At 73.5% G+C, this 56,623-nt stretch carries 54 protein-coding genes (2 of these 54 running past the window's edge); 25 read left to right on the plus strand and 29 right to left on the minus strand.

All coding sequences use genetic code 11. The features are described 5' to 3' along the window. From B124_RS17290 to B124_RS17300, 3 genes are all read left to right on the plus strand, one after another. A protein-coding gene (locus tag B124_RS17290; RefSeq protein WP_496503746.1) for a hypothetical protein crosses the window boundary here: on the plus strand, positions 1-512 show its 3' portion. 280 nt of this gene lie to the left of the window's left edge; 512 of the gene's 792 nt are visible here — the last part of the coding sequence; its start codon lies beyond the left edge, outside the window; the stop codon is at positions 510-512. 262 nt (positions 513-774) lie between these two features. Then, positions 775-1,677 carry a SigB/SigF/SigG family RNA polymerase sigma factor gene (locus B124_RS17295; RefSeq protein WP_496503747.1) on the plus strand — a complete coding sequence of 301 codons (903 nt, stop codon included), beginning with the start codon at positions 775-777 and terminating at the stop codon, positions 1,675-1,677. Positions 1,678-1,777: 100 nt separating this feature from the next. Beyond that, positions 1,778-2,857, plus strand: a complete 1,080-nt coding sequence (locus B124_RS17300) for a DUF5954 family protein (RefSeq protein WP_496503748.1) — start codon at positions 1,778-1,780, stop codon at positions 2,855-2,857. Between the two features lie 78 nt (positions 2,858-2,935). Here B124_RS17300 and B124_RS17305 read toward each other — a convergent pair whose 3' ends face one another. The 3 genes from B124_RS17305 to B124_RS17315 form a co-directional block, all read right to left on the minus strand. Beyond that, positions 2,936-3,292, minus strand: a complete 357-nt coding sequence (locus B124_RS17305; protein WP_496503749.1) for a PRC-barrel domain-containing protein — start codon at positions 3,290-3,292, stop codon at positions 2,936-2,938. Positions 3,293-3,472: 180 nt separating this feature from the next. Further along, positions 3,473-4,393 (minus strand): YihY/virulence factor BrkB family protein, encoded by a 921-nt coding sequence (locus B124_RS17310; RefSeq protein WP_496503750.1) that lies wholly within the window; start codon positions 4,391-4,393, stop codon positions 3,473-3,475. Positions 4,394-4,675: 282 nt separating this feature from the next. Beyond that, on the minus strand, positions 4,676-5,545 hold the full coding sequence (locus tag B124_RS17315; RefSeq protein WP_496503751.1) for an alpha/beta fold hydrolase: 870 nt from the start codon (positions 5,543-5,545) through the stop codon (positions 4,676-4,678). A 133-nt stretch (positions 5,546-5,678) separates the two neighbouring features. On the opposite strand from B124_RS17315, the gene B124_RS17320 reads away from it, so the two are divergent. After that, a complete protein-coding gene (locus tag B124_RS17320) occupies positions 5,679-6,185 on the plus strand; it encodes an SRPBCC domain-containing protein (protein WP_496503752.1) in 507 nt (168 codons plus the stop codon). Beyond that, entirely contained in the window at positions 6,182-6,526 is a 345-nt protein-coding gene (locus tag B124_RS17325) for an ArsR/SmtB family transcription factor (protein ID WP_496503753.1), read from the plus strand. Before B124_RS17320 ends, B124_RS17325 begins: the two co-directional genes overlap by 4 nt. Positions 6,527-6,623: 97 nt before the next feature. Here B124_RS17325 and B124_RS17330 read toward each other — a convergent pair whose 3' ends face one another. The 6 genes from B124_RS17330 to B124_RS17355 all read right to left on the minus strand — a co-directional run bounded on the left by B124_RS17330 (position 6,624) and on the right by B124_RS17355 (position 10,477). Next, entirely contained in the window at positions 6,624-7,193 is a 570-nt protein-coding gene (locus B124_RS17330) for a GNAT family N-acetyltransferase (protein ID WP_496503754.1), read from the minus strand. Between the two features lie 111 nt (positions 7,194-7,304). Then, positions 7,305-7,766, minus strand: coding sequence for a recombinase family protein (locus B124_RS17335; RefSeq protein WP_496503755.1), 462 nt, complete (start codon positions 7,764-7,766; stop codon positions 7,305-7,307). 80 nt (positions 7,767-7,846) lie between these two features. Beyond that, complete coding sequence (locus B124_RS17340; protein WP_496503756.1) at positions 7,847-9,061, minus strand: helix-turn-helix domain-containing protein; 1,215 nt, start codon at positions 9,059-9,061, stop codon at positions 7,847-7,849. A 283-nt stretch (positions 9,062-9,344) separates the two neighbouring features. Further along, positions 9,345-9,593, minus strand: coding sequence for a hypothetical protein (locus B124_RS17345; protein WP_496503757.1), 249 nt, complete (start codon positions 9,591-9,593; stop codon positions 9,345-9,347). Between the two features lie 66 nt (positions 9,594-9,659). Next, on the minus strand, positions 9,660-9,974 hold the full coding sequence (locus tag B124_RS17350) for a MazG-like family protein (protein WP_496503758.1): 315 nt from the start codon (positions 9,972-9,974) through the stop codon (positions 9,660-9,662). An 89-nt stretch (positions 9,975-10,063) separates the two neighbouring features. Beyond that, complete coding sequence (locus tag B124_RS17355) at positions 10,064-10,477, minus strand: ATP-binding protein (RefSeq protein ID WP_496503759.1); 414 nt, start codon at positions 10,475-10,477, stop codon at positions 10,064-10,066. Positions 10,478-10,772: 295 nt separating this feature from the next. On the opposite strand from B124_RS17355, the gene B124_RS17360 reads away from it, so the two are divergent. Next, on the plus strand, positions 10,773-12,056 hold the full coding sequence (locus B124_RS17360) for an NsdA family TPR-like regulatory protein (RefSeq protein ID WP_496503760.1): 1,284 nt from the start codon (positions 10,773-10,775) through the stop codon (positions 12,054-12,056). After that, positions 12,053-12,595: a GNAT family N-acetyltransferase gene (locus B124_RS17365; protein WP_496503761.1), complete on the plus strand. Its 543-nt coding sequence runs from the start codon at positions 12,053-12,055 to the stop codon at positions 12,593-12,595. The genes B124_RS17360 and B124_RS17365 overlap by 4 nt, the downstream gene beginning before the upstream one ends. A gap of 161 nt (positions 12,596-12,756) precedes the next feature. On the opposite strand, the gene B124_RS17370 is transcribed toward B124_RS17365, so the two are convergent. The 4 genes from B124_RS17370 to B124_RS17385 form a co-directional block, all read right to left on the minus strand. Next, on the minus strand, positions 12,757-14,844 hold the full coding sequence (locus tag B124_RS17370; RefSeq protein ID WP_496503762.1) for an iron ABC transporter permease: 2,088 nt from the start codon (positions 14,842-14,844) through the stop codon (positions 12,757-12,759). A 3-nt stretch (positions 14,845-14,847) separates the two neighbouring features. Next, positions 14,848-15,849 carry an iron-siderophore ABC transporter substrate-binding protein gene (locus tag B124_RS17375; RefSeq protein WP_496503763.1) on the minus strand — a complete coding sequence of 334 codons (1,002 nt, stop codon included), beginning with the start codon at positions 15,847-15,849 and terminating at the stop codon, positions 14,848-14,850. Further along, on the minus strand, positions 15,846-16,706 hold the full coding sequence (locus B124_RS17380) for an ABC transporter ATP-binding protein (RefSeq protein WP_496503764.1): 861 nt from the start codon (positions 16,704-16,706) through the stop codon (positions 15,846-15,848). The genes B124_RS17375 and B124_RS17380 overlap by 4 nt, the downstream gene beginning before the upstream one ends. A 99-nt stretch (positions 16,707-16,805) precedes the next feature. Beyond that, entirely contained in the window at positions 16,806-18,356 is a 1,551-nt protein-coding gene (locus tag B124_RS17385) for a hypothetical protein (protein WP_496503765.1), read from the minus strand. 510 nt (positions 18,357-18,866) lie between these two features. Between B124_RS17385 and lnt the strand changes: the two genes are divergently transcribed. Continuing rightward, entirely contained in the window at positions 18,867-20,567 is a 1,701-nt protein-coding gene (lnt, locus tag B124_RS17390) for an apolipoprotein N-acyltransferase (RefSeq protein WP_496503766.1), read from the plus strand. Between the two features lie 553 nt (positions 20,568-21,120). Then, positions 21,121-21,573: a phospholipase gene (locus tag B124_RS17395; RefSeq protein WP_496503767.1), complete on the plus strand. Its 453-nt coding sequence runs from the start codon at positions 21,121-21,123 to the stop codon at positions 21,571-21,573. 72 nt (positions 21,574-21,645) lie between these two features. On the opposite strand, the gene B124_RS17400 is transcribed toward B124_RS17395, so the two are convergent. Further along, the gene (locus B124_RS17400; protein ID WP_496503768.1) at positions 21,646-22,122 is read right to left on the minus strand and encodes an ATP-binding protein; all 477 of its coding nucleotides are present in this window, start codon (positions 22,120-22,122) and stop codon (positions 21,646-21,648) included. Positions 22,123-22,363: 241 nt separating this feature from the next. Here B124_RS17400 and B124_RS17405 point away from each other — a divergent pair, with 241 nt between their 5' ends. The 3 genes from B124_RS17405 (at position 22,364) to B124_RS17415 (ending at position 26,210) form a co-directional block, all read left to right on the plus strand. Then, the gene (locus tag B124_RS17405; protein ID WP_496503769.1) at positions 22,364-23,215 is read left to right on the plus strand and encodes a helix-turn-helix domain-containing protein; all 852 of its coding nucleotides are present in this window, start codon (positions 22,364-22,366) and stop codon (positions 23,213-23,215) included. Between the two features lie 10 nt (positions 23,216-23,225). After that, positions 23,226-23,417 (plus strand): hypothetical protein, encoded by a 192-nt coding sequence (locus B124_RS17410; RefSeq protein ID WP_496503770.1) that lies wholly within the window; start codon positions 23,226-23,228, stop codon positions 23,415-23,417. 1,557 nt (positions 23,418-24,974) lie between these two features. Further along, positions 24,975-26,210, plus strand: a complete 1,236-nt coding sequence (locus B124_RS17415; RefSeq protein WP_496503771.1) for an MFS transporter — start codon at positions 24,975-24,977, stop codon at positions 26,208-26,210. A gap of 173 nt (positions 26,211-26,383) precedes the next feature. Here the strand turns inward: B124_RS17415 and B124_RS17420 are convergent, their stop codons facing one another. After that, positions 26,384-27,496, minus strand: a complete 1,113-nt coding sequence (locus B124_RS17420; protein ID WP_496503772.1) for a pentapeptide repeat-containing protein — start codon at positions 27,494-27,496, stop codon at positions 26,384-26,386. Between the two features lie 152 nt (positions 27,497-27,648). Next, complete coding sequence (locus B124_RS17425) at positions 27,649-29,715, minus strand: heavy metal translocating P-type ATPase (protein ID WP_496503773.1); 2,067 nt, start codon at positions 29,713-29,715, stop codon at positions 27,649-27,651. Positions 29,716-29,818: 103 nt separating this feature from the next. Between B124_RS17425 and B124_RS17430 the strand changes: the two genes are divergently transcribed. The 3 genes from B124_RS17430 to B124_RS17440 all read left to right on the plus strand — a co-directional run bounded on the left by B124_RS17430 (position 29,819) and on the right by B124_RS17440 (position 31,919). Beyond that, the gene (locus tag B124_RS17430) at positions 29,819-30,238 is read left to right on the plus strand and encodes an ArsR/SmtB family transcription factor (protein WP_496503774.1); all 420 of its coding nucleotides are present in this window, start codon (positions 29,819-29,821) and stop codon (positions 30,236-30,238) included. A 183-nt stretch (positions 30,239-30,421) separates the two neighbouring features. Next, positions 30,422-31,150 (plus strand): DUF6153 family protein, encoded by a 729-nt coding sequence (locus tag B124_RS17435; protein ID WP_496503775.1) that lies wholly within the window; start codon positions 30,422-30,424, stop codon positions 31,148-31,150. A 136-nt stretch (positions 31,151-31,286) separates the two neighbouring features. Then, positions 31,287-31,919, plus strand: coding sequence for a DUF305 domain-containing protein (locus B124_RS17440; protein ID WP_496503776.1), 633 nt, complete (start codon positions 31,287-31,289; stop codon positions 31,917-31,919). A gap of 438 nt (positions 31,920-32,357) precedes the next feature. Here B124_RS17440 and B124_RS17445 read toward each other — a convergent pair whose 3' ends face one another. The 3 genes from B124_RS17445 to B124_RS17455 all read right to left on the minus strand — a co-directional run bounded on the left by B124_RS17445 (position 32,358) and on the right by B124_RS17455 (position 35,450). Further along, the gene (locus B124_RS17445; protein ID WP_496503777.1) at positions 32,358-33,836 is read right to left on the minus strand and encodes a serine/threonine-protein kinase; all 1,479 of its coding nucleotides are present in this window, start codon (positions 33,834-33,836) and stop codon (positions 32,358-32,360) included. 155 nt (positions 33,837-33,991) lie between these two features. Continuing rightward, the gene (locus B124_RS17450; RefSeq protein ID WP_496503778.1) at positions 33,992-34,297 is read right to left on the minus strand and encodes a hypothetical protein; all 306 of its coding nucleotides are present in this window, start codon (positions 34,295-34,297) and stop codon (positions 33,992-33,994) included. Positions 34,298-34,406: 109 nt separating this feature from the next. After that, positions 34,407-35,450 (minus strand): DUF5685 family protein, encoded by a 1,044-nt coding sequence (locus B124_RS17455; RefSeq protein WP_496503779.1) that lies wholly within the window; start codon positions 35,448-35,450, stop codon positions 34,407-34,409. 288 nt (positions 35,451-35,738) lie between these two features. Between B124_RS17455 and B124_RS17460 the strand changes: the two genes are divergently transcribed. Continuing rightward, a complete protein-coding gene (locus B124_RS17460; protein WP_496503780.1) occupies positions 35,739-35,942 on the plus strand; it encodes a cold-shock protein in 204 nt (67 codons plus the stop codon). A gap of 201 nt (positions 35,943-36,143) precedes the next feature. On the opposite strand, the gene B124_RS17465 is transcribed toward B124_RS17460, so the two are convergent. The 3 genes from B124_RS17465 to B124_RS17475 form a co-directional block, all read right to left on the minus strand. Then, the gene (locus tag B124_RS17465; RefSeq protein WP_496503781.1) at positions 36,144-36,365 is read right to left on the minus strand and encodes a hypothetical protein; all 222 of its coding nucleotides are present in this window, start codon (positions 36,363-36,365) and stop codon (positions 36,144-36,146) included. Positions 36,366-36,621: 256 nt separating this feature from the next. After that, a complete protein-coding gene (locus B124_RS17470) occupies positions 36,622-37,725 on the minus strand; it encodes a PP2C family protein-serine/threonine phosphatase (protein ID WP_496503782.1) in 1,104 nt (367 codons plus the stop codon). A gap of 218 nt (positions 37,726-37,943) precedes the next feature. Continuing rightward, complete coding sequence (locus tag B124_RS17475) at positions 37,944-39,464, minus strand: MFS transporter (protein WP_496503783.1); 1,521 nt, start codon at positions 39,462-39,464, stop codon at positions 37,944-37,946. A gap of 115 nt (positions 39,465-39,579) precedes the next feature. Between B124_RS17475 and B124_RS17480 the strand changes: the two genes are divergently transcribed. Then, the gene (locus tag B124_RS17480; RefSeq protein WP_496503784.1) at positions 39,580-40,191 is read left to right on the plus strand and encodes a TetR/AcrR family transcriptional regulator; all 612 of its coding nucleotides are present in this window, start codon (positions 39,580-39,582) and stop codon (positions 40,189-40,191) included. A 137-nt stretch (positions 40,192-40,328) separates the two neighbouring features. Next, on the plus strand, positions 40,329-41,930 hold the full coding sequence (locus B124_RS17485; RefSeq protein ID WP_496503785.1) for a peptide chain release factor 3: 1,602 nt from the start codon (positions 40,329-40,331) through the stop codon (positions 41,928-41,930). Positions 41,931-42,033: 103 nt separating this feature from the next. Here the strand turns inward: B124_RS17485 and B124_RS17490 are convergent, their stop codons facing one another. After that, complete coding sequence (locus B124_RS17490; protein WP_496503786.1) at positions 42,034-42,435, minus strand: MerR family transcriptional regulator; 402 nt, start codon at positions 42,433-42,435, stop codon at positions 42,034-42,036. A gap of 186 nt (positions 42,436-42,621) precedes the next feature. Then, positions 42,622-42,984, minus strand: a complete 363-nt coding sequence (locus tag B124_RS17495) for an ArsR/SmtB family transcription factor (protein WP_496503787.1) — start codon at positions 42,982-42,984, stop codon at positions 42,622-42,624. Between the two features lie 47 nt (positions 42,985-43,031). Here B124_RS17495 and B124_RS17500 point away from each other — a divergent pair, with 47 nt between their 5' ends. After that, positions 43,032-43,796, plus strand: coding sequence for an SDR family NAD(P)-dependent oxidoreductase (locus tag B124_RS17500; protein ID WP_496503788.1), 765 nt, complete (start codon positions 43,032-43,034; stop codon positions 43,794-43,796). 13 nt (positions 43,797-43,809) lie between these two features. On the opposite strand, the gene B124_RS17505 is transcribed toward B124_RS17500, so the two are convergent. From B124_RS17505 to B124_RS17525, 5 genes are all read right to left on the minus strand, one after another. Further along, entirely contained in the window at positions 43,810-44,247 is a 438-nt protein-coding gene (locus tag B124_RS17505; RefSeq protein WP_496503789.1) for a glutaredoxin domain-containing protein, read from the minus strand. Between the two features lie 29 nt (positions 44,248-44,276). Next, the gene (locus B124_RS17510; RefSeq protein ID WP_496503790.1) at positions 44,277-44,699 is read right to left on the minus strand and encodes a hypothetical protein; all 423 of its coding nucleotides are present in this window, start codon (positions 44,697-44,699) and stop codon (positions 44,277-44,279) included. A gap of 66 nt (positions 44,700-44,765) precedes the next feature. Then, positions 44,766-45,572, minus strand: a complete 807-nt coding sequence (locus tag B124_RS17515; protein WP_496503791.1) for a class I SAM-dependent methyltransferase — start codon at positions 45,570-45,572, stop codon at positions 44,766-44,768. Further along, on the minus strand, positions 45,569-47,203 hold the full coding sequence (locus B124_RS17520; RefSeq protein WP_496503792.1) for a radical SAM protein: 1,635 nt from the start codon (positions 47,201-47,203) through the stop codon (positions 45,569-45,571). The genes B124_RS17515 and B124_RS17520 overlap by 4 nt, the downstream gene beginning before the upstream one ends. A gap of 49 nt (positions 47,204-47,252) precedes the next feature. Next, a complete protein-coding gene (locus B124_RS17525; protein ID WP_496503793.1) occupies positions 47,253-47,843 on the minus strand; it encodes an SRPBCC family protein in 591 nt (196 codons plus the stop codon). A gap of 335 nt (positions 47,844-48,178) precedes the next feature. Between B124_RS17525 and B124_RS17530 the strand changes: the two genes are divergently transcribed. From B124_RS17530 to B124_RS17555, 6 genes are all read left to right on the plus strand, one after another. Then, complete coding sequence (locus B124_RS17530; protein WP_496503794.1) at positions 48,179-50,395, plus strand: MMPL family transporter; 2,217 nt, start codon at positions 48,179-48,181, stop codon at positions 50,393-50,395. A 126-nt stretch (positions 50,396-50,521) separates the two neighbouring features. Beyond that, positions 50,522-51,841, plus strand: coding sequence for a sensor histidine kinase (locus B124_RS17535; protein WP_496503795.1), 1,320 nt, complete (start codon positions 50,522-50,524; stop codon positions 51,839-51,841). A gap of 31 nt (positions 51,842-51,872) precedes the next feature. Beyond that, positions 51,873-52,532 (plus strand): response regulator, encoded by a 660-nt coding sequence (locus B124_RS17540; protein ID WP_496503796.1) that lies wholly within the window; start codon positions 51,873-51,875, stop codon positions 52,530-52,532. A gap of 187 nt (positions 52,533-52,719) precedes the next feature. After that, positions 52,720-54,468, plus strand: coding sequence for a histidinol-phosphatase (locus B124_RS17545; protein ID WP_496503797.1), 1,749 nt, complete (start codon positions 52,720-52,722; stop codon positions 54,466-54,468). After that, positions 54,465-55,094 (plus strand): hypothetical protein, encoded by a 630-nt coding sequence (locus tag B124_RS17550; RefSeq protein WP_496503798.1) that lies wholly within the window; start codon positions 54,465-54,467, stop codon positions 55,092-55,094. The genes B124_RS17545 and B124_RS17550 overlap by 4 nt, the downstream gene beginning before the upstream one ends. A 200-nt stretch (positions 55,095-55,294) precedes the next feature. Further along, positions 55,295-56,623, plus strand: the 5' portion of a protein-coding gene (locus B124_RS17555) for an esterase-like activity of phytase family protein (RefSeq protein ID WP_496503799.1). The gene runs 996 nt beyond the window's last position; only the first 1,329 of its 2,325 coding nucleotides appear in the window; it begins with the start codon at positions 55,295-55,297; the stop codon falls past the right edge of the window.

The raw sequence follows: 56,623 nt of genomic DNA on the forward strand, positions 1-56,623 counted from the left end.
GCAAGTACACCGTCAGCGACCTGAAGGACACCGAGCAGGCGTTCTTCACCTCGACCGACACCGACATCCAGGGGGCCGGCGAGATATGCGGTGACGCCGACGGCCAGGCCGCCACCCCGTGCAGCGAGGAGGAGCTTGAGGCCGCCGCCAAGGACGGCGTCTCCGCCACGGTGAAGCTGGAGAACGGCACCGCGGTCAGCATCGTCGAGGACCACGCCGGCAGCGGCGACGGCCCTGGCACCGGCAAGGTGAGCGGCACTCACTCCGGAGAGCTCGGCTACCTGGCCCCGGGCAAGTACACCCTCGTGGGCAGCGACGGCTCCGAGATCGCGTTCTACAGCGCCACCGCCACGACCGTCAACGGCGACGGCTGGATCTGCGGCGAGGCCGGGGGCGGGCTGCAGGACTGCACCGAGGGCGAGCTCGAAGCAGCGGCCAAGAAGGGCGGCGTGCGCGTCGTCGTCGAACTCAGCAACGGCAGCGCCGTCACCATCGACGAGGAGCACAACTGAGCCGTCGCCGACGTGCGTCCCGCGCCGCGGGCTCTCCCGGACACGGGACGAGCCCGCATGCGCGTTCCCGGGGTCCGCGGGCCCCTCCAGCCGGTTCCGGTGTGCTGCAAACGGCCCAGGGGCGGGCGGAATCGGCGGCTGGAAGGGGTGTTGTCGCCTTCCGCCGGTTACGGGCGCGGCGTAACGGTCAGGTATAGGCGCCGTGATGACGGGTAGCTGCACACAACGCCTGTCGAGCAGAAGTCCACATCAGGGGGACACCATGACGACATTCGTGACGCGCGACCGCGAGCCCCGGACCGGCTCCGGCACCGATCCCGGCCCGGGACCGGGCGCCGACCGGGGCGCCGATCCTCTCGCCGGCCTCGGCCTGCCCCCGCTGCCGGAGCTGCGCGGGGCGAGTACGGGCGACGCGCGGGCCCTGTCCCGCGTCCTCTTCGGCAGGCTGGCGGAGCTGGAAGAGGGCACGTACGCGTACTCCTACGTCCGCAACACCCTCGTCGAGCTGAACCTCGCGCTCGTCCGCTACGCCGTCAGCCGCTTCCGGCTGCGCAGCGAGTCCCGCGAGGACGTCGTGCAGGTCGGCACCGTCGGCCTCATCAAGGCGATCAACCGCTACGACCTCGCCGAGGGCACCGAGTTCCCCACGTTCGCGCTGCCGACGATCGTGGGCGAGATCAAGCGCCACTTCCGCGACACCTCCTGGGCGGTGCGGGTGCCGCGGCGGATGCAGGAGCGGCGGCTGACGCTCGCGCGGGCGAGCGCACGGCTGGAGCAGACGCTCGGCCGCGGCCCGACCGTCGCGGAGCTGGCGGAGCAGACCGGCCTCGGCCCGGACGAGGTCGTCGAGGGCCTGGTCGCCGCCAACGCGTACAAGACGTCGTCGCTCGACTACCACGCCGCCGACGAGGAGGGCGAGTCCTTCCTCGCGCGGCGCACCGGGGCGCCGGACCCGGACTTGGAGAAGGTCGAGAACCTGGTGTCGCTCAAGCCGCTGGTCGAGGCGCTGCCGGCGCGGGACCGCAAGGTGCTGGACTTGCGGTTCGGCGCCGAGATGACGCAGAGCGAGATCGGCGCCGAGCTGGGCATCTCGCAGATGCACGTGTCCCGGCTGCTGACCGCGATCCTCCGCCGGCTCCGCGAGGGGCTGACCGAGCCGGCGTGAGGAGGGGCCGGGCGCCCGGGTTGTACACCCGGGGCACCCGGGCGTGCTCGTATCCCGCAAATGTCTCACAGGGCGACCCGCGGCCCAACACACTTGGTGCATGCGGGATTACGGAAAGCCACCGGCAACGCCGGACTATCTCACCATCCGCGTCACTCACCGCGACGACCCCGTCTCCCAGGTGACCGAGCTGGACGCGATCCACGGCGGGCGGCGGTATCCGGGCGTCCGGGTGCGCGGGCCGCTGTTCGGGTTCGCCGTGCAGACGCCGCGGGACCGGCCGCGGTGGCGGCTGCTCGACGGCATGGACACCGGGTTCCCCCAGGACGCGCGGGACGGGCTCAACTCGTACCTGTGGCTGTACGCGAAGGACCAGGCCGAGGACCACCGCGAGCGGCGGCTGCTGCTGGACGGCGTGGCGCGGCTGGAGACGGAGCGGATCGACGAACTGCGCGTCGGGCGGGACCGCTACCGCATCGTACGGGCCGACGAGTTCGCCCGGATCGGCGACGGCGCGCTGGAGCCGCCCCGGCCCACCGACCGCCCCGAGGACGACCACTGGGATCTGGAGAAGAAGGACCCGGCCTCCGGCACCGTGGGGTTCGTGGTCGACCATGCGGCGGAGGTGCAGCTCTCCGCGGGTCTTGAGCGGCTCGGGCTGCTTGAGAGCGTCTACACCTCCTCCCGCTTCCCGCCGGAGGTCCTCGCCGACTCCCGGCGCGCGCTGCGGACCCACCCGGGGCTGGTGCTGCTGCCGCCCGCGTTCCGGGTGCTGGAGCGGCTGGAGGAGTCCTGGACGATGTTCCTGGCGCAGCAGTACGACACGCCGCAGGCGGCCCGGCGCGCCCTGGTGGGCTACTTCGTCAGGACCGTGCCCATGCTGCGGGAGATCCCCGGCTGGAAGTCGGAGTACTCCGAGCGGGACATCGAGGTCTTCGCGAAGGCCGCCGACCGGTTCATGCGGCAGCGCGGCCCGAACGAGCTGCGGGCGCGGGGGCGTACGTTCCAGATCGTGCGCGTCGAGCGGATGATGCGGATCGGACCTGACGGTCCCGAGCCGCCCCGCCCCTCCGACCAGGACCACCAGGGTCCGACGAAGATCCGCCCCACCATGGATGAGTGGGGGAACATCTCCTACGCCGACGAAGGGGACGAGGCGGGGGACGGGGGCGAGGGCTGAAGCGGCGGCGGCCGGGGGCCGGCCGCCGCCGGCTGCACCAGGGGCTGACCGGGCCGGCGTGAGGGCCTGCCGGGCGGGTCAGCGGCGGGCCAGCCGGCGTTCGCCCGCGGCGCCCGCCTCGTACTCCAGCTCGTAGTGCGAGAAGACCGCCGGCTCCTCCTCGAACGCCAGCTCACCGTCCGTGTCGATCGACGGCGCGCCCTTGACCTGCCCCTTCTTGTAGGCGACGTTCACGGACGCGGGGCTGACGGAGGCGCCCGCCAACGGTACGAACAACAGCCGCCGCCGCCCCGGCACGCCGGACTTGACGGTGGCGAACGACGGCGCGTCCGTACGGGTGTCGACGTAGACGGCCTCCATCTCGCCGATCTTGCCGCCGTCCGCGCCGCGGACGGTGTAGCCCCGCCACTCGCGGATGTCGCGTGCCTCGAACATCGGGCCTCCCGGGGATGCGTCAGTCCTTGGCCGGCCGGTGCCGGTCAGCGCTCTTCCGAGCGTAGCCAGCACACCCGCGGTCGGCGCGGGGACGCCCGCGCCGCTGTAGGCCATCCGGGTGACTCCGGGCGCCGGCCCGGCGCCGCCTCCCCGGCACGCCCCCTCACCGCGGTACGCCCCTCACCGCGGTACGGCCGGCAGCGCCGGGCGCCGGGGCGGGCGGGCCGCCTCGGGGGCGGGCTCCGTACGGGCCAGCAGTGCGTTGAACTGCGCGCCCGCCAGCAGCGCCAGGTTCGAGAACCACAGCCAGATCAGGAAGACCACCACCCCCGCGAGCGACCCGTACAGCCTGCTGTACGTCCCCGCCGCGTACGAGGCGTACAGCGCGAAGCCCGTCGAGGCCAGCAGCCACAGCACCCCCGCCACCAGCCCGCCCGGCACGGCGTGCGAGACCGTCCGCGACTCCGGCGGCCCCGAGCGGAAGAGCAGCAGCACCAGCAGCGCCGCCACGAAGACCAGGAACGGCCAGCGCAGGAAGTCCCACGCCGCCGCCGTCCACTCGCCCAGCCCGAGCGGCCGGCCCAGCGCCCGCGCCACCGGACCGGTGACCACCAGCGTGAGCGCGCCGGACACCAGCAGCGTCAGCAGCATCAGCGCCATCGCGAGGATCGCCGGTGCGCGGCGCAGCACGGGCCGGCTGTCGGGGGTGCCGTACATCGCGTGCAGGGCGCGGCGGAAGACGGACAGGAAGCTGCACGCGGACCACAGGGCGCTGGCGGCGGCCACGGTGGTGAGGATCCAGGTGGCGGAGTGGCCGCGGGTGACGTCGTGGAGGGCGTCGCTGAGCGCGGTGCCGGAGCCGGCGGGGGCGAGGCCGGTGACGTAGGCGATGAGGGCTTCGGTGCCGGAGGGGTCGGCGAGGCCGATGACGGTGAGGGTGACGAAGAGGGTGGGCAGGACGGTGAGTATCGCGTAGTACGTGAGCGCGGCGGCGTAGTCGCTGATGTCGTCGTTCCAGAGGGCCACGGGGGTACGGCGCAGGGCGGCGCGGTAGCTCGCCCAGTCCGTCCGCCCGCCTCCCGCGTGTGCCCGCCGCTTCACCGGCCCGACTCCGATCGTCGCTCGCTCCGCCCGCCGCTCGCCCGGCTTACCGCCGTGGCCCTCTCCTGTCTACCGTGTGCGGGGCCCCGGCCCGTAGCGGACGGGGTGAACGAGGAGCGGGCGACGCGGGTGCGCCGGACGCATGCCTGAACATACGCCGCGGCGCGAGCCGGCCCCGTGTCCGGCCCGCGCCGCGGCTGTTCCGGGGGAGCGGTGCGGTGTGCAAGCAGGCGGGGGGTGCAGGGGGCAGGTGGCGTACGCGACGACGCATGCCGTCCCCGCTCACGCGCCCGCGTCGAGGACCTCCCGCAGCCTCGCCCCGAACGCCTCCGGCTGCCCCGCGTAACCGGACTCCGCGTCGAGGAAGCCGCCGTGGTGGCTCGGGAACACCGTCGCCTCCTGCCCCAGCAGCGCGGCCGTGCCGTGTGCCGTACGCGCCGTGAACGTGTCGCCCGTCTCCTCGCCCACCGCGATCACCACGCGCGTCGGCGCGGCGGCGAGCGCGGCCGGGTCCGGGCGGTAGCCGGTGACCGGCTGGGAGCGGTCCGAGAGCAGCGGGTCGTCGCGGTTGCCGTCGTCCTCGGCGGGCATGCCGAAGGCCACGGGGTCGGGTGCGGGCTGCGCGAAGTAGGCGTCGGTGAACTCGCCCTGCCAGCCGGCCAGCGTCATGAACGCCGCCATGCCCGCGCCCCAGCCCTTGGCGTTGTACGTCTCCGTAACCTCCCGGACCGCCCGCGCCGCGGCCTCGGCGTCGGGGAGCGCCGCGACGACCGGCGGCTCGTGCGCGACGAGCGTGGTCACGTCCCCGGGGTACGCGGCCACCAGCGCCAGCGCCGTCACCGCGCCGCCGCTGCTGCCGAAGAGCTCGACCGGCCCCGCACCCAGCGCGGCGATGACGGCGTGCACGTCCTCGGCCTGGATCTGCGGGTCGTTGACGAGCCGCCCGTCCTTGCGGGTACTGCGTCCCAGCCCGCGCGGGTCGTACGTGACGACGGTGCGGTCGGGGAACTGCGCGGCCAGGGCGCGGAAGCCGGAGGCGTCCATGGGCTGGCCGATGCACATGAGGGGCGGGCGGCCGTCGGCGGTGGGCAGCGGGCCGCTCACGTCGTAGACGAGGTCGGCTTCGGGGGTGTGCAGCGTGTGTGTGTCCATGTCCGTGCAGACGGTTCAGCCGGCGGGAACTCATCGCGGCCGGATGTGACGACCGTCACTGCAACTGAAAGGTTGCAAAACTCTGATCCCGTGTGCAACATTTGAGTTGCAGATAGACGCACGAGGAGGAACCGTGAGCGACATCGCGTACACCGACGCAGAACTGGCCGAACTCGACCGGATCGCCCGGCAGATCGACATCGACGCCCCCGCCGACCGGGTCTGGGACCTGGTCGTACGGCCCGGCTGGTACATCAACGACGGCGAGGTCGACCCCGAGCCCGACCTGCGCCACGAGAACGACGTGACCGTCGTCCGGCACCCGGAGTACGGCGAGTTCCGCTTCCGCACCGTGGAACTCGACAAGCCGCGCTACGCCGCGTTCCGCTGGCTCTCCACCCCGAGCCGGGACGAGCCCGGGAAATCGACCCTGGTGGAGTTCTGGATCGACGAGCGCCCCGGCGGGGTGACGCTGCGCGTCGTGGAGAGCGGCTTCTCCAGCCTCTCCGACGACCCGGCGGTGTGGCTGAAGGAGCGCGAGGGCAACGACAAGGGCTGGCTGGAGGAGTTGGCGGCCGGCAAGCGGTTCGTCGAGAAGGCCGCCGCCGGCCCGGCTGCCGCCGCGGCCCCGCGGCCGTGACCGCGGCCACCGCCCTCCCCGCCGTGTGCGCCGCGCTCGGCGAGCCCACGCGCTGGACGATCCTCACCCGCCTGGGCGAGGCCCCGATGTCGGCGTCGGCGCTGGCGAAGGTCATGCCGGTCAGCCGGCAGGCCATCGGCAAGCACCTCGACGTGCTGCGCGAGGTCGGCCTGGTGGAGTCCGAGCAGCGCGGCCGGGAGGTCGTGTACGTGGCGGTGGGCGCCCGGCTGAACGCGCTCGCGCGGGAACTGGACCGCATAGGCCGCACCTGGGAGACCCGCCTGCTGCGCATCAAGCACCTGGCGGAACACCCGGACCGGGACCCGGACCCGCCGGGCTGACCGGGGTACGTGTGGCGGGCGCGGCCCGGCTCCACGGCTATGCCGTGGTCCCGGGTCTGCGCCCGCTGCCGGTTGCATCCGCCGGGCGGCGTCAGGCTCAACCGCCTGATCGACTGCCGAGATCCGCGGACAGCGCCGCGTAGATGTACTCGCTGCCCCAGCGATCCCCGTCGAGGTCGTTCTCGACCAGGTGCGCCTCCCGGCGCATCCCGAGGCGCTCACAGACCCCCACAGACCCGGCGTTCTCCACATCCAGCCGTGCGTAGAGCCGGTGCACGCCCAGCGTGTCAAAGGCAAACCCGGCCAGCGCCGCGGCTGCCTCGGTCGCGTAGCCGTGCCCCTGGTGAGCCGGATCGAGAGTCCAGCCGATCTCGGCCTGGGCGGCGCGGGCATCGGCCAGGCCGAGGCTCACCTCGCCGAGGAGACCGGGCTCATCGTGTCGGCATACGGCGAGCGACAGCTTGTCCCCGTCGTCGCGCCAGACCGTCTGCGCGGCGCGCTCGGCGGCAACCTGCTCGCTGCGCTCACGCGTGTGCGCCGGCCGGTACAGGTAGCGCGCCACGCTCGGCAGGCTCTGGTAGGCGTACAGGTCGTCGGCGTCGCCGGGAGTGAACAGACGCAGGGACAACCGGGCCGTGGTCAACGGCAGCAGCGAGGTGACCTCCACGCGGACCTCCGGGACACGGATGTGGATCACGTTGCGGGCCGATCCTCGCACCACGCCCGCCCCGCAGCCACGCCTTTTCCACCAGCGGCCCCGGGGAACGTCGGCGTCCGTTCACACCGGCCTGTCCCACGACACCGGCTCGACCGCCGCGTTCGTTGCCCGGCCGAACTCGGCGCCGTGGCGACAGAAGCACCTGCCGACGGCCTCGGGGCGTCGGGTGTCGGTCTCGCCGTGGACGGTGGCGCAGTAGCCGCCCGCCTGTGCGACGAGGCGGCGACGCGTCGCGGAGCAACCGCCGGACCGGCTGATGCGGTCCCACGACTCCACCAGGCACGCCACGGGCCGCGGCGCGGCCTGCCGTATGGCCGGCGCCAGCGCGATCCACTCCGGCCGTGGGTGGCTTCGCAGAGCGTCGTCCCCCCGGTCGACCCATTCCCCGGCCACCACCCACCCTCGCCGCTCGGCGTAGGCACGGCAGCGGGCGAGGCGCTCGTCCAAGAGGGCGGTCGTGGGGGTGGCGTGGCGGTCGTAGACGAACGCGAGGGGTGGTGCCTCCGGCGGTGTCTCGTGCATGAGGCACAAGCTATGGGTGCGGTACGTGACCGGAAAGGGACGCTCTGTGCCATTCTCCGGCTCGGGTGGGACGCCGTGTCCTACCCGTCAACGTGCAGCCGGTCGGCCAGTTCGGTGATGGGGGCCGTGCGGCGGGGTTCGCGGGTGCGGATGTCGGCCACCAACTGGCGCGTCGTGCCGTGGTACCGCATCCACTCCGGGGCGTCCCGTTCGGCCGCCAGCAGGGCGGCGGTCGCGCGGTCGTCCTGGGACAGGTTCGTGTGGGCGAGCGCGCGGTCGACGTGGAAGCGGGCGCGCCAGGTGGGCGGCAGGGAGCGCAGGGCGGGAATCGTACGGGAGGCGGTGACCGCCTCGTGGCTCTTGTCCATCTCCACCAGGAAGTTGACCTGCGCCACGCCCGCGTTCGTCGGTCCGAAGGGAGTGGCGTAGTCGAGCCGGTCCTCGCCGATCCGCGCGGCGGCGGCCGAGGCCATGCGCAGCAGTTCCTCCACCCGGTCGTAGTGGCCCTCGCCCTGGCGGGCGGAGGCCGTCGCGGCGCGCAGCAGGAGGATCCCCCACAGCGACAGCTCCAGAGGCCGTGACCGGAATCCCGGGTCGATCGCGTCGGCCTGTGCCAGCGCGACGTGTTCGGCGTCCTCCAGCCGCCCCTGCCGCGTGAAGATCCACGCCAGCGTCGAGGCGCCGATGGCCTCCAGGTACGGGTCGTCCGAGCGCCGTGCCGCGTGCGTTGCCCGCTCCATCGCGGTGAACGCGGCGTCCTCCTTGCCCAGCGCGGTCAGCGTGGTCGCCGCGACCTGGTACGCCTCGGCGAGCACCGCGCAGGCCGCCGCGCGGGCGCTGCCCTGCTGCACGTCCACCGTGGCACGGGCGTCGCGGATCAACTGCGGGAGCAGCATGCCGATTTCGCCGACGCGGCCGTCCCGGCGGATACGCTCCGTGGAGCGCAGGGCGGCCCGCAGGGCGCTCACCGTCGGCGGGTCCTCGGGCTGCGGTTCGCCGCCGAGCAGATCCGCCACCGGGGACACCGCCTGCCGTAGCGCGAGTAGGGAGGGCGCGTCACCTTCGGTGTGCGCTTCGAAGGTGGTGGGCTGGCCGATGAGCACGGAGGTCTCGACATCGAGCGCGCGCGCCAGCTTGTTGAGCGTGGAAAGCCGGGCGGAGTGGCGGCGGTTCTGCTCCAGCTTCCGCACGGTGTCGACGGAGACGTCCGCCCGCTCCGCCAGGGGCTCCTGCGTCAACTCGCGCCGCGCACGCAGCCGCCCGACCCGGTCACCGATGGTCTCGTCGTACCCCATGGACACCTCCGCCGTGCGGATTCCCCCGCCCACGCTACCGGTTACGCACGGGCCGCAGGCGCGACCGGCGAGGGCCGGTCGCCGCGGGGAGGTGAGCTGCGTGCGGTGCCTGCGCGTCGCGGTGACAAAGTCGGAGTGACCCGCCCGCGAAACTGGGTCAAATCACCCACACGGCGCGACTTTTGCTCCGCGACGTGCAGTCGCCCGCGCCTGAAACGGCATCGGGCCGTGGCGACCAGGTACGACACCCTCGCCGTCCGTTACGAAGCCACCGCTGTGAGGCTCAACTTCCTCGGTGCCGCTGACGCTCTCGAATTCGCCGCACATGCCTGGCGTACTGCCCAGCCTGCGACCGTTGCGCGCGATCAATCGAAAGCACCTGGGGATCTGCCGCGCGCTCGTACAGCTCAACCTCGAAGGAGTCCGCGTCCACCTCGACAAGACGGGCCAGGGTATCCCGATCCTGCTCAGCCGTCGGACGCGTTCGGACCTCGTCCCTCCACACCTGACCGCTCGCCTCGGCCTCGTCCACCTCACCAATATATGTGCGCGCAGCAGCGCGCGAAGTCTGCCCAAACCAAGATCCGGAAGGGACGGCCTAGCCGAGCGACCGATCCGCGATCTCCCGTAGCCGTGCGTCGAGAACGTCGCCGGGGTCTTCGGTGATCGAAGCGAGCGCGACCATGCTCGTCACGATCACGTCGCACAGCTCCTCGCAGACGTGGTCGACCGTACGGGTCCTGCCCTTCCGCGGGTTCGTGCCGAGCACGCCGTGTACGGCTTCGGCGACCTCGCCGAACTCTTCCCCGATCTTGAGGATGCGCAGCAGGCGTGCGGTCTGGCCGGTGCCGGGGCTCTCGGCGTCCAGCCACTCGACCAGCGTCTCGATCGTCTTCCAGGTGGTGTGTTCCACGGTGGTCCTCGTGTTCGGATCAGAACGGCGACGCCGCGGCGTTGCGGGCCGGGTCGGTCACCTGAAGCGTCCTCACGGGCGAGCGCCGGTCACCGGACATCCTCGGGAACGTCCCACTCGGCCCACACCCGCTTGCCCCACGGCAGCGTGTCGACGCCCCATGCCGCGGAGACCGCGGCGACCGTGGCCAGGCCCCGCCCCGACTCGTCGTCCACACCGGCCTCGATGAGCGTCGGCAGGGTTCGGGAGAGGTCGACGACCGCAACCCGGACCCGCCGGGGCCCGACCCGGGACACCCGGACGAGCACCGCTGCCAGGCGCGCGTGGCGGACCGCGTTCGTCACCAACTCGCTGATGACGAGGCACGCTGTGGCGTCGCCGGCCTCCAGCGACCAGGTGCGCAGCGAGGCGGAGACGAGCCGCCGGGCCCTGGCCGCCGATGTCTCCGCGCGCGGCAGAGTCGCGCAGTAGGCGGGCACAGCCGCGGCGGACGACTTGGTCATCGTTGGATCAGCCGGTGAAGTCAGGGAGACGACGGGGGTCTGAGCCGTCGCCCCAAGGGATTCGCGTGCTGTCGTTCCAGGCTTGTTCGCATCGTTCATGGCTCTGTCCCGTCCATACCGGAAGGAGGTCGAGCGGCCATCCCCCCGGCCCCTGCGGGCGGGTGGCCTGCAACCAGCCAACCCCGGTGCGCAACTGGCTGGTTAGGGCGAACGGTGGTGAACCTGACGGTCCACCCTAGGGTGATGTGACCTGATCTGGCCTCACTGCGGAGGGCTGCGCGGCTACGGTGCGTAGATGGACGCCGTGCAGAACGAGGCTCTCAAGGCGTGGATGGACGAGCAGGGGCACAGTGCCAACAGCCTGGCCGAGGCGGTCAACCTGGCCACGGAACGGATCACCGGCCGTACGGGTGGCCTCGACGGCTCATCGATCCGGGCCTGGAAGGCGGGCCGCGTCCGGTGGCCGAAGGCGGCTGCCCGCCTCGGTCTTGAAGCCGTGTCGGGCCTTCCCGTGACCGCCTTAGGGTTTGTGCCGCGGAGACGGACTCCGCCCATGTCCGCCCCACCGCAGGAGGAACCCGACATGAAGCGCCGCAGCGTCGTCGGAGGCATGGCCGCAACCGCCGCTCTGGCGGCAGCTCCCGGCACCGCAGCCCCGCGCCGTATCGGTATGGGCGACGTCGAACGGTTGCAGCGCCGGTTCGCCGAGGTGGTCGCGAGCGACCACCGCCACGGTGGGCAGCGCGGCATCGAGGAGCGCGCCGCGGCCTTATCCGACGAGGCGTTGACGCTCCAGAACTCCGGCAACGCCAGCCAGCGCGTGCGCAGCCACCTCTATGCGTGCGCGGCAGGGTTCCGCTCCTCCGCGATGTGGGCAGCCATCGACGGCCGCCGCTACCGCGAAGCCACCATGCACATGCGTGAGGCTCAGTCACTTGCCGAGATGTCCGGTGACCAGGCGATCAAGTTCCGCATCTGGAGCCACGCCGGCACCATGTACCGGCACACAGGCAGGCCCGCCGACGCCATCGCCGCCAACGACGTCGCCCGGCACCTGCACATCACCCGCCGCGACCCCCTGTTCGCCTCCCTCGGCCTGGCACGCCAGGGCGCCATCCTCGGCGTGGGGCAGAACCGGAACGCCGCACGCCGGTCCCTGGGCCAGGCCCAGGAGGCGATGGCACGCGCCGATCCGGACGCGCCTCGGCCTGTGTGGCTCGTTGCCTTCTACGACCAGGCCGAACTCGACTCCCTCGCCCTCTCCACGTACTTGTCGCTCGGGCAGTACCAAACCGCTGAATACCACGCGCACCGCTGCCTGTCCGCCCTGCGCCCCCACATGCTCCGGTCACTGGCCATCACCACGACCCGTCTCGCCCACGCCCAGCTCGCGCAGGGGGACGCTGATTCCGCCACGATCACGGCGATGTCCGTCCCCGCCGAAGCCGCTACCCAGCATGCCCGGGTATCCCGCATGCTTCAGGAGTTCGGAGCGGCCCTCCGCGCCAAAGCTCCGGGCAGCACCGCCGTGCGGAACTGGACCGAGCACACCCGCGACACCTGGAGGCACACGTCATGACGGCGGCACCCTCGATCGAACTCCGCGCCACCAGCGGCCTCGAAACGGCCCGCGCCGACCTGCTCGACGTCTACGCCACCGTCCGCGCCCCGCTCCTCCACCTGCCGAACTACGCCGTCACCGCATTCGGTGAACGTCTGGACCGCCACGGCTCCGAGCCCGGGTTCACCGCCGTTCTCGCGTACGCAGGCGGGCAGCCCGTCGGCTACGCCTACTGCAACACCATCGAACGTGGTGACCGCTACTGGCAGCGCACCAGCCCGGAGCCCGCGGACACCTACACCGCCCGCCCGGCGGTGGCGCTCAAGGAGATAGGCGTACGGACCAACTGGCGCGGCACCGGCACCGCCCGGCGCATCCACGACGCGCTCCTCGCCATCCGGGACGAACCGTATGTCACCCTCATGGTCAACCCGGCGGCCGGCGACGGAAAGGTGCACGCCCTCTACGAGACCTGGGGCTACGAGGACATCGGCCAGAGCCAGCCCTCCGCGGCGTCACCGGTCCTCACCGTGATGATCCGCGCCAGGGAGCGGTGAGCCGCCTCCGGCGCTTGCGCGTCGCGGTGACGAAGTCGGGGTGACCCGTCCGGGAAACCGGGTCAAATCGCCCGCGCGGGGCGACTTTTGCTCCGCGACGTGCAGTCGCCCGCCCCGGGGTGCGCCCGGCCGCTCCGCCCCGGCCGCGGCCCGCCCCCGCGCTAGCGGGCCGCGCGGCTGCGGACCAGGAGGTACATGAAGTACGGCGTGCCGATGACCGCCGTCATCAGGCCCGCGCCGAGTTGGGCCGGGGCGATCACCGTCCGGCCGATCAGGTCGGCCGTGCACACCAGGACCGCGCCGAGGAGCACCGCCACCGGCAGGACCCGGGTGTGCTGGCGGCCCACCAGGGCGCGGGCCGCGTGCGGGGCGACCAGGCCGACGAAGCCGATCGTGCCGGCCGCGGAGACCGCCGTGCCGGCCAGGGTGACGCCGAGGATCAGCAGCCACAGGCGGCTGCGGCCGAGGTCCAGGCCCAGCAGCCGGGGGGTGTCCTCGTCCAGCGAGACGAGGTCCAGCTCCCGGCGGCGTACCGCCGTGATCGCCAGGCCCGCGGCCAGGACGACCGCCAGCGGTACGACGTCCGGCAGGGTCCGCCCGTACGTGGAGCCGGACAGCCAGGTCAGCGCCATCGTCGCGTTGAACGGGTCGGTGAGCACGATCAGCAGGCTGATCAGGGCCGTCGAGGCGGTGGCGAAGCCCATGCCGACGAGGACGAGGCGGTTCTGCTGGAAGCCGCCGCGGGCGGCGAGTCCGAAGACCCCGGCCGAGGTGAGCGCCGCGCCGCACAGAGCCGCGCCGGACAGGGCCCAGGTGCTGGGCAGGTCCACCGTGGTCACCAGCAGCACCGCGCCGAGCGCCGCGCCGTTGGAGACGCCGAGCACGCCCGGCTCGGCCAGCGGGTTGCGGGTCACGGCCTGCACGATGGTGCCGGAGAGCGCGAGCGCGGCGCCGGCCAGCAGTGCGGCGAGGACCCGCGGGACGCGGGTGTCCAGGACGATGTCGGTGGTCGGACCGGCCCGGCCCTGGAGCCAGTTGGCGACGTCGCCGAGGAGGAGTTTGGTGTCGCCGATCAGCAAGGCGGTCAGCGTCACGCCCACCAGCGCGGCCAGCAGCACCGCCGTGGTGACGACGAACGTGCGGCGGCTGCGGATGCGCAGCTTGTCGGTGTCGGGCGCGCCCGCGCTGTCGCGCAGCCGGGTGGCCAGCACCACGAGGAACACCGCGCCGATGAGGCTGGTGACCACGCCCGTCGGTACGGAGACCGCCGTGTCGGAGGGCACCAGGGCCCGCAGCAGCACGTCCGCGCCGAGTACGAGCCCCATGCCCAGCAGGGCCGCCAGCGGAATGCCCGCCCGCGACTTGCCGTACGTACGGAACGCGCGCGCGATCCCCCGTACCAGCGCCGGGGCGCACAGGCCGACGAAGCCGATCGGCCCGGCGAGCGTCACCGACGCCGCGGAGAGCAGCACCGCGAGCAGCACCGCCGTGACGCGGGTGGCGCGCACCGGCACGCCGAGTCCGCGGGCGGCGTCGTCGCCCAGCGCCAGGGCGTCGATGCGCCGCGCGAGCAGCAGCAGCCCGGCGAGCCCGGCGACGGCCAGCGGCAGCATCTGCAGCACACCGTCCCAGCCGCTCTGGGAGATGCTGCCCTGCTGCCAGTCGTAGAGGCCCTCGGTCTCCTCGGGGAAGAGCAGCAGCAGCCCCTCGGTGACCGCGAAGAGCCCGAGCGTCAGCGCGGTGCCCGCGAGCACCAGCCGTACGGTGCCGGAGCCGAGGCCGGAGACGCCCAGCACCAGCGTCGCGGCGGCGAGCCCGCCGGCGAACGCGACGCCGGAGGAGGCGAACAGCGGCAGCGACACCCCGGTGGCGGCGGCCAGCCCGAGGGCGGCGTACGCACCGGCGTTGACGGCGAGGGTGTCCGGCGAGGCCAGCACGTTGCGGCTGACCTTCTGCAGGGCGGTGCCGGCGATCGCCAGCGCCGCGCCGACCACCAGGCCCGCGACCATGCGGGGCAGCCGGGAGGCGATGACGACGGAGGAGTCGCCCGAGTCCGCCCGGCCGGTCAGCGCCTTCCAGACCTCGCCGGGGCCGACGTCGGCGGTGCCCTGGGTGAGGTCGACGACCGCGAGCAGCGCGACGAGCAGCGCGAGCCCGGCGGCCACCGCCGCCGCGCCCGTCCGGGACCGTACGGTCGGCGGCGGCGGGGCGGGCGCGGCGGTGGGAGTGGTCGGGGCGGTGACGGCCATCGGCTACTTGGTCAGCTCGCCGACGAGGGAGTCGACGTACTGGCTCATGGAGCCGACGCCGCCGAACATCCAGGTGCCGTCCTGGAGCCGGTGGACGTCGCCGGCCTTGACGAACGGCAGCGACTTCCAGACGGAGTTGTCCTTCAGCTCGTTGGTGAACGGCGTGCTGGCCTTGTCCTTGTCGTTGCCGATGTAGACGAACTGCGTGTCGTCGGGGAGCTTCGTGAGCCCCTCGACGTCGGTGGCGCCGAGGCCGTAGTCCTTGTCGCCCTTGACGTCCCAGACGTTCTCCAGGCCGAGTTGCTCGTTGACCCCGCCGATCAGCGAGCCGCTGGTGAAGGGGCGGATGGAGACCTGGTTGGAGACGACGTAGCCGTCCGAGAAGGCGATCTTCCCGCCGGCCAGGCCGGCGTCGTCGAGGGCCGTCTTGCCCTCGTCGAGCTTGGCCTGGAAGTCCTTCTTGAGCTTCTCGGCCTTCTCGGTGGTGCCGGTGGCCTTCGCGATGAGGTCGAGGTTCTCGGTCATCTGGCCGACGGGGTCGGCGGCGTCCGCGGAGCGCACGGTGATCACCGTGGTGCGGCTGCTGAGCTGCTTGACCGCAGACGCCGGCAGGTCGGTGGTGGCGATCACCAGGTCGGGGTTGAGGGTGGCGATCGTGTCGATGCTGGGCTCGCCGCGGGTGCCGATGTCCTCGGGCTCGTTGGTGAGCGGAACCGCGGTGTCCCAGGTGTTGTAGCCCTTGACGTCGGCTACGCCGACGGGGTCGACGCCGAGGGAGATGAGGTCCTCGACCACGTTCCACTCGGTGCCGACGACCTTCGTGGCGGGGCCGTCTTCGAGCGTGACCTTCTTGCCGGTGGAGTCGGTCAGGGTGATCGGCTGCGCGGCGCCCTTGCCGGCGCCGCCCTTGTCGTCGTCGTCCGCGGCGTCTTCGGTGGTGCCGCAGGCGGCCAGGGTGAGCGTCGCGGCGGTGGTAACCGCCGCGGTCAGCAGGAGGCGTTTCATGAGGAGGTGCTGAGCCTTTCGCTTCGTCGGTGGTGCCGGCCGATGGCGCGGGTGCGCAGCCGGCCTGTGAGGGGGTCGTCGTCGACCTCGATGCGGATCCCGTACGCCTTGCTGAGCAGTTCGGGCAGCAGGACGTCCTCGGGGCTGCCGTCGGCGGCGATACGGCCGTCGTCGAGCAGCACGATGCGGTCGGCGACGGCCGCCGCCTGGTCGAGGTCGTGGAGCACGGCGCCCACCGCGATGCGGTGGTCGTCAGCCAGCTCGCGGATCAGGTCGAGCAGTTCGACCTGGTAGCGCAGGTCGAGGTGGTTGGTCGGCTCGTCGAGGAGCAGCACGCCGGTGTCCTGCGCGAGGCAGCCGGCGAGCCAGACGCGCTGCAACTGCCCGCCGGACAGGTGCTCGGCGCCGCGCTCGGCGAGGTCGCTGACGCCGGTCAGCGCCAGCGCCCGCTCGACGGCGGCGCGCCCTCCGGGGTCGGCGGCGCCCCAGCGCCCGCGGTACGGGTAGCGGCCGAACTCCACGACGTCGCGGACGGTGAGCCCGCTGGGCGTGGGCCGGCCCTGGGTGAGCAGCGCGACGTGCCGGGCGAAGTGCCGGGTGGACAGGGCGAACCCGTCGGTGTTCTCGTCGATGACGAGATTCGCCCGCCGGGCCCGCTGAAGCCGCGCGATCGTGCGCAGCAGCGTCGACTTCCCGCTGCCGTTGGGCCCGACGAGGACGGTCACCTCCCCGGGGCGCAGCCGCAGCGAGGCGTCGTGGACGACGTCGACGCCGTCGTACGCCACGGTGACGTCGGCGGCGGACAGGGCGTGCCCGCGGGGTCCCGCGGCGGTGGGCGTGCTCTCTCCGGCTCTCACGAGAGCTTAGGCTAACCTAACTTTTCCTCGGCGCGGCAGGCGGTGCACAGGAGAAGCGTTCGCGGGGGACCGCGGCGGGCGCGCGGCGGGACTCTCCCGCTAGCGGGCTGCTCGGCGGAGACGGGGTGCGGTCTCGTATACGTACACGTCGATCCGCACCGCGCGGGGCGGGGCGGACAGGTCCGTGAACTCGGTGCTGGCCACGCCCGTGAGCCCGTCGGCTTGGTGCCGCACCTGCTCGGCCACCTGCCCGGCGAAGGCGCTGCCGTCGGCGGCATCGGTGCCGCCGGCGAAGACCTGCAGCAGGGCCACCTCGCGGCCGTCGATCCTGCGGTGGAACTCCGGGAGGTTGCGGCGCACCAGGTCGGCGGCGGAGATGTCGCCGGTGCCGCCGGTGAATTCGACCCGGATCGGGGCCGGGTCGACGTCCGCCGCGGACGGGGAGGCGTCGGGGGACGTGTCCGGGTTGCGGCTCTCGTTCTGGTCCTGGTTCTTGTCGGCGTCGGCGTCGGGGGCCGTGTCGGCGTCGGCGTCGGCCTGCTCCGCGGGGCGGAGCAGGCGGTAGCCGGCGACCGCGGCTGCCGCGGTCGCGGTGGCCGCCCCGGCGATGGCCAGCAGCCGGCGCCGGGACGGGGCGGCGGGCGCGGGGCGGTCCGGCTCCGCGGTGCCGGGGGCGCCCAGTTCGCGGCGGAGTTCGACCAGGACCAGGGTCTCGGTCTCCAGCTCGGCCCGCAGCCGGGCGAGGAGCCGGCGGGAGTGGTCGAGGAGCCGTTCGTCGTCGGCCGGGTCGTCCGGCAGGTCGTCCGGCAGCGGGAGGTCCGGATCGTACGCAGCGGGATCCTGCGGGCCGGGACCGGTGCCGGTCCCGCCGGCGGCGCCCGGGTCTCCGCCGGCGTCGGTCAGGGACCCCAGCCGGCGCCGCAGGAGCGCGGTCAGCTCGGCGGCGTCGCGTACGTGCTCCTCCAGCCGCGACAGCAGCTCGACGCCCGCCCGGTACTGCTCGCGGGCGTCCTTCAGCTCCCCGGCGCCCCTCCCGCGCGGCAGTGCGTCCGGCAGCGTGTCCTGCAGCGCCAGCCGCCGGATGCGTTCGCGCAGCACCAGGACGGTGCCCTGGAGGCGGTTGCGGTCCAGCTCGGCCTTGTGCAGGGCCTGTTCCGCGACGCGCAGCTTCTCGTGCAGCGCGACCTGCTGCTGCAGCGCTTCGGCCAGGCGGAGCTGCCCGCCGTCGCGGTCGCCGCCGTCCGTGCCGGTGACCGCCCGGGTGCCCGCGCCGCCGTCCGGCGGGGGGCCGGCGGGTGCGGTGCGGTCGAGGTAGGACTTGGCGTCACCGGCCCGGCGCAGGGCGCTGCGGGAGCCGGCCTCCGCCCGTTTGACCGCGGTGTACGCCTCCTCCCACGCGCGCGGCGACAGCAGCAGCGGGTCCGCGGGGTCCGGCGGTGCCGCGAACGTCTGCAGGGCGCGTACGAAAGCCGCCAGCGACTCCGGGTCGCGCGGCAGCGTACGACCGCCGAGCCAGCCGCTGAGCGTCTGGAACGGCGGTGCCCCCGGCACCTTCGCCACGTCGCGCAGGCTCGGCGAGCCGGCCGCCGCGTGCGCGCGCCGTAACCGCTCCGCGAACCGCCGCCGCGCGTCCGCGCCCGCCTCCGGCACTCCGACCGCCCCCTCCCGGCCTGTCGCGACCCGCCTGACCTGCGCTGTCCCAGTGGGACACCGGGATCAGTGCCGGACGGCGGCCCGGCCGCTGCACTGAGGGGCATCCTCCCATCACTCACCAGAGGCGGACCCCATGATCCCGTTCACCGACGGCTCGTTCTCCTGTGCCCCGGGCCCCGCGGCCGTGGTCGCGGCCGTGGCCGCGTGCGCCGTTCCCTGCCTCCGGGCCCTCACCCTCCTGTACGGGCTGGCCCTGGCGCTGCGCAGGCTCCGCGGGCGGAACCGGGTGGCCGTGTACGCAGCGTTCGCCCGGGCCGTGGCCGCACCGCCCCGGACCCGTGTCCGGGCCCGGCGGGGCGGGCCGGAACCGACGGAGTCGAACGTCACTGGCGCATTCCCGGGACGGCCGGGCGAGAATACGGGTGGGCGGCGTGCGGATGCCGGATGCCACCGGCTGGTGCCCCGGCACTCGCGGCGCCCCGATGACGAGCACATCCAGGAGGCTCCGTGACCGCCGCACCGCCGCGTACGACAGTTGCCCCCGCGGGGGCGGAGGCGCCGCCGGCCGCCGTGCCGTGGGCCGCCGCGGTGTGGGTGCGGGCGCCGTGGCTGGAGTCGGTGAGCGGGCGGGTGTGGTTCCGGCCGGCGCTCGCCGCGGTCGCCGGGGTGCTGCTCGCGCTGGCCTTCCCGCCGTACGGGCTGTGGCCGCTGGCCGCCGTCGCGCCGGCGATGCTGTTCGTGCTGCTGCGCGGCGCCCGCCGCAAGCGGGACGCGTTCTGGCTGGGTACGGCCTTCGGCGTCGCGTTCTTCGTCCCCCTGCTGTGGTGGCTGTCCAACCTCGGCATCCTGCCGTGGCTGCTGCTCAGCGTCATCCAGGCGCTGATGATGGGCGCCCTGTGCCTCGCCGTGCCGCCGCTGGTGCGGCTGCCCGCGTGGTGGCTGTGGGCGGCGGCCTGGTGGGTGGCGGTCGAGGCGGTGCGCTCGCGGGTGCCGCTGGGCGGCTTTCCCTGGGGCCGGCTGGCCTTCAGCCAGGCGGACGCGCCGACGCTCGGCTGGGCGTCGGTCGGCGGCGCCCCGCTGGTCAGCGCCGTCGTCGCGCTCGCCGCCGGCGCACTCGCGGCGCTGGTCACCGCGCGGGCCGCGCGCCGGGTGGTGCCGGCCGTGGCGCTGGCCGCGGCCCTCGCCCTGGGCGCGGGCGGGACGCTGCTGCTGCCGAGCGCCGGCGGCGCGGACGACGAGCGGGCGGACGTGGCCGTGGTGCAGGGCAACGTGCCGCGGGCCCGCAGCCTGGAGGAGCAGGCCCGGGTCGAGATGGTCTCCGAGAACCACGTCGCCGCCACCGAGGAGCTGGCGGAGGACGTCGCGGCGGGCCGCGTGGAGCGGCCCGACCTGGTGCTGTGGCCGGAGAACGCCACCGACCGCGACCCGCGCAACGACCCCGTCCTCAGCGCCCGGATCTCCGCGGTCGTGGACGAACTCGACGCCCCCCTCGTCGTCGGCGCCATCCTCGACGCCCCCGGCGACCGCATCCGCAACGCCGGCCTGCTGTGGCTGCCCGGCAGCGGCCCCGGCGCGTACTACGCGAAGCGGCAGCTCGTGCCCTTCGGCGAGTACATCCCGATGCGCTCGCTGCTCGGCGGCTTCGGCGACCTCCAGCTCATCCCGCGCGACTTCGAGCCCGGCGACAAGGCGGTGCGCCTGGACGCCGGGGCGGTGCGCCTGGCGGAGTCCATCTGCTACGAGGTCGCGTACGACGGCCAGGTCCGCGACCAGGTGCGTACCGGCGCCAACCTGCTGGCCGTACCCACCAACAACGCCACGTACATGCGGGACGACAACCTCGGCGAGCCCGAGCAGCAGCTCGCGATGTCCCGGCTGCGGGCGGTCGAGCACAACCGCTCGACGCTGGTCGCCTCCACGACGGGCATCAGCGCGATCGTCACGCCGGACGGCGAGACGCTCGACGAGACGGGCCCGTGGCGCCGCGAGGTGCTGACCGCGTCGGTGCCGCTGCGCACCGACGAGACGCTGGCGACGCGGGTGGGGGCGGCGCCGGAGTGGGCGATCGTGGCGCTCGCGGCGGGTGCGGTGGGCACGGCGCTGTACCTCCGGCGCCGGGAGGGCGCGGGTGCCGGCGGAGCCGGGGACACCGGGGAGGCTGGCGTGGTTGGGGAGGCTGGCGGGGTCCGTAGGGCGGCGGAGGGCTGAGCCCGAGCCGTGGCGGGGGCGGGTGTCGGGCGGTTGTGCTGATCGTTCGTGGTCCCCGCGTATCGATGACGGTGTGCGCCTGATCGCGGTGCCGAGCGGCGGCTGTGCGGGCGGCGTCTGCTGGCGGGGCTCGTACGGTGACGGAGGGCTGAGCCCGCGCCGTGCCGGGGTCGGGCGTCCGGCGGTCGTGCTGACCGTCCCTTCTCGATGACGGTGCGGCGCCTGACTGCGGTGCCGCACGCGCCGTGCGTGCTGTTCATCGCGGACGAGGCGGCGGCCGGGCGGCAGGCGGCGCGCCTGCCGCCCGCCCGCACCGGGCGTGACGGTGCGTCAGCCCTCACCGCTTTCCGTGGTCCTGCACCGCGGTTGCGGGACGGTTGCGCGGTCTTGGCGACGTACACCGTCTTCATGATTCTGTCAGGAGCATGACTTCCCTCGGCCATTCTACGCGCATAGTCTGAGCGCCGGCACGGCCAACTGCCGGCACTCCCGCGGTGGTTGGTGCACCCCCAGGCCGTGCGCCGCGACCCGGCGCACCTACCCGAGGAGTCCCATGCGCCCCACCGCTATCAAGGGTCTGGTCGCCGCCGGCGCCACCGCCGCCGCCCTCCTGGCGACCGCCGCCCCCGCCGAAGCCGTCCCCGCCGACAAGGCCCAGGTGCTCGCGAGCTTCACGCAGACCAGCGCGACGAGCTACAACACCTGGGCCTCAGCCGAGGCGAACCGTTCCGCCTGGGCCGCGTACGAGTTCAACTGGTCCACCGACTACTGCAGCAGCTCCCCCGACAACCCCTTCGGCTTCCCCTTCCAGAAGTCCTGCCAGCGCCACGACTTCGGCTACCGCAACTACAAGGAGATGGGCACCTTCTCCGCCAACAAGTCCCGCCTCGACAGCGCCTTCTACGAGGACCTCAAGCGAGTCTGCAACCGCTACTCGGGCGCCACCAAGACCGCCTGCGACAGCACGGCCTGGATCTACTACCAGGCCGTACGCAACTTCGGCTGACCCAGTCCCCACCTGTCCGGCCCCGGCGGTTGCCCCCATGCCGTCGGGGCCGGAAGTCGTTGGCGGGCGCGGTCACTTGACGCCGGGCGCGTCGAACGGAAGCCCGGCGACGACGGCTTTGCCGCAGGTGCGGCGGGGGACGACGGCCCAGGCGGCGGAGAGTGCGTCGACGAGGAGGAGACCCCGGCCGCCGCAGTCGGCGGTGCCGGGCGCGGCGAGGGAGGGGGTGCCGGGGCCGGGGTCGGAGACGGCGAGCCAGTAGTGGCCGTCGGCGGGCCAGAGGAGGAGTTCGACGAGGTGGTCCGCGGCGGGGTGCGTGCCGTGGCGTACGGCGTTGGTGACGAGTTCGGAGGCGAGGAGCTGGAGATCGTCGCCGAGGCGGGGGTGGTGGGTGCGGGGCAGGGCGTCGAGGACGGCCCGGCGGGCACGCGGGACGGAGAGGGGGCCGGCGGGGAAGGCGCAGCGGACGGGGAGGGCCGGGATGGGCGGAGTCGGGGTCGGGGCCGGCGGGGTGGATGGGGTGGTGGGCGTGGAGAGGCGTGGGGGCATGGCGGACTCCTGGGCCGGGGTTGGTCGTTGAGCGCCGGTGGCATGCCTCCCTGGGCACGAGCACGCCTGCCCCAGGGAGAGCGGGCATGCTCGCGCGGTGCGCTTCCGGCGTTGCTGTGAGTACCTTGCGCATCACTTACCGTAGAGCATCAGAATCACATGTGAAACCTCTTCGGGGGAGCGGCTTGGCCTCGAGGCGCGAAGCGGGGCAGACTGGCTTCTGCACACGGAGAGGAAGCGGATGCCGCCAAGGAGTAACCCAACTGCCCGCCAACGGCGCCTCGGCGCCGAACTGCGCAAGCTGCGCGAAGCTGCCGGATTGTCCACCGAGCAGGCCGCTGCCATCGTGGCGACGAACCGAACCGTCATCACCAGCAGTGAGGCTGGACGAACAGGCGTCAGCCAGGAGCGCGTTCGCAGGCTGGCCAGCACCTATGAGTGTGCGGACCAGGAGTTGGTCGACGCCTTGGTGCGCATGGCCGCGGATCGCACCAGGGGGTGGTGGGAGGACTTCCGCGGGGTGCTGCCGTCCCCATTCCTGGACGTGACTGAACTGGAGTGGTTCGCCTCGGCGTTGCGTATCGCGACGATGATCCACATTCCGGGTCCGTTTCAGACGGAAGCGTTCGCCCGCGCTCTCTTCGGTGCGTCCATCCCGTCTCTGCCGGTGGACGAACTCGAAGCCCGGGTCGCCCACCGGGTACGACGAAACCAGATGATCACGCGGTCGGACGCCCCCGCGTACACCGCCGTCATCCACGAAGCCGCTCTGCGGATCGAAGCCGGAGGCCGCAAGGTATTGCGTGAACAACTCCAGTACGTTCTCGCGATGGCCGACCACGGCAACGTCACTGTCCAGGCCATACCGTTCTCGGCAGGCGTGATCCCGGGCTCGGGCCAGGCCATCCTGTACGCCGCGGGCGAGGTGCCGAGTCTGGACACTGTCGAACTGGACCGTACGGCCGTCGTAGAGTTCCTCCATCTGGAGGGGCAGCTCCGCAAGTATCGACTCCATCTGGACCGGATGCAGAACATCGCACTGTCACCCGCCCAGACCCGCGACCTGATCCACTCCATCATCCGCCAGCTCTGATGAGGTACCCATGCCGGACATCACGTGGGAACAGCCGTTCTGCCAGGACGGGAGCAACTGCTTCCGCATAGGCACTGACGCGGAAGGCAACGCGCACATCGCCGTGGCAGGCCGGGAAGAGGACCGGGTCACCGACTCCGTCGAAGCCCTCCGCACGCTCATCCGGGAGATCAAGGCCGGTAAGGCGGACCACCTGCTCTAACGGCACCAACCCGGCGTCCGGGGCGGCGGCGTCGAGGCGACCGGCGTCGCTTGGCACCCCCTGAGCACCCCCGCACACCCGCCCAAGGGTATGCGGCTCCTCCGACAACGCCGTCCCACCAGCGGAGTTGGCCCACCCTGGACCGCTACCGGTGTTCGCCTCCAGCCCACGTACGGACGCTGGCGCCGGCTCCATCCGCGGCGCGGGGTGGGCGGCCGGGCAGGGCGGCTCGCGGACGGGACCGGGCTACGGGGGTGGGGGCCCGGTCGGTTCGGGGGTGGGGTCGGGCTACGGGGGGCGGCGTCGGGGTTCTGCTGCTCGTAAGCGAGCCGTTCGACGTGGGTTTTGAGCATTGGTCCCCCCTCGGGCGCGGCCCGGGGACGGAGGGGTACCGGGCTCCGGCTTCGCCGGCGATGGCACGGAGCAGGCGGCGATCGGGCCCTCGTATCCCGCCCGGACCGCGGACCTACGCGCAGTCCCGGTGTGCTCGGGAGGCCGCCGGGTGCGTGTAGGTGGGCGAAAGTCGGCTCCGGTGGGCGATTTGCCCTGGTTCTGTGGGCGGGTTACCCGAGTTTGTCACGGCTAGGCGCATGCGGGGCGCCCCAGGGGGCAGGTGCGGCGCCGACCGGCCCGCGGGTGCGCGTCACGGGGCGAAAGTCGATCCCCGTGGGCGATTTGCCCGGGTCTGGCGGGCGGGTTGCCGCGAGTTTTGCCCCTCCGTCGGCGGCGGGCTCGGCGCTACGGGCAGAAAGCCGCCCTCCGCGGGCGGAACGGGCGCGATACAAGGGCGCATCGCCGCCTGCTCCGTGACATCACCGGCGAAGCAGGAGTGCGGCACTCCTGGGGAACGGAGCAGAACGGCCCTGGGGGGCCAATGCTCAAACCCCCGACGCCGCAGCCCTCCACGTACAACCCCCACCCCGACACCGCACCCACCCACCGTGCGGAGTCACCCGGCGACCGGGGTAACCCCCGTGGCGCAGGCCCTCGTTGGGCCGTATCGCCCCCAGCCCGGCCCACCCCGACACCGTGCCCGTCCACCGTGCGGGGTCACCCGGCGACCGGGGCAACCTTCGTGGTGCAGGCCCCCGTTGGGCCGTACCGCCCTGACCCCGGCCCGGCGCCTGTCCACCGTGCAGGTCACCCACCCACCGGGGCAAGCCCCGACGCCGCCCCCCCGTTGGACCGTACCGCCCGCCGGCCCCGCCCACCCGGCAGGCCGTGCGGAGAGACCGGTAACCCTCTGCTGCCCGCTGCCCGCTGCCCGCTGCCCGCTGCCCGCTGCCCGCTGCCCGCTGCCCGCTGCCCGCACCCCGCCCGGTCATCCGCCCGACTCCCGCTGCCCGTTGCCCGCCGCCCCGGTCACCCGCCCGACTCCCGCCGCCCCGGCTTCGCCCGTGTCGTGCGCTCGCCGCCTCGGAGCGGTCCGGCCGACCGCGGTGAGCCGAAGTCGCCCGACGGCATATTCCGTTGACCCCGGCCCGCCCCGGCGCAAGAGTGGTGCACCGGTCGGGATCGGCGGCGTACCTGGGGCGGTGTGCGGTGGCTGGTTCGGGGATGGCCCGAAAGCTGCGAGCCGGGGATCCCGCTGCCCCCACGCCGCTGTGGACGAGGGACTTCCGGCTCTTCTTCACCGCCCGCACCACCTCCCTCCTCGGCGACGCCATGCTCCCCGTCGCCATCACCGCCGCCGTGCTCGGTGCCGGTTACGGTGCGAGCGGCGTGGGCTACGCCCTGGCCGCGCTCGTCGCGCCGTTCGCAGCGCTGATCATCTTCGGCGGGGTGCTCTCCGACCGCTTCGGCGCCCGGCGGCTCATGGTCGTCTCGGACGCGACGCGGCTGGTCTTCCAGTCGGCGCTCGCGCTGCTGTTCTGGGCGGGTACGCCCCGGCTGTGGCAGATCCTCGTGCTGCTGGCCCTCGTCGGCGCGGGCAGTGCGCTCTTCCAGCCCGGCGTCGCCAGCGTCACGCCGCGCGTCGCCCGCGACGTACAGAAGGCGAACGCCACCCTGCGCGTCGCCGAGTCGGTCACCCTCGTGCTCGGCCCGTCGCTGGCGGGTCTGCTGCTGGCCGTCTCCTCGCCCGCCGTCGTCGTCGCCCTGGACGCGGTGACCTACGGGGTCAGCGGCGCCTGCCTGGGGGTGCTCCGCACGGTCCCCATGGGTCCCATGGAACGGGACGGCGCGCCGTCGTTCCGGGCCGATCTGGTCGAGGGCTGGCGGGAGTTCACGGCCAGGACGTGGCTGTGGAGCGTCATCGTCGTCTGGATGCTCTTGCAGCTCGCCAGCACGGGACCCACCACGACCCTCGGCAACAGCGTTCTCGTCACCGACTACGGCACCTCGACGTTCGGCCTGGTCATGTCCTCCGTCGGGGCGGGCAGCGTGCTGGGCGGGCTCGTCGCGATCCGGCTCCGCCCGCGGTATCCGCTGCGCGCCGGTGCGTTGGCCATGACCCTGTGGGCGCTCATGCCGCTAAGCGTCGCCCTCGGGCCCCCCGCGCCGCTCGTCGCCGTCTGCTACGGGATCAGCGGCATCGGCGCGGCGTTCTGGGGCGTGATGTTCCACACCAGCGTGCAGACGCACGTGCCGCAGGACGTCCTCGGCCGGGTGCACGCGTACGACGCGGCCGGCTCGCTGGTGATGAAGCCGGTCGGGCAGGCGGCGGCCGGGCCGCTGGCGGTGGTGGCGGGGACGGTGCCGCTGCTGTTCGTGTCCGCGGCGATGGCGATCGTCGTGTGTCTGTTGCTGCTGTCGATCCCGGCGGTACGGGACCTGCGGCGCGTGGAACGGTAGCGGTGCCGTCTCATTGATGTGGGTGCCACGCCGCGGACCTGGTCCGGGGCCGGTCCCGAGTACGGCGGGAGCGCGGCGCCGACGGGGGGCGTCTCGATGTGATCGGCGTCCATAGGGCGTAGGTCTCCTCGGGGGCGGCAACACCGCCCGGCTGGCGGAGTACGGTGCCTTCTTCAGCCGGGCTCCGTCCCCAACTCCGCGGCGAGCCTCGCTGGCAGCTTTGTTGACCCGCTCCAGCGCGCGACCCGCAACTGGGCGGCCGTCAGGTCCTCGGCGTTGGTGAGGTCCGTGCCGGTCAGGTTGGCGTCGGTGAGGTCTGCCGCGGTCAGGTCGGCGCGGGTCAGGTCCGCCCCGGTCAGGTTGGCCTTGGTGAGGTCCGCCCTCCACAGGCTGGCGCGGGTGAGTTCCGCCTCGGCCAGGTTGGCGTCCGTGACGTCCGCCTCGACCAGGTCGGCGCGGGTGAGGTCCGCCCCGAAGAGGTGGGCGTCGGTGAGGTCTGCTCCGGTCAGGTCGGCGTCGGTGAGGTCCGCCCCGACCGGGTAGGCGCGGGTGAGGTCCGCCCTGCGCAGGTTGGCGTCGGTGAGGTCTGCCCCGGCCAGGTAGGCGTCGGTGAGGTCCGCCCTGCGCAGGTCGGCGTCGGTGAGGTCTGCCCCGCCCAGGTAGGCGCCGGCGAGGTCCGCCCCGGCCAGGTTGGCACCGGCGAGGTGAAGGCCAGACAAGTCGAGGGTGTGTCGGGCATCCGTGTGCGTGCGGGACTCCGGCCTGGTCAGGGCCGTCAGCGCGTCCTGCACATCCGGTGCCGGCCGGGAGGGGCGTAGCACCTCCCCGCGATAGGCCGCCGGCACCGCGTCCGGGGCGCGCTCGCGTACGAAGTGACCCAGTACCTGCGCGGCGTGGGTGGCCTGCTCCGGGGCGTCCTGGACGATCTGCTCCAACGCCAGCACACCACCGATGCGTACGTAGATCTCCTCCGAGCCCAGCCGCTCCAACGCCTTGGTGAACCGGTCGGTGACCTGCCCGCGGCGGGTCAACCGGTAGTTGCGTACGGTGTAGACCAGCGCGATTCCGGCGCCAACCGCCGCCGCACACGCGACCAATGCCGTGCGCAGCCCGGTGACCAGCGCGGCACCGCCCGCCCCCGTCTCCCTGCCCATGAGGTCGTCGACATTGCCGTCGAGGTGGTACGGGCCCTCCACCACCAGCCAGGCAGGCCGGCCAGCAGCGTCACCCCGGCCACCACCGCCAACACCCACGAACCCGCCCGTCGCCACTTGCGCCACCGCCACGCCCGGGTCCGCCGCTCCTCAAGAGCCCTCGGGCGCTGACGGGACGGCCTCGATCGGGCCCGCTGCCATGCGCGGCGGGACCGCAGCCGGTCGAGAAGACTCCTCATACCCCTCTACATGTGATTGGCGGCCGAACGGTTGCCGGCGCTGGTTCACCGGTGGCCCCGGGCCGCGCGGTGCCACGCGCCAGTGCGCAGCAGCCGCAGGCCGTTGAGGCCGACGAGCACCGTGGAGCCCTCGTGGCCGGCGACGCCCAGCGGCAGCGGCAGGTGTCCGGCCAGGTCCCAGACCACCAGGCCGGCGATGAACACGCCGGCGATGACGAGGTTCTGGACCACCAGGCGGCGGGCCCGGCGGGAGAGCGCGACGACGGCGGGGACGGCGGCGAGTTCGTCGCGTACGACGACGGCGTCGGCGGTCTCCAGCGCCAGGTCCGAGCCCGCCCGGCCCATGGCGACGCCGGTGTCCGCGGTGGCCAGGGCGGGGGCGTCGTTGACGCCGTCGCCGACCAGCAGCACCCGGTGGCCGCGGGCCTGGAGCCGGCGGACGGCCTCGGCCTTGTCCTGCGGCAGCAGGCCCGCGTGGACGTCGTCGCCGGCGATGCCCACCTCGGCCGCCAGCCGGCCGGCGGCGCGCGGGTTGTCGCCGGTGAGCAGGAGCGGGGGTGCGCCGGTGAGCGCGGCGAGGGCGGCGACGGTGCCGGGGGCGTCGGGCCGGGTGCGGTCGGCGATGCCGAGGACGCCGACCGGGGTGCCGTCGCGGGAGACGACGACGGCGGTACGGCCTGCGTTCTCCAGCTCGTCGACCACCTGGGCAGCGGTTGCCGCGTCAGGCGCGGAGTCCGTTGCGGAGCCGGGGTCGGGGGCGGAGTCGCGGTCGGAGTTCGCGTACGAGCCGGACAGCGGGACCGGTGCCGGCTCGGTGTGGCGCAGCATCGCCGGGCTGCTCACCTCGACCAGCGCCCCGTCCACGGTGGCGCTCACCCCCCGCCCCGGGGCGGCGGCGAAGTCCCGTACCGCCGGGACCGTCAGGCCGCGGCTGCGGGCGGCGGCCACCACGGCCCGGCCGAGGGGGTGTTCCGCGGGGTGCTCGGCCGCCGCGGCGAGGGCGAGCAGGCCGTCGCCGGTCAGCCCGGCGCCGTCGAGCGGCCGGACGTCGGTGACCTGCGGGCCGCCTTCGGTGAGGGTGCCGGTCTTGTCCAGTGCCACCTGGTCGGCCCGGCCCAACTGCTCCATGACGACGGCTGACTTGACCAGCACGCCGTGCCGGCCGGCGTTGGCGATGGCGGACAGCAGCGGCGGCATCGTGGCCAGCACCACCGCGCACGGCGATGCCACGATCATGAACGTCATCGCCCGCAGGAGGGTGGACTGGAGCTCCGCGCCCAAGAGCAGCGGTACGGCGAACAGCGCCACGGTGGCGGCCACCATGCCGATCGAGTAGCGCTGTTCGATCCTCTCGACGAAGAGCTGGGTGGGCGCCTTGGTCTGCGACGCCTCCTCGACCATGGCGACGATCCGGGCGATCACCGAGTCCGCCGGGTCGCGCCCGACCCGTACGGTGAGCGCGCCGGTGCCGTTCAGGGTGCCGGCGAACACCTCGTCACCGGCCTGTTTGGGCACCGGCAGCGGTTCGCCGGTGATGGTGGCCTGGTCGGCTTCGCTCGCCCCGTCGAGCACGCGGCCGTCGGCCCCGATGCGGGCGCCGGGCCGGACGAGGATCACGTCGCCCACCCGCAACCGGTCCGCGGGTACGTCCTCTTCGGTGCCGTCGGCCGCGAGGCGGGTGGCGGTGGCGGGGGCGAGGTCGAGGAGGCCGCGTACGGAGTCGGCGGTGCGGGCGGTGGCGATCGCTTCCAGCGCGCCGGAGGTGGCGAAGATGACGATCAGCAGGCCGCCGTCCAGCACCTGCCCGATGGCCGCGGCCCCCAGGGCGGCGACGACCATGAGCAGGTCCACGTCCAGGGTCTTGTCCTTCAGCGCCCGCAGCCCCGCCCACCCGGGCTCCCAGCCGCCGGTGACGTACGTCAGCGCGTACAGCGGACCCCACGTCCACGCGGGCGCGCCGAGGAGGTGGAGCGGCAGCGCGAGCAGGAACAGGGCGAGCGCCGCCGCCGCCCAGCGGGCTTCGGGCACGGCGAGGACCCGGGTGCTGCGGGCGGCGGCGGTGCGCGCGGGGGCCGTCGCCGGGGCCGCCGGCTGCGCGAGGGTGTGCGACATCGCGGCGTGATCTCCCTGCGGGTGCGGAGCTGCCTGACCTGACCGGCTCACCATACAGGAATGCATGAAGAGGTATTCATGTATGGGTGAGTACGATGGCGGGATGGGTCACGGAGCCGTCATCCCCGGCGCGAGCGACGGCGGGCGCGTACGTCTTGACGCCGCCACCGCGCAGAAGGTGGCCGCCACCCTCCAGGCCCTGGCCACCCCCTCCCGGCTGCTGATCCTCGCCAGGCTGCGCGAGGGCCCGCTGCCGGTCTCGGAACTGGCCGCCGAGGTCGGCATGGAGCAGTCGGCCTGCTCCCACCAACTGCGGCTGCTGCGCAACCTCGGGCTGGTCACCGGCACGCGCCACGGGCGCTCGATCGTCTACGCGCTCTACGACGACCACGTCGCCGAACTGCTCGACCAGGCGCTCCACCACACCGAGCACCTGCGCCTGGGGCTCACGGACACGGGTACGGGCGCGGGGGCGGGACGCGACGACCGGCGCGACGGGGAGTCGGCGGCGGCACGGGGGTGACCGGGCGCTCTGCCGGCGCGGGGCGGGGCCTGCGGGCGCCGTGTCTGTACTGGTCCGGGTCTGTGCGGGGCCTGTGTGCGTGGGGCGTGGCTGCGTGGGGGCGGTGCCCGTGGACGCTGTGCCCGGGTTCGGGGTTTGCGGACCCGTGGGTGGGTTGTCGGTGGTGGTGCGTACGCTGGCGGCATGACCGGCAGCATCCGCATCAGACCGGACAACCGCCCCGCCGGGCGGCTGTTCGTGCTGCTGGTGCTCGCGGTGCTGGCGGGCGTGCTGGGCATGCACGCGCTGAGCCCCGGCGGCCCGCAGGCCGCGGAGCGGCCTGGGGGTACGCAGCCGGGCCACGGCACGATGGCCGCAATGCCGGACCGGGTCCCCGCGGCGGTGCAGACATCCGCGCCGGGGCAGGTTTCCGCGACGGAGCGGGGCCCCGTGACGGCGCCGGCCTCCGTGGCCGAATCGGCCCCCGCGGTGGTGTCGGCAACCGCGTCGGAGCAGGTCCCCGCCGCGCACGTACCCGCGGCGGCGCAGCCTTCCGCGGCGCAGCCCTCCGTGACACCGGGCCCGGCCGCGCAGCGCTCGGCGGCGTGGCCGTCGGCCCCCGCCCCGTCGGCCCCCGCCCCGGCGACCCTGATGCAGCACGCGCCCGCGGCGCACCCGCCCGACGAGCGGGCGCCCGTGGTCATGCCGGCGGGGGAGGCGTGTGCGCACACCGACGGCGGCGCCGGGCACCTCGCCCACGCGGACCGTACGTGCGCCGCCGCCGGCCTCGCCTCCGCGTACGAGCCGCCCGCCCTGGCCGACGCCCTGCCCGGCGTCCCCGCAGCCGCCGGGGCGCCGATATCCCGCCCGGCGGCGGCCGTGCCGGACCGGGCGCCGCCCGATCTCGCCGAACTGCAACTCCTGCGGATATAGAGCCGCCCGCACGGCACCCCGTACGACCTCGTACGCCCGTCTCCGGACCGGGTGCCGCGCCGGCGCTTTGTCCTCGCACCACACCCACACGTTTCCGCGCGCCGAGAACCGGCGTGCGCGAAGGAGTTGCACAGCCATGATCCGTTCACGTTCACGTTCCCTGTTCCGCCGCGGTGCCGCGGTGGCGACTGCCGGCGCGGTCGCCCTCCTCCTCGCCGCCTGCGGCGGCAGCGACGACGACAACGCGGGAGACTCCGGCAGGAACGGCGCCTCCGCGCCCGCCTCCGCCGCCTCCCGGGAGGACCACAACGCCGCCGACGTCACCTTCGCCAAGGGGATGATCCCCCACCACCGCCAGGCCGTGGAGATGGCCGGTCTGGCGCCCGGCCGGGCCGCGTCCGACGAGGTGAAGAAGCTCGCCGCGGACATCAAGAAGGCCCAGGACCCGGAGATCGAAACGCTCTCCGGCTGGCTCACCTCCTGGGACGAAGAGGTCCCTGCCGAGGGGGAGATGGACCACTCCATGCACGGCTCCACCGGCGGCATGATGTCGGCCGAGGACATGGCGGAGCTGGAGAAGGCGTCGGGCGCCGCGTTCGACACCGCCTTCATGGAGATGATGACCGAGCACCACGAGGGCGCCGTCGCCATGGCCGAGACCGAGCAGGCGGACGGTTCGTACGGGCCGGCGAAGAAGATGGCCGGGCAGATCATCAGCTCCCAGCAGGCCGAGATCGACGCGATGAAGTCGCTGCTCGACAAGGGCTGACGGCGGTTGGCGCGCGGGGCGGGCGCGAGCACCCGGCGCCCGCCCTGCGCGTACGGCAGCGCCCGCCGCCGCGCCAGGCCACCCGCCTGAGGCGGGCCACCCGGTCGCGGCGCGGGCCGTCACGGGCCGCTTCCCGGGCCGTCCTTGCGGCGGCGGGCGAACGCGGGCGTGGCGAAGCCGATGCTCGCGGCGGCCAGGTTCAGCACCCGCCGACCACGGGGGCGATCACGAGTTGTTGCAGCATCACTGACTCCCGTCTGGGTCCGGACCGGACGGGAGAATCGTGCGAGTGCGGTGGGGTGTGGCGGGGACGACGGCTGTGACAGCACACCCGGCACGGCCGACGGCACGCCTGCCACCTGCGCTTTTCCGGGCGAAGTACGGTACGCGGAGCGCACGTTCGGCGCACGGTTCGGCCCAACCGGTTGTACCGGCTGGCTAGACGCCGTGGTGGTTCTGCGGCCCGGCGGAGACCGCGGCCCTGCGGGCGGCTGCGGCGAGCCAAGGCTCGATGGAGCCGTCGTTGGTGAGGTCGGCGCGGTAGGCCAGCGCCACCCTCAGGTAGCGGTTTTCTCTCCAGCTGTACCGATATCGGATGCTGCGGTGGACCTTGTCGGGACAGGGGACGAGGCCGCCCCCGTCGCGGGCGCTCCAGATGGTGAGGCGCCACACCCCTCCCCCGTCGCCCAGGTACCCGTGCGCGCCCGCGGCCGTCGCCGCGTCGGGGAACGCGAAGACCTGGACGGAGACGTAGACGGGGTTCTCGGGCGTGGCGTGGGGACCGGGCTGCTCCGCGTAGACGCCGACGGCCACTTCGGTACAGTCACGGCGCGTGAGTTCCCCGACCAGGTCGCTGGGGCCTGCTTCACTGGAGAGGCGGGTGCCCTCGGCGATCCGGGCGAACTCGATGTCCATGTCGTTGGTGAACCGCAGCGGCAGCAGGGCGTCCGCGGTGAACGGCGTCTCGTCGGTGGAGGCGCGGTCCCAGGAGTCGGGAGAGGGCGGCTGCGGCGCGCGCTGCGTGTCGTCCAGCAGGCGGGTGCGCGGGGGCGGGGGCATCGTTGCGGTGGGGGCTTCCGCTGCCGCGCACGACGCCAGGAGTGCCTGAAGCTGCTGCTGGACCTGCTGCGCCGACTGGGGGCGCCGGTCGGGATCGCGCTCCAGTAGTCCGGCGACGAGCGCGGTCACCTCCGGCGGCAGGCCGGGGCGGAACGCGTCGAGGGGCGGGGCGTCCTCGTCGAGCTTGCGCCGCACGACCGCGATGCTGTTGTGCCCGGTGAAGGGCGGCCGGCCGGCGAGCATGGCGAAGAGCATCCCGCCGAGTGCGTAGAGGTCGGAGCGTTCGTCGCCGCGTTCCGTGAGGAACTGCTCCGGTGCGCCGAACTCCGGCGTTCCGGCCGGAGCCAGTTGGGAGGAGCGCGCCACGGTGAACGCGGCCTGGACGAACCCGGCGATCCCGAAGTCGATGACCTTCACCAGCCCGTCGCCGGTGAGGATGACGTTGTGGGGCTTGATGTCGTAGTGGATGACCCGGGCCCGGTGGGCGGCCTCCAGCGCGGCGCAGATGCCGCTGGCGACGGCCACGGCACGCGTCAGGGGGAAAGGACTCTCAGCCTGGAGATGCGCCGTGAGCGTCTGGCCGTGCACCTTCTCCATGACCAGGAACAACACGTCGTCGTGGACGCCCCGGTCGTACAGGGCGGCGACGTTGGGGTGGACGATCTGGGCAGCGGCGACCGCCTCGCGCTCGAACCGCCGGGGCAGGTCGGCCTGGGCAATCCCGTCGAGATCCAGCAGCTTGAGCGCGATCTCACGGTGGAGCACGCGGTCCCGCGCGGCCCACACCTCGCCCATGCCACCCCGGCCCAGACGGCCGATCAGCTCGTAACGGTCCGCGATCAGCCTTCCCCGCTCCACGTCCGCCCCCTGCTTGTCCTTGACATGGCAGAAGGCAGCATACGAGACGCCTCCACACCCGCGAAGACGGCGGGTGCGGCGGGCCGCCACACCGTCTCGGACTCCACCTCGCCGGCATCTTCATCTGGTCCGCACGGTGATCCGAACGAGAGTGGCTAGGGCCGGGGCAGCCTGGACAGGGCGTCGGCGACGGTCTCGTCGATATCGGGCACGGTTGCGCCGTCGGCGCCGCCGCCGAGGGCCCGTACCAGCGCCGTCAACTGCTTGTCGTCGACGGGCAGCCGCAGGCCGCGCAGCATGTCGTTGACGTAGGACGGGGATTCGAGGTTCGTGGCCGCCGCGAGGTCGCGGCGGCTCTTCTGCCCGTTGCCGGCGTGGACCCGGTCGAGGAACTCGAGCAGCTTGCGATGTGCCCCGGACTCCGGCCACTTGCTGCGATCGATCGGTTCCCCTCTGCCCACGCGACGTGTCTACACCATCCCGGCAATACGGAACCACCGAACCGGCCTGTTGTGCTGCCGCCGTGACGGCGCTGCCGCCGTGACGGCGCCGGCTGCGCGGTACGCGCCGTCAGAGGCCGCAGTCGCAGCATTCGCAACATTCGCAGCAGCTACAGCAGCCGCCGTCGCAACCGCCGCAGCCGCCGCAGTCGCAGCCGCCCTTCTCCTTGTGCTCCTCCTCCTTCCCGCCCTCCGCGCCCTGCCCCAGCGGCGTGAAGCCGGCGGGCGGCGGGCCGAACTCGCCGCCCGCGTGGGCGGAGGTCCGGCGCACCGCGCGCTCCAACTCGTCGACCAGCAGCACGCGGACCAGCCGGTCGTCGGTGAACTCCGCGTCCGCCAGGGCGAGTGCGACGCCCCGCGTGGCGTCGTCGCACAACTGCCGTACGCGGGCGGGCGGCGTGGCCGTCGCCGTGATCGGGTTCCATGCGCCGGTACGGCGGTCGTCCGCCGCGTCCTGTACGGCGTCCAGCAGGTGCGCGACGCGGCCGAAGAGCCGGCCGGCCTCGGCCAGCGCCGCGGCGTTCCGGGGCCGGCCCGCCAACTGCGCGGTGTGGGCGAACGCCGCCGCCGTCGCCAGCTCCGTGGGCTCGGTCACCGCCAGCACCGACGTGCCGGGGCCGGCCAGCGCCTCCACCTCCCGCTGCCGCTCCACCGCCGCGACGAGCACCCCGGTGTCGAACCCCAGCCCGGCGCCGCCCCGCGCCCCGGCCGCCTCCCAGCCCCCGGCCACGCGCCGCGCCGGCGCGGCCAGCACCGGCCGCGCCAGCGCCCCGTCGCCGTCGGCGACGTGGTCGCGTATCTTCGCCGACGCCAGCAGCAGCGACACCACCGCCGCCAGCCGCGCCCCGTCCCCGTACGCCACCTCCGCCCGCCGCATCCGGCGCAGCGGGCACGGCCCGGCGGTGCGCCAGCCGCCGCCGTTCCGGCTCTCGGCGGGGGCGGCCTGCGCGTCGTACAGCACCGATATCAGCAGCCCGTCGTGGTTGGTGGCCGCCCGTGCGACCTGCCCGCCCTGGCCGCGCAGCGCCAGGCACAGCCCGCACAGGTGCCCCAGCCACTCCTTGGCGAGCCCCTTCGGCAGCCGGCACCGGCACGGCCGGATGATTCCGAACACGCGTGTTCCCCTCCCTGTATCCCTGCGCCCCCTGTCCAGGGGTAGACGAGCCCCGGCCGCAGACGGTTCGGCGGCGGGGCTCCCCGGCGCGCCGTGGCGATTCGGCGTGCTGTGTTAGGCTGAGAACGTTGCAGTTGTGGTTCCCATGTGGTTTGTGTGCGCCTCCGGCTTTGACCTCGGGCGCATTTTTTGTTTTTCGGTGCTTGCTCCGGATCGGGAATTCATCGCGGCGACGCGGGATGGTGCGCACGCATCATCCCCATATGCCCCCCAGAAGGAGACAAAGACATGACCCAGGGAACCGTGAAGTGGTTCAACAGCGAAAAGGGCTTCGGCTTCATCGCCCAGGACGGCGGCGGCCCCGACGTTTTCGCCCACCACTCCAACATCGACGCGCAGGGCTTCCGCGAGCTGGCCGAGGGCCAGAAGGTGCAGTTCGACCTCGTCCAGGGCCAGAAGGGCCCGCAGGCGGAGAACATCCGCGCTCTCTGATGCGCGCCATCTGATGCGCGCTCTCTGATCCGCGTCCCAGGACGCGGCAGACACCGCCGGGCAGGGGCCGTGCCGTAAGGCGCGGCCCCTTGCTCTGCGTCCTGCGGTGTGCCGCGGGCCCGGAGCGCCCCGGAACCCCCCGGGTGTCCGCGCCGTCGTTTCGCTCTGCCCGCTCGCTTTCGTCCCGTGTACGGGACGGCGTCAGAGTTTTTCCATGTGGTCGTAGGGGGCGGTGACCCGGACCTGGCGGGGGCCGAAGTCGACGAGCATCGCGACGCCTTCCTCGGCGGAGAGGATCGTGCCCAGGCCGTACCGGTCGTGTGTGACCCGGTCGCCCGGTGTGAAGGTCTTGGCCGCGGGGGCGGCGGGTGCGTTGAAGGGGCTGGTGGGGAGGTGGCGCCGGGGCGCGGATGCTTTTTTCATGGGACGCCCAGTATGGGCCGCCGGGGCGGCCGGCGCGCCGTTCGTACGCGATCGAAACCGATCCCTCAGCCTTCCGCACCGAACCGCACTGAACCGCACTGAACCGCACTGAACCGCACCGCGCCGGGGACTTGCGTACGGGGCGGACTAAAACACCTGTGCGACGGGGCGGTGCTGACGGCACGGCACGGGCGCCTGACCGGCAGGCCGGCGGAAGCCGGCGTCGAGTGCCGCTACCCGCTCGCCCCGGCGCGGCTCAGGGGGCGGATGGGGGAGTAGCCGGGGGGCTGTCCTTGCGGTAGCGCAGGAGGAGCATGGCGGCGTCGTCCTGGAGGGGGCCGCGTACGTGGTCGACCAGGTCCTGGCGGACGGCGGCCAGGGCGGTGTCGGCGTCGGTGTCCGCCAGCAGCCCGGCGCACTGGGCGAGGGGGTAGAAGGCGCCGTGCCCGTCGCGGGCTTCGGTGACGCCGTCGGTGTAGAAGAGGAGCTGGTCGCCGGGGCTGAAGGGGTGCACGTGCGGCTCCGGCGGTGCGGTGCCGTGCATGCCGAGGCCGAGGGGCAGGGCCCGCGCGGGCGGTTCGAGCAGGTGCGGGTCCCCGCCGGCCGGTACCGCCAGCGGTGCGGGGTGGCCGTAGTTGAGCAGGGTCACGGCCTGCTCGTCGCCGACCTCCGCCATGATCGCGGTGACGAACTTCTCGGACGGCAACTGGCGGTCCAGCGCCCGCTCCACCCGCTCGCCGACCGACCGGAGGTCCGGTTCGTCGTACGCCGCCTCGCGGAACGCGCCGAGCACCACCGCCGCGGTCTCCACCGCCTCGAGCCCCTTGCCCTGCACGTCGCCGACGATCACCCGCACGCCCACCGGCGACGTGACGACCTCGTACAGGTCGCCGCCGATCCTGGCGTCGGCGACCGCGGAGGTGTAGGAGAGCGCGATCCGCAGCTTCCCGGCGGCCAGCGGCACCGGCCGCAGCAGCACGCGCTGCGCGGTCTCGGCGATCGAGCGCACGCTGGCCAGCTCCGCCTCCCTGGCCTGCCGCATCCGTACGGCGAGCAGTCCGGCGGCGGTGACCCCGACCACCGAGAACATCGCGGTGTACCCGCGGCGGTCGCCGAGCAGCCCGTTGTACTCGCCGAGCACCGCGCAGAGCAGCAGCGCCAGCGCGCCGATCAGCACGGTGCGCCGCCACCCGCCCACCAGACCGGCGAACGCGGGGCCCAGGGACATCAGCGGCAGGTAGCCGACCTCCGGTCCTGCCGACGTGTCCACCGCCGCGACGACGGCCATGACGGCGAAGGGCAGCACGGACAGCACGCCGTGGAAGAGCGACGCCGGCCAGGGGTGCTGCGGTTTCTTCACGGTCCCCCTCTCCCGTGAGGACTCGCCCGGCACCCCACGACGAACGTCACGGCCACCGTAGGCACACCGGCGCCACCGGCTCGACACCGCCGCCACCGCCGTTATCGATCCGCAGTGATCTCCTTCCCGGAACGTCATGCGGCCGGCGGGGTGCTGGAGGGGAGTAACGGGTAGGGGGCCACCTGGGACTATGCCGTACGCGCGGCACGGGCGCGCCGTCACCGGTCGGGGCTCGTCCCGATCCCGCGCCCGCGACGGCGACCGCTGCTGCGACCGCTCCGGGCCGGGGCCGGGTCGTCGCGTCCGGCGGGCAGGGCGACGGCGAGGGCGGTGGCCGCCGCCAGCAGCGCGGCCATGGTCAGGAACGCGCGTGAGTACGACGCGGCGAGCGCGGCCGGGTCGTGGGCGGCGGGGGCCGCGACGACGACGAGGAGGGAGAGGCCGAGTCCGCTGCCGACCTGTTTGACGGTGTTCATCACGCCGGAGGCGGCGCCGGCGTCGGAGCGCGCGATGCCGGAGACGACGGTGGTGGTGACCGGGGTGATGAACAGCGCGCTGCCCAGCGTCATCACGACCGCGGGGGCGAAGACGCCCGACCAGTAGGTGCTTGCCTCGGTGGCGCGGCTCTGCCACAGGAAGCCGGCCGCCGCGATGAGGGCGCCGCCGGCGGCGAGGGGTCGGGCACCTATGTGCCGCATCGCCCACGGCGTCAGCCGTACGCCGAGGAGCACGCCGAGCACGGTGTGGGGCAGGAAGCCGAGGCCGGTTTCGAGTGGCCCGTAGCCGAGGACGTTCTGCATGAAGAGCGACAGGAAGTACCACATCGGCGCCAGGGAGGCGCCGGCGAGCAGCATCAGGACGTTGCCGAGCCAGATCGCGCGGGCGCGGAACAGCCGCAGCGGCAGCAGCGGCGTGCGGCCGGCGGCCGGCCGCGACTGGAGGGCGGTGAAGCCGGCCAGCGCGCCGAGCCCCGCGGCCAGCGGCAGGGCGGTGCGCGGACTGCTCCAGCCGTACGCCTCGGAGCGGGCGATGCCGTACGCGAGCGCCAGCAGGCCGGCGGTGGCGAGCACCGCGCCGGGGAGGTCGAGCCGCCGCCGCTCGTGCGTCCCGGGCTCGTGCGTCCCGGGCTCGTGCGTCCCGGGCTCGTGCGTCCCGGACTCGTGCGTCCCGGACTCGTGCGTCCCGGTCCCGTGCGTCCCGGGTTCGGTCAGCAGCCGCGCCGTGGCCGCGAGAGCGACGGCGCCGATCGGCACGTTGATCAGCAGGATCCACCGCCAGGACAGCGCCTCGGTGAGCAGCCCGCCGACGAGGTTGCCCGCGGTGCCGCCCGCCGAGCCGGCCGCCGTCCAGCCGGCCACCGCCCGGGTGCGCCCCGCGCCTTCGGGGAACGCGGTGGTCAGCACGGTGAGCGTCGCCGGGGCGAGCACCGCGGCGCCGAGCCCCTGCGCCGCGCGGGCGGCGACGAGCATCCCGGGGCCGGTGGCGAGGCCCCCGACGAGGCTCGCGGCGGTGAACGTCCCGAGCCCGAGGAGGAACACGCGCCGGTGCCCGTAGACGTCGGCGAGCCTGCCGCCCAGCAGCAGGAAGCCGGCGAAGACCAGCGCGTAGCCGTTCACGACCCACGGCAGCCCGGCGGCGTCGAAGCCGAGGTCGGCCCCGATCGAGGGCAGCGCGACGTTCACGACCGAGACGTCGAGCACGACCATGAGCTGGGCCAGGCAGCACAGCGCCAGCACCATCGCGGTTCTCTCCGTTCCGGCAAATCAATGAAGAGGCATTGCTTTGCTTTGAACGTAGCCCGCTAGACTCGGCAGCGTCAATCCAGTGCAATCACATCGGAAAGAGGGGTCGGTCATGAGCCCGCGCACCCGCGGCCTCGGCGCCCGGCACGACGAGCGCCGCCGCGAGATCGCCGACGCCGTGCTCGCGATCGTCGCCGACCGGGGCCTGGCCGCCGTGTCGCTGAACGCGACCGCCGCTCGGGCCGGCGTTTCCCCCGGCCGGGTCCAGCACTACTTCCCCGCCAAGCACGACCTGATCGACGCCGCCTTCGACCGCGGCAACGCCCTCAGCTCGGCGCGCATCCGGGCCAGGGCCGGGGCGGACCTGAGGGCCGCAGAGCCGCGTACGGTGCTGACCGCCGTGCTCACCGAGCTGATCCCCTACGACGCCACCACCCGGGCCCACCTGCGCGTACGCCAGTCCTTCAACGCCCTCGCGCTCGCGGACACCGCCATCGCCGAGCGGGTGCGGCAGCTCTACGCCCGCCTCCACGGCGACCTCGCCGCCGCCCTGCGCCGCGACCGGGACGCCGGCCGCGTACGCCCCGGCCTCGACCCCGCCCGCGAGGCCGTCGCCCTCACCGCGACGACCGAGGGCCTGGCCTACTACGTCCTCATCGGCGCCTGCGACGCCGACCGGGCCCGCGACCTCGTACTCACCGCCATCGACGCCGTCTACGCCTGACGGCCACCCGCTCCGCGATTGGGTGCCAACCCTGACGTCAGGGTAGGTTTGCGGTCGGCCGGTTCCCGGGCGGTGCCGGAAGCGGCGGCGAAAGTGGCGAGAGCGGTGGGGAAAGCGGGGGCGAAGGTGGGGCTGCGGTGACCCAGGGATCCGGGGCGGCGGCCGAAGAGGCGGCGCGTCGGCGTACGTTCGCGGTGATCAGCCACCCGGACGCGGGCAAGTCGACGCTCACCGAGGCGCTGGCGCTGCACGCGCACGCGATCACCGAGGCGGGCGCCGTCCACGGGAAGGCCGGGCGCCGCGGGGTGGCCTCCGACTGGATGGAGCTGGAGAAGGCCCGCGGCATCTCCGTCACCTCCGCGGTGCTGCAGTTCGCCCACCGCGGCCACGTGCTCAACCTCCTCGACACCCCCGGCCACGCGGACTTCTCCGAGGACACCTACCGGGTGCTGGCCGCGGTGGACTGCGCGGTGATGCTCATCGACGCGGCCAAGGGCCTTGAGGAGCAGACCCGCAAGCTGTTCGACGTCTGCCGGCACCGCGGCATCCCCGTGATCACCTTCGTCAACAAGTGGGACCGGCCCGGCCGGGAGGCGCTGGAGCTGCTGGACGAGATCGAGCGCGAGTTCCGCCTCAAGCCCACGCCGGTGACCTGGCCGGTGGGCGCCGCCGGCCGGTTGCGCGGGCTGATCGACGTACGCGACGGCACGCACATGCTGCGCTACGCCAAGGTCCCCGGCGGCGCCAAGGAGGCCGTCGAAGAACGGGTGCCCGCCGACCAGGCCGCCGTCGCGGAGGGCGGGGACTACGCGCAGGCGGCGGAGGAGATCGAGCTGCTGACCGCCGACGGCGCGGTCTTCGACCGGGATTCGTTCCTGTCCGGGAAGTCCACGCCGGTGTTCTTCGGCGCCGCGCTGTCCAACATCGGCGTACGGCTGCTGCTGGACGCCGTCGTCGACCTGGCGCCGGCGCCCGGGGCGCGCGAGCTGGCCGGGGGCGGCAGCCGCCCGGTGGACGCGCCGTTCTCCGGGCTGGTGTTCAAGGTGCAGGCGAACATGGACCGTTCGCACCGCGACCGCATCGCCTTCGTACGGGTCTGCTCCGGTGTCTTCACCCGCGGCATGACCGTCACCCGCGCCGCGTCCGGCCGGCCGTTCGCCACCAAGTACGCCCACAGCGTCTTCGGCCAGGACCGCTCCTCCGTCGACCTCGCCTACCCCGGCGACGTCGTCGGCCTGGTGAACGCCGCCTCTCTGCGGGTCGGCGACACCCTCTGCACCGGGCCGAAGGCAGAGTTCCCGCCCATGCCCACCTTCGCCCCCGAGCACTTCGCCGTCGCCCGCCCGGTCGACATCGGCCGCTCCAAGCAGTTCCGCCGCGGTATCGCCCAACTCGACGAGGAGGGTGTGGTGCAGGTGCTGGTCTCGGACCTGCGCGGGGACCAGGCGCCGGTGCTCGCGGCCGTGGGGCCGATGCAGTTCGACGTCGTCGTGCACCGGATGGCGGGCGAGTTCTCCGCGGCGGTCACGCTGGAGCCGCTTCCCTACCACCTGGCCCGCGCCACCGACGCCGCCGGCGCGGAGGCCCTCAACCGCTCCAGGGTCGTCCGCGGCGAGGCCCTGACCAGGTCGCGCGACGGCAGCGTGCTGGCGCTGTTCCCCGACCGCTGGCAGGCCAACTCCTTCCTCCGGGAACGGCCGGGTGCCCGTCTGGACCACCTCGTCGCCGCCCACGAGTAGCGGGGGAGACGCCCGTACGGCCGGGAACGGCACCCTGTACGACCGGGAACTCCACTCGTACGACCGGGAACACCTCCCCGTACGCCAGGAAAGGACGCCGCCGTCAGCCCGTCTCGCCGAGCCTGCCGCGCAGCGTGGCGGCGAACTCCTCGGCCATCTCCAGCCGGGCGCGCAACGTCTCGCAGCGTGCCTCGGCGACCTTGCGGTAGGAGTCCAGCCGCTCGGTCAGCCGGGCGTGCTCCTCATCGGCCGGCGGCTCGTCGGCGGCGCCGAGCCGGTCGGTGACCTGCAACAGGTCCCGCATCTCCGCCAGCGAGAAGTCCAGCGGCTTCATCCGCCTGATGAGCTTCAGCCGCGCGACGTCCTCCTCGGTGTACAGGCGGAAGCCGCCCTTGCTGCGGGCGGACGGGACGACGAGGCCGACCTCCTCGTAGTGGCGGATCGTGCGCAGCGACAAGCCCGTGCGCTCGGCGGCCTCGCCGATCTGCATCCGCCCCTTGGCCATCGCCACGTACTCCCGTCGTCTCTACGCATCAGCCGGCCCGAGGCTACGCGAACCCGCACCCTGCGGTGAGCAGGATCACAGGAACCCGCCCGGGATCCGCCCGGGGCCACGGAGCCGCGAACGATCTCTCCCCTTACGTCAGGGCAGAGTCATCCCGGGAGGGTGCGCACCGGCCGGTGACGGCACTCATCCGCCGCCGCCCGGGTCGGCGAGGCCGACGTTGCCGCCGACGTCGTCGCCGCCGGCGGCGCCGAGGACGGCGTCCAGCAGGCCGGGGAAGCGGGCGTCGAGGTCGTGGCGGCGCAGCTCGACGAAGCAGCGGGTGCCCTCCTGCCGGGTGCGGGTGATGCCCGCGTCGCGCAGCACGCGCAGGTGGTGGCTGAGGGTGGACTTGGCGACCGGGGCGCGCAGTTCGCCCCAGCCGCGTTCGCGGCCGTCGGAGAGTACGCGCACCAGCCCGACGCGGATCGGGTCGCTGAACGCCGCCGCCACCGCGATGAAAGTGATCTCGTCCGGCTCGGGATGCCGTGCCTGCTTCATGACGGTCATGCTACGTTCCTTGTTCGCCGTTCTACGAACATCGAACAAGGAGGGTGATGGCCGCCGTGTCTCCCGCAGACCACCGCGGACAGGTAGTCGTCGTCACCGGTGCCGGCTCCGGCATCGGCCGCGCGACCGCACGCGCCTTCGCCGGCGCCGGAGCCCGCGTGCTGGGCGTCGGGCGCCGCAGGGACGCCCTGGAGGAGACCGCCGCCGGGTACGCGGGCATCGCCGCCCACCCGGCCGATCTGTGCGCTCCGGACACCCCCGGGCAGGTGGTCGACGCCGCGGTCGGACGGTGGGGCCGGCTGGACGTGCTCGTCAACAACGCCGGTGCCACGAAGGTGATGCCGCTGGCGGAAACCACCGCCGAGGGCATCGACGCGCTGTTCGGCCTCAACGTCGCCGCGCCGAGCCTGCTGGCCCGTGCCGCGCTGCCCCACCTGCGCCGCAGCCGCGGCTCGATCGTCAACGTATCCAGCACCTACGGACACCGCCCGCTGCCGGGCGGCGCCCACTACGCGGCGTCCAAGGCGGCCCTGGAACAGCTCACCCGCAGTTGGGCGGTGGAGCTTGCCGGCGAGGGCGTCCGCGTCAACGCCCTGGCCCCCGGACCCACCGAGAGCCAGGCCCTGGCCGCCGCCGGACTCCCCGAGGCGGCCATCGAAGAGATCAAGCAGCAGGAGGCGGCCCGCATCCCCCTCGGCCGCCGCGGCGAGCCGCACGAGGTCGCCACCTGGATCCTGCGGCTGGCCGACCCCGCGGCCACCTGGCTCACCGGCCAGGTCCTCACCGTCGACGGCGGGCTGGAGCTGACGTAGCCGCGCGGCACCCTCACGCGGCAGGGGGGAGCTGCGCGCGTACCCAGGACGGATCGGGATTGGTGTGCGCCTCGCCCGCCACGACGACCGTCGGCACCGTCTCGTCGCCGTCGTTGACCGCCCGCACCGCCGCGGCTCCATCCGGATCACGCCAGATGTCGACCCAGTACAGCCGGCGGGCGCTGCGCCCCAGCCGGAGGCGCAGCCGGAGACAGTACGTGCACCCCGGCCGCCAGAAGACGACCGGCCGGCCGTCGGCAGCGCTGCGGCGCTGCGCCTCCAGCGCGCCGATCGGCCTCGGGAACAGCAGAGGCGAGTGGACGAGTGCGAGCAGCGCGAACACCAGCGGGACGGTCACGGCGGCGCCGGGACTCCCGCCGAGGCCCAGCGCGACCGCGGCGGTCGCACCGCCGAGCACGTACAGCACGGGCCGGATCCACACGCGCATCATGATGACGCAGGCTATCGGCGGGCATCCGGCTAGGCGCAGCCCGGCGGGTCCTTCTCGGTGGGCACGAACTGCATCGTGGGCATCCCGGCGGCGTCGAAGTTCGCGGTCTTCGGGCCGATGAGGGTCATGTAGCCGGCGAGCCGCTGGCCGTCGCCGGAGGCCGGCTCCCCCCGGACCTGCTCGGCACCGGGGAACACGGAGTCCAGGACCCACCAACGGCCGCCGAACTTCACCCACTTGATCCCGCAGTGCGTGTAGATGTCGTACGGATACGGCGTGTGCAGCTCGGGCTTCGCCGGGCCGTGCGGCCACTTGTCGTCCGCGACGGTGCGGGCTGCCAGGGTGGGGCCGGACCCCTCTCCGCCCTCGGGGCCGTCGGACGAGGACGTACAGCCGGAGAGCAGCAGCCCGGCGCTGAGGAGCAGGACGGCGGCGGCGCGCGGTGTCTTCATGCGTCTCTGACGCTGGAAGCCGGAGTTCCGTTCAATCCCTCCGGAGCCGCCCCGGCCCCGCGGTCGTCACGGCGCCTTTTCGGCGATCAGCAGCACGTAACCGAGGGTGCCGTCCGCGACGGCGCTGCGGGCCGCGGACAGCGCGGCGGGTGCGGCGGCGAGATCGACGCCGGCGGCGGTGAGGCGGTCGGCGGCGGTGAGGCGCAGCAGGTTCAGGCGGGCCTCGATCTGGTCGGCCATCCGGGACATGGCCGCGTCGTGGCGTTCGGTGCGTACGGTGCGCAGACCGGCAGCGGCCAGGATCGCGGTGTACGCGGCGGCTGGCCGGGCGTCGGCGATGCAGGCGATCCGCGCGGCCAGGCCGGTCAGCTCGGGCGGGAGCCGGTCGGTCCTGGCGGTGACGTCGCTGAGGCCGAGCCGTCCGCCGGGCCTGAGGACGCGGGCGAACTCGGCCGCCGCCCGCGCCTTGTCGGGGAACGTGCACAGCGCACACTCGCAGACGACGGCGTCGAACGTGCCGTCCGGGTAGGGCAGGTGCTCGGCGTCGCCGGTGGTGAAGACGGCCTGGCCGGCGAGCCCGGCGGCCTCGGCGGCGCTCTGCGCGAGAGCGGTGCTGGCCGGCGCGTAGTCCACGCCGTCGACGCGGCAGCCGTGGGTGCCGGCGAGCAGGAGGGCGGTGGTGCCGCGGCCGGAGGCCACGTCCAGGACCCGGCTGTCCCGGCGCAGGTTCAGGTGGCCGGCGAGGCGGCGGGTCAGGGCGGTGCCGCCGGGGTGGTAGGCGTCGCCGAGCAGGAGGGCGACCGCGTCGGAGGCGTACGCGGCGGCGCAGCAGGCTTTCAGCTCGTCGGCCCTGCTGCCCGCGCCGTCGGTCATCGCCCGTCCTCCCCGGGGCCGGGTACGGGCACCGCAGGGCGCGCGGTCTTGGAGCCGTACGGGGTGTCGGTGAGCCGGCCGGCGAGCGGCAGCGCGTTGGGGGCGACGTCGGCCACGGGGACGCCGGACATCTGCTCGCGGACCTGCTCGCGGTAGCCGACGGAGTTGTACGCGCAGAAGGGGATGAGCCGGCCGTCCGGGGTGATCTCCTCGACGCAGCACTTCATCAGCTGCTTGACGTTGAGCGTGTACGGATCCTGGAAGTCCTGCACCACGATCATGAACGCCTTGCCGCCCAGGTCTTGGACCGCCTCTGGCAGGTCGATGCCGCAGGTGTCCGTGCAGTCGAGCGCCTCGGCGGTCGCGCGTAGCTTCTCCTCGGTTGTCGCGGTCCCCATGAACGCCGAGGCCGACCACAGCTTCTCCAGCGCCTCGCGGATCCCGGGGTCGGGCAGGACGCGGTTGGTGACGTAGTCCAGGTAGTCCTCGACGTTCAGCAGCCGGGGGATGGGCACCACGGTGCGGTTGCCCGGCTCGCCGTCGACCAGCAGGTAGGTGACGGCGCGGCAGGTGGGGAAGCAGCAGGGCACGGGGAAGAAGTCCCCCTTCCTGAACCAGCCGGGCAACTGCTCCTCGACGAGGCGGATCACGTCGGGGTTGGTGAGCCGGTCCAGCGGATCGAAGGGCACGTGCCGGCCGGCGTGGGTGACCGGCTGGAAGGCGACCGAGCGCACCGCGGGGTGGTCCACGCCGTACTCGATGATCGCGCCCAGCTCGTGCTCGTTCAGACCGCGCTCGACCGCGGCGACCAGCGTGACGGTGAGCCCGGCCGCCGCGCAGTTGTCCAGCGCCCGCCGCTTGAACGTGCGCAGGTCCCGGCCCCGGATCTCGGTGTGCGTACGCGGGTCGAAGCCGTCGAACTGCAGGTAGACGTGGACGGACCGGCCCGGCACCGTGTTGCGTGCGCCCAGCTCGGCGACGAAGTCCCGGTCGGTGGCCAGGCGGATGCCGTTGGTGTTGAGGGTGACGTTTCTGATGGGCCGGGCCTGGGCGAGGTCGATGAAGTCCAGGATGTGCTTGTGGATGGTGGGTTCCCCGCCGGAGAACATCACCACCTCCGGTTCACCCTCCGCGGCGACGAAGGCGTCGAGCATGGCCGCGCACTGCTCGCGGGTGATCGAGTAGCCTCCCCCCGACTGGCGGCCGGAGTCGGCGAAGCAGATCGGGCAGTCCAGGTTGCAGCCGGTGTTGACCTCGATGATGCCCAGGCAGGCGTGCTGCTTGTGCTCCGGGCACAGCCCGCAGTCGGTCGGGCACCCGTCCCGTACCTCGGTCTGGAAGGTCAGCGGGATGGTGCCGGGCTTGTTGAAGCGGGCCGAGGACAGGTACTCCTCCGCGTCGCCGTAGACCAGGGCCTCGAACTCGCCGTGCTCGCGGCAGCGCTTGCGCAGGAACACCTTGTTCCCACGGATGTTGACCTGGGCGTCCACGGGCGTCTTGCACAGCGGGCAGACGGACTTGGTGAACTCGATGAACACCTCCTCCCGGTCCCGCTTCGCCCGGGCCGGGGCAGCGTCCGCCGAGTCTGCCGCGTCCCGCCGGACTGTGTCCGTGGTGGGGTCCGCCGTCATCGTGTCCTCGCCTTCGCAGTGCCGTCGTCGAACGTCTCCGCGGGCGGGTTCAGCCCGCCCGGCCGGCCCGCCGCTCCGCCTCCGCGGCGACCGTGGCGAGGGAGGCGGCCACCGTGGCCTCCCACTGCCCGGCCACCTTCGCCCCCCACCACTCGCCCAGCCGCCACAGATCCGTGCCCAGCTCCCCCTCGTACACCAGCCGCGTACCTCCCGGCGGCTGCTCGGTGAGGACGAAGGACTCGGTCACGTGCGGCACCGGGCCGCGTACGAGCCGGAAGTCGATGCGCTCGGGCCGGGTGAAGCGCACCGTCTCCACCGTCACCGCGGTCAGCCGCCCGCCCGCGACCGGCGTGAAGTGCTCGGCGAGCACCAGGTCGCTGCCGCGCTCCAGCACGTGGAGCTTGTCGCGCATCGCCCGCGGCGTGCGCTCCAGGTACGGACCGGCCACCACGTCGAACACCACCTCGCGGGGCGCCGCGACGTCCACGGCCTGCGGCCCCAGCCCCCGGGTACGCCGCCCCACCCCGACGTCGACGGGGACGGCCCCGGTGACCAGCCCCAGCCACCCGGCGGCCACCACCCCGCCGCCGAGGCAGGCGGCGACCGCCGCGTTCCGTGCCGGCCGGGTCCTGCGCGCCATGGCTCCTCCAGATCACTCCCCGGGCACCCCGCCGGATCCCCGGCCCCGGACCGGTGCCCGGACGCGGGGTCTCACGCTACGCTGCCGAGGCGCCACTCCCGGTTATGTCCGCGCCCCGTCCCTCCCGGGCCTGCGCGGCACGTGTGCGTACAGGCGCTCGGAACGCCCCCGCCTACCTCTCGCGGAGGACTGCCGGACGGCACCGCGGTACCACTCGCCCCCGCCCTGTTCGCCACCGTGGACCCAGGGGACCGGGGTGAGGCGTGCCTAGCGTGGAGCGCGGGCCGGATCGCGGCCCCTGTCCCGTCCTCTGCACGCCTCCCGGGGGTTCTTCCGTGGCCACGTTCCTCTACCGGCTGGGCCGGTTCTCGTTCCGGCGGCGAAGGCTCGTCCTCATGCTGTGGATAGCCGTGCTGGCCGCCGTCGGCATCGCCGCCGCGGGGGTGAACAGCAAGACCACGGACACCTTCAGCATCCCCGGCACCCAGTCCCAGCAGGCCCTCGACCTGCTGACGGAGGAGTTTCCGCAGGCCGCGGCCGACGGGGCGACGGCCCGGGTGGTCTTCGAGGCGCCGGACGGGCAGCGGCTGACGTCCGGCGCCCCCAAGGCCGGGGTCGAGGCGCTGGTGGCCGACCTCGGGCAGGCGCACCAGGTGAAGACGGTGGCCGACCCGTACGACAGCGGCACTGTCAGCAAGGACGGCACGATCGGCTACGCGCAGGTGACGTACGAGGTCGCGGACGCCGACGTCAGCGACCGGGCCCGCGCGGACCTGGAGGACATCGCCGCCCAGGGCGAGCGGACCGGCCTGGACGTCAGCATGGGCGGCACGGCGGTGGCCGGGGAAGTCCATCAGAGTACGACCGAGCTGATCGGCGTCCTGATCGCCGCGGTCGTCCTGGTCATCACCTTCGGCTCGCTGGTCGCGGCCGGGCTGCCGCTGCTGACCGCGCTGTTCGGGGTCGGCCTGGCGATCCTCTCGATCACCCTCGCGAGCTCTTTCATCGATCTCAGCTCGAACACGAGCACCCTCGCCCTGATGCTGGGCCTGGCGGTGGCGATCGACTACGCCCTGTTCATCGTCTCCCGCTACCGGGAGGAGCTGAAGGGCGGGCACACGCCCGAGGAGGCCGCCGGGCGGGCGGTCGGTACGGCCGGTTCCGCGGTGGTGTTCGCCGGGCTCACCGTGATCATCGCGCTGGCCGGGCTCAGCGTCATCGGCATCAGGGTGCTCACCGACATCGGGCTCGGCGCCGCGTTCGCGGTGGTCGTCGCCGTGGTGATCGCGCTCACCCTGCTGCCCGCGCTGCTCGGCTTCGCCGGCGTACGGATCGCGGCCGGGAAGCTCAGGACGCGCCGGATGCGTGCCGTCGAGCGCGGCGAGCGGGAGCCCATGGGCGTGCGCTGGTCGACGTTCGTGCTGCGCAACCCGGTCAGGGTCCTGGTCACCTCGGTCGCCGGTCTGCTGCTGCTCGCCACCCCCGCCCTGTCGCTGGAACTCGGCATGCCGAGCGACGAGTCGGCCGCCTCCGGCAGCACCCAGCGCGTCGCGTACGACACCATCACCCACGGCTTCGGCCCCGGCTACAACGGCCCGCTGTCGGTCGTGGTCGACGCCCGCGGCAGCGACGACCCCAAGGCCGCCGCCGACGAGGCGCGCGCCCTGCTCGACTCGCTGCCCGACGTCGCCTCGGTGAGCCCCGCGACCTTCAACCAGGGCGGTGACGTCGCCCTGATCAGCGCGATCCCGGACTCTTCGCCCAGCAGCGGGGAGACGGTCGACCTCGTCTCCGACATCCGCGACCGGAGCGCGGACCTGCGGGACGACACGGGTGCCGAGGTGATGGTCACCGGCACCACCGCCCTCAACATCGACGTCTCCGACAAGCTGTCCGACGCCCTGGTCCCGTACCTGTGCGTGGTCGTCGGCCTGGCGCTGATCCTGCTGATGCTGGTGTTCCGCTCGATCCTGGTCCCGCTCAAGGCCGCCGCCGGCTTCCTGCTGAGCGTGCTGGCGACCCTCGGTGTCGTCGTCGCCGTCTTCCAGTGGGGCTGGCTCGCGGACGTCTTCGGCGTCGACCAGACCGGCCCGGTCGTGAGCATCCTGCCGATCTTCATGATCGGTGTGGTGTTCGGACTCGCCATGGACTACCAGGTCTTCCTGGTGACCCGGATGCGGGAGGAGTACGTGCACGGGGCCGAGCCGGACGAAGCGGTCGTCGCGGGGTTCCGGCACGGGGCCCGGGTGGTCACGGCCGCGGCGGTCATCATGATCGGGGTGTTCTCCGGGTTCGTCTTCAGCGACGAGTCGATCATCAAGTCGATGGGGCTCGGCCTGGCCGCCGCCGTCCTCTTCGACGCCTTCGTGGTGCGGATGACCATCGTTCCCGCGATCATGGCGCTGCTCGGCCGCCGCGCCTGGGCGCTGCCCCGCTGGCTGGACCGGCTGCTGCCGAACGTGGACGTGGAGGGCGAGAAGCTGCGGTCCCGGCTGGGCGAAGTTCCCCGGAGCGCGCCGGAGCCCGAGCGTGTGCCCGCCGGACAGCCCTGAGCTCCGGTCGTACGATCCGAGGAGGTGGATTCGGCCGGCCCGCCGATGACCGACAACCGCCCGCCGGCCGACCCACTCCCCCCCGGGGAACCGGCGGGCGGTCCCCGCACCGAGAGGGCGTACGACGTGACCACACCGACCGCGGCCGGGCAGCCCGGCGCCTCGGCCGCGCCCGAGGCGCTGCTGGGCGAGGCGGAGCGGCCCTCGGACGCGCTCGTGATGCGCAAGCTCAGACGGATCATCGAGGCGGACCAGGGCCACCCGTGGGTCAGGCGCTGGGGGGTCCCGCTGCTCTGCGCGCTGTTCGGCATCCCGGCCCTGCAGAACGCGGACAGCGAACCCGGTCCAGGCGTACCCGTGCTGCTGGCCTTTGTCGCCGCCTTCTGCATCCCGCTGCTGTGGCGGTGGCAGCGGCCCATCCTGATCTTCACCGTCACCTCGGCCGTGTCCGCGGCGGCGGTCGCCTGGGACGCCAACACGGGGTCCGAGGCCGCCCGGGTCGTGGCGCTGCTCAACGTGGGCCGCGTCGTGCGGCCCGTATCGCTCGCGGTCTGCGTGGCCATCGCCGCCGCGCAGACCGCCCTCGCCACCGCCGTCCGCGGCGACGGGCAGGACGTCGGCCTGCAGACCTGGGTGATCGCACTCATCCAGGCGGGCCTCGTGGTGGCCGTCGCCACGGCGGGTCTGGTGGCCCGGGTCGTGAACGCCTACATCAGGACCCTCCACGAACGCGCCGTCCGGCTGGAGGTCGAGCGCGACCAGCGGGCCCGGCTCGCCGCCGCCGCGGAACGCGCGCGCGTCGCCCGGGAGATGCACGACATCCTCGGCCACACCCTCGCCGTCATCGTCGGCCTCGCGAACGGTGCCGCCGGACTGACCGAGGCGAAACCGGAACGGGGCGCCCAGACCCTGCGCACCATCGCCGACAGCGGGCGCGACGCCCTGGCCGAACTGCGCCGCCTGCTCGCCGTCATCGGCGACGACGACCGGACCGCCGCCGAGGGCACCCCGCTCGCCCCCCAGCCGGGTCTCGGCGATCTGGAGCCGCTGCTGGCGCGGGTACGCGCCGCAGGCCCCGCCGTCACCCTGCACACCGAGCACACCGAAGGTGCCCGCCCCGACCTGCCGCCCGGCCTCCAACTCGCCGTCTACCGCGTCGTCCAAGAGGCCCTGACGAACACCCTCAAGCACGCGGCGGCCGACACGTCCGTCCAGGTGACGATCACCGCCGACGACACCGTCGTACACGTCACGGTCGAGGACACCGGCCCGGCGCTCACCCCGCGGTCCAACGACGACGCCCGCGGCCTGGTCGGCATGCGCGAGCGGGCCGCCCTCTACGGCGGGAGCGTGTCCGCGGGGCCCAACGACCGCGGAGGCTGGACCGTCCACGCCCGCTTCGTGATCGCGACCAACTCGGCACCCACGGCGACGCGTCCGGCATGACCACCTCGGCACCCAGGGAGAAGCGCCCCGTATGACCACCGTCCTCATCGTCGACGACCAGACCCTGCAGCGGCTCGGCTTCAGCATGCTGCTGGAGCAGCACCCCGACCTGACGGTGGTCGGCGAGGCGACACACGGCGCCGAAGCGGTGCGCAAGGCCGCCGAACTCCGCCCCGACGTCGTACTGATGGACGTCCGCATGCCCGGCATGGACGGCATCGAGGCCACCCGCCGCATCGTGCAGTCCGGTGGCCGCTCCCGGGTCCTCGTCCTGACCACCTTCGACCTGGACGAGTACGCGTACGCGGCGCTGCGTGCCGGCGCCAGCGGCTTCCTCCTGAAGGACGCCCTGCCGGACGAGTTCATCGCCGGCGTACGGGCGGTGGCCGCCGGTGACGCCGTCATCGCCCCCGGGCTGACCCGAAGGCTCCTCGACGCCTTCGCCGACCGTATCCCGGGCCCGACGACCGCCGAACAGGAGCGCCTGCTCGCCGCCTTGACCGACCGCGAACGCGAGGTCCTCACCGCGATGGCCACCGGCTGGAGCAACGCCGAGATCGCCGAGCGGTTCTCCCTCGCCGAGTCGACGGTCAAGTCGCATGTGAGCCGGGTACTGGCGAAGATCGGCGCCCGGGACCGGGTACATGCGGTGATCTTCGCCTTCGACACCGGCCTGGTGCGCCCCGCGTAACCCCGCGGGCGGCGGGCCAAGGCCGTCTGACCGCCACGGCCCACGCCGCCACGCCCGCAAGGTGTCCGGACAGAAGGTTCCTTCACCTGCGCGACGCCGTGAGGTAACCGGTGCATCCGCCGGGCGCAGGAAGGCGCGGGTTACCTGAGCGCACCCCTCGCGCCATCTCATCCTGGAAGGGACCGGTGTGTCACACGACCACTCGGACAGACGTCCGCACTCCCACAGCCACGACCACAGCCACAGCCACGGCGTCGACGAAGCAACCCGGGCCGCGGCGGACACCTCCGTCTCCGACTCCGACCTCAGTCCCCGGGAGTTCTCGCGGCGCCGCATGCTGAAGGCGGCCGGTGTCACCGGCGCGCTGACCGCCGGCATGTCCGGCATGCTCGGCGTCACCCCGGCCATGGCGGAAGACGCCGGCCGCGGCAAGGGCAACGAGGGCGGGGGCGGCGGCGAGGGCGTCCGCCAGTGGCTGGCGGGCGACCACCACATCCACACCCAGCACTCCTCCGACGCCATGTACACGGTCCTCGACCAGGCGCAGCACGGCGCGGCGTTCGGTCTTGACTGGATGGTCATCACCGACCACGGCGGCGCGACCCACGCCCGCATAGGCGTCGATCTGGTCAACCCCGACATCAGGGCGGCCCGCGCCGAACTGAAGGACACCCTGATCTTCCAGGGCCTGGAGTGGAACATCCCGGCCGCCGAGCACGGCACCGTCTTCGTGGTTCCGGGGAAGTACGAGGTCGAGGTCCTCAAGCAGTTCGAGAACGACTACGACGGCAGCGTCAAGGGCGCCTCCGGCAGCACCCCGGAGAACGAGGCCCTCGCCGTGGCCGGAATCCAGTGGCTGGGCAAGCAGAAGGACCGGCGCCGCGTCGAGGACGCCCTCTTCCTGGCCAACCACCCGGCGCGTAACGGCATCGACAGCCCGCACGAGGTCCGGGCCTGGCGTGACGCCGACCCCCGGATCGCGGTCGGCTGGGAGGGCGCCCCCGGCCACCAGGCGGCCGGCCTGCCCACGGGGTACGGTCCGGGCTCGGCGCGCGGCTACTACGGCAACTCCCCGAGCGCCAACTCGTTCCCCGGCTACCCGGCGGAGAGCTACCGCTCCTGGGGCGGCTTCGACTTCTACACCGCCACCGTGGGCGGGCTGTGGGACTCGCTGCTCGCCGAGGGCAAGCCGTGGTCGATCTCCGCCAACTCCGACTCCCACGTCAACTGGGGCGACACCTCCCGCCGGCCCGACGGTTCGGACTCCGCGCAGTTCAACCGGGACGGCCGCTACGGCGACCCGGTGTACGCCGGGCAGGTCAACCTCACCGCCGGTGACTTCTGGCCCGGTATGTACAGCCGAACCCACGTCGGCGCCGCGGACCGCAGCTACGCCGCGGTCATGCGGGGCATCCGGGACGGCCGTATCTGGGTGGACCACGGCCGGCTGCTGAAGAACCTCGACGTCCGGGTGGTCGCCTCGGGCCTTGGCGGCGGCGAGGAGACCCTCGGCGGCACCCTGACCGCCCGCAGGGGCAGCCGGATCGAACTGCTCGTCACCGTGACCGCCCAGTCCGTGCCCAACTGGGGCATGTTCCTGCCCCGGCTGAACCGGGTCGACCTGATCCGCGGCGCGGTGGACGTGTCCCACGCGAGCAGCGACCGCGACAAGCTGACGGCGCCGGACACCCGCGTCGTACAGCAGACCGACACCTCGGGACGCACCGGCACGTTCACCCTGCGGTACGACCTGGGCACGCTGGAGGAGCCGTTCTACGTCCGGCTGCGCGGCACCGACGGCAACCGGCAGCAGCCGGGCTACCGCGGCGCGGCGATCGACCCGGCCGGTCCGGCCATCGACGTGGTCGGTGACGCGGACCCCTGGCGGGACCTGTGGTTCTACACGAACCCGGTCTGGGTGCTGCCGAGCCGATGAGCACCGGACCGGCGTTCCCGGCGGCGGAGGTGCCCACGGCCGCCCACGCGGTGGCCGTGGACACGGCCGCCTCCGGGCTCGCCGCCGCCGAGCACCTGGTGCACCGGGTGGACGAGGCACTGACGGGTCTGCTCACGGAGGACGGCCCCGAGGGCTGCGTCGTCAGCACCCACGTCGCCCGTGCGCCGGTCGGCCGCTTCGCGGCCGTGGTGAGCTGGCGCGGCGGCCCGGAACCGGAGCGGGTCACGGCCCGGCTGCTGGCAGCCGTGCCGGAGCTGACCGCCGTCGACGGGGCTCTGGTCACCGAGGCGGCGCTGGCCCCCGGGGCGCTCGCCGCGGCCGGGGAGGCCCGGCGGCGGGCGGCGGGCCGGCTGGCCCGCTACCCCGGCCGGGCCGCGGTCGAGCGGCGTACGACACCCGCCGAGGCGGTGGCCGTGAGCTGCCTCGACGCGGTGGCAGGGCTGGCCGGAGTCGCCGTCACCCCGGACGCCGTCCTGGACGCGACCGGCTTCGCCCGCCCCACCTGGCGGGACGGCCGCTGCACGCTGCTGGTGCAGCGGGGCACGGCCGGCTCGCTGGTGCCGTTCGAGGCCCGCCACCAGATCGCGTGCTGCTCGGACCACTGACGCGGACCACTGACGCGGACCACTGACGCGGACCACTGACCCGGACCACTGACCCGGACCACTGACCCGGACCACTGACCCGGATTACTGCGCACAAGCGACGTACGCGATCTTCGCCCGCCGTTCACCCGGCCGTTCCGTCCGCACGTGCCCCTGAGTGGGACGATCCGGCGCCGACGTGCAGGTAACGGAGGGGAACGATGTCCCAGAAGAGAACCCGCGCCGCGCTCGCGGCCCTGGTCGTGGCCGCCGCCCTGGCAGGTGCCGGGACGGCGAGCGCGGACCACGGACCACAGCGACCGCAGCGGCCGGCGGGGCCGGCGGCCTTCGACCGCACCGCCACCTACCCGGTCTTCCAGAACCGGCCGGCCGGCGAGGACCCGGCCACCGAGACCGTGGCCGAGATCTCGGCGGTCAGCGAGGACGGCCGCACCCTCGTCTACACCGACGCGGCGGCCCGGCGGATCGGCTTCCTCGACATCGGGCACCCCGACCGCCCGCGCGGGCTCGGCACCCTGTCACTGGCGCAACTCGGCGACGCCGAGGACGAACCCACCTCGGTGTCCGTGGTCGGCCGGTACGTCCTCGTCGTGGTCAACACCAGCGCGAGCTACACCGACCCCTCCGGCCGGCTCGACGTCATCTCCCTGCGCGACCGCGAGCGCGTCGCGAGCTTCGACCTCGGCGGTCAGCCCGACTCCGTCGCGATCAGCAAGGACCAGCGGTACGCTGCCGTCGCGATCGAGAACGAGCGCGACGAGGAGGCCGCGCCGCCCGGCGGACAGGAGGGGGACCTGCCGCAGGCCCCTGCCGGTTCCGTGCAGATCGTCGACCTCGGCGGCGGCTCGTCGCCGTCGAACTGGCGCATCCGGGCCGTACCGCTGATCCGGGACGACGGCACGGCACTGCCGGCCCTGGCCGCCGCCGGGATCGCCGCACCCACCGACCCGGAGCCGGAGTACGTCTCCGTCAACAGCCGCAACCAGCTCGCCGTGACCCTCCAGGAGAACAACGGCGTCGTCGTCATCGACCTGCCGACCGGCGACGTCACCCACGCCTTCAGTGCCGGTACGGCGAGAGTGGCCGGCATCGACACCGTCGAGGACGGCGCGATCGACCAGACCGGCTCGATCACCGGCGTGCCGCGCGAGCCCGACGCGCTGGGCTGGATCGACGACCGCTACCTGGCCACAGCCAACGAGGGCGACTGGCGCGGCGGCACCCGCGGCTGGTCCGTCTTCGACAGCCGCACCGGCGAGGTCGTCTGGGACGCGGGCAGCAGCTTCGAGCGGCTCGCCGTGCGCCACGGGCTGCACGACGAGGGCCGGTCCGAGAAGAAGGGCACCGAGCCGGAGGGCCTCGCGATCGCCGAGTACGACGGCGTGCGGTACGCCTTCGTCGCCTCGGAGCGCAGCAACTTCGTCGCCGTGTACGACGTCAGCCGGCCGGCCCGGCCGGTCTTCCGCCAACTGCTGCCCGCCACCAACGGCCCCGAGGGCGTGCTGCCGATCCCGTCGCGCGCCCTGCTC

It is taken from the genome of Streptomyces sp. CNP082 (assembly GCF_059570535.1).

What these genes read in the sequence shown, in the direction of transcription:
- B124_RS17490 (WP_496503786.1), bottom strand. Translation starts at nt 42,435, where the DNA reads ATGGCCAAGGGGCGGATGCAGATCGGCGAGGCCGCCGAGCGCACGGGC.
- B124_RS17365 (WP_496503761.1), top strand. Translation starts at nt 12,053, where the DNA reads ATGACGGCGGCACCCTCGATCGAACTCCGCGCCACCAGCGGCCTCGAA.
- B124_RS17510 (WP_496503790.1), bottom strand. Translation starts at nt 44,699, where the DNA reads ATGAAGACACCGCGCGCCGCCGCCGTCCTGCTCCTCAGCGCCGGGCTG.
- B124_RS17300 (WP_496503748.1), top strand. Translation starts at nt 1,778, where the DNA reads ATGCGGGATTACGGAAAGCCACCGGCAACGCCGGACTATCTCACCATC.
- B124_RS17295 (WP_496503747.1), top strand. Translation starts at nt 775, where the DNA reads ATGACGACATTCGTGACGCGCGACCGCGAGCCCCGGACCGGCTCCGGC.
- B124_RS17360 (WP_496503760.1), top strand. Translation starts at nt 10,773, where the DNA reads ATGGACGCCGTGCAGAACGAGGCTCTCAAGGCGTGGATGGACGAGCAG.
- B124_RS17415 (WP_496503771.1), top strand. Translation starts at nt 24,975, where the DNA reads ATGGCCCGAAAGCTGCGAGCCGGGGATCCCGCTGCCCCCACGCCGCTG.
- B124_RS17405 (WP_496503769.1), top strand. Translation starts at nt 22,364, where the DNA reads ATGCCGCCAAGGAGTAACCCAACTGCCCGCCAACGGCGCCTCGGCGCC.
- B124_RS17495 (WP_496503787.1), bottom strand. Translation starts at nt 42,984, where the DNA reads ATGACCGTCATGAAGCAGGCACGGCATCCCGAGCCGGACGAGATCACT.
- B124_RS17355 (WP_496503759.1), bottom strand. Translation starts at nt 10,477, where the DNA reads ATGACCAAGTCGTCCGCCGCGGCTGTGCCCGCCTACTGCGCGACTCTG.
- B124_RS17525 (WP_496503793.1), bottom strand. Translation starts at nt 47,843, where the DNA reads ATGGCGCGCAGGACCCGGCCGGCACGGAACGCGGCGGTCGCCGCCTGC.
- B124_RS17465 (WP_496503781.1), bottom strand. Translation starts at nt 36,365, where the DNA reads ATGAAAAAAGCATCCGCGCCCCGGCGCCACCTCCCCACCAGCCCCTTC.
- B124_RS17370 (WP_496503762.1), bottom strand. Translation starts at nt 14,844, where the DNA reads ATGGCCGTCACCGCCCCGACCACTCCCACCGCCGCGCCCGCCCCGCCG.
- B124_RS17305 (WP_496503749.1), bottom strand. Translation starts at nt 3,292, where the DNA reads ATGTTCGAGGCACGCGACATCCGCGAGTGGCGGGGCTACACCGTCCGC.
- B124_RS17475 (WP_496503783.1), bottom strand. Translation starts at nt 39,464, where the DNA reads ATGGTGCTGGCGCTGTGCTGCCTGGCCCAGCTCATGGTCGTGCTCGAC.
- B124_RS17460 (WP_496503780.1), top strand. Translation starts at nt 35,739, where the DNA reads ATGACCCAGGGAACCGTGAAGTGGTTCAACAGCGAAAAGGGCTTCGGC.
- B124_RS17375 (WP_496503763.1), bottom strand. Translation starts at nt 15,849, where the DNA reads ATGAAACGCCTCCTGCTGACCGCGGCGGTTACCACCGCCGCGACGCTC.
- B124_RS17540 (WP_496503796.1), top strand. Translation starts at nt 51,873, where the DNA reads ATGACCACCGTCCTCATCGTCGACGACCAGACCCTGCAGCGGCTCGGC.
- B124_RS17550 (WP_496503798.1), top strand. Translation starts at nt 54,465, where the DNA reads ATGAGCACCGGACCGGCGTTCCCGGCGGCGGAGGTGCCCACGGCCGCC.
- B124_RS17500 (WP_496503788.1), top strand. Translation starts at nt 43,032, where the DNA reads ATGGCCGCCGTGTCTCCCGCAGACCACCGCGGACAGGTAGTCGTCGTC.
- B124_RS17480 (WP_496503784.1), top strand. Translation starts at nt 39,580, where the DNA reads ATGAGCCCGCGCACCCGCGGCCTCGGCGCCCGGCACGACGAGCGCCGC.
- B124_RS17520 (WP_496503792.1), bottom strand. Translation starts at nt 47,203, where the DNA reads ATGACGGCGGACCCCACCACGGACACAGTCCGGCGGGACGCGGCAGAC.
- B124_RS17440 (WP_496503776.1), top strand. Translation starts at nt 31,287, where the DNA reads ATGATCCGTTCACGTTCACGTTCCCTGTTCCGCCGCGGTGCCGCGGTG.
- B124_RS17515 (WP_496503791.1), bottom strand. Translation starts at nt 45,572, where the DNA reads ATGACCGACGGCGCGGGCAGCAGGGCCGACGAGCTGAAAGCCTGCTGC.
- B124_RS17315 (WP_496503751.1), bottom strand. Translation starts at nt 5,545, where the DNA reads ATGGACACACACACGCTGCACACCCCCGAAGCCGACCTCGTCTACGAC.
- B124_RS17335 (WP_496503755.1), bottom strand. Translation starts at nt 7,766, where the DNA reads ATGCACGAGACACCGCCGGAGGCACCACCCCTCGCGTTCGTCTACGAC.
- B124_RS17340 (WP_496503756.1), bottom strand. Translation starts at nt 9,061, where the DNA reads ATGGGGTACGACGAGACCATCGGTGACCGGGTCGGGCGGCTGCGTGCG.
- B124_RS17505 (WP_496503789.1), bottom strand. Translation starts at nt 44,247, where the DNA reads ATGATGCGCGTGTGGATCCGGCCCGTGCTGTACGTGCTCGGCGGTGCG.
- B124_RS17395 (WP_496503767.1), top strand. Translation starts at nt 21,121, where the DNA reads ATGCGCCCCACCGCTATCAAGGGTCTGGTCGCCGCCGGCGCCACCGCC.
- B124_RS17435 (WP_496503775.1), top strand. Translation starts at nt 30,422, where the DNA reads ATGACCGGCAGCATCCGCATCAGACCGGACAACCGCCCCGCCGGGCGG.
- B124_RS17410 (WP_496503770.1), top strand. Translation starts at nt 23,226, where the DNA reads ATGCCGGACATCACGTGGGAACAGCCGTTCTGCCAGGACGGGAGCAAC.
- B124_RS17400 (WP_496503768.1), bottom strand. Translation starts at nt 22,122, where the DNA reads ATGCCCCCACGCCTCTCCACGCCCACCACCCCATCCACCCCGCCGGCC.
- B124_RS17425 (WP_496503773.1), bottom strand. Translation starts at nt 29,715, where the DNA reads ATGTCGCACACCCTCGCGCAGCCGGCGGCCCCGGCGACGGCCCCCGCG.
- B124_RS17430 (WP_496503774.1), top strand. Translation starts at nt 29,819, where the DNA reads ATGGGTCACGGAGCCGTCATCCCCGGCGCGAGCGACGGCGGGCGCGTA.